Source organism: uncultured Ferrimonas sp., from assembly GCF_947489035.1.
In the GTDB taxonomy this organism is placed as follows: domain Bacteria; phylum Pseudomonadota; class Gammaproteobacteria; order Enterobacterales; family Shewanellaceae; genus Ferrimonas.
Genome location: NZ_CANLCI010000012.1, coordinates 1 through 57,671, shown reverse-complemented (window position 1 = coordinate 57,671; position 57,671 = coordinate 1). Strand labels below are relative to the sequence as shown.

At 54.6% G+C, this 57,671-nt stretch carries 52 protein-coding genes and 1 riboswitch (1 of these 53 running past the window's edge); of the genes, 31 read left to right on the top strand and 21 right to left on the bottom strand.

From position 1 onward, the window contains the following. On the top strand, positions 1-352 hold the 3' end of the coding sequence (locus tag Q0796_RS09215; protein WP_298442193.1) for a fumarate hydratase. The gene continues 1,166 nt to the left of window position 1, outside the view; the window shows 352 of its 1,518 coding nt (coding positions 1,167-1,518); the start codon falls outside the window, past its left edge; its stop codon occupies positions 350-352. Positions 353-412: 60 nt separating this feature from the next. On the opposite strand, the gene Q0796_RS09210 is transcribed toward Q0796_RS09215, so the two are convergent. Beyond that, entirely contained in the window at positions 413-595 is a 183-nt protein-coding gene (locus tag Q0796_RS09210) for a hypothetical protein (protein WP_298442192.1), read from the bottom strand. A gap of 379 nt (positions 596-974) precedes the next feature. Between Q0796_RS09210 and Q0796_RS09205 the strand changes: the two genes are divergently transcribed. Beyond that, positions 975-3,005 (top strand): S9 family peptidase, encoded by a 2,031-nt coding sequence (locus tag Q0796_RS09205; RefSeq protein WP_298442191.1) that lies wholly within the window; start codon positions 975-977, stop codon positions 3,003-3,005. 185 nt (positions 3,006-3,190) lie between these two features. Here Q0796_RS09205 and minE read toward each other — a convergent pair whose 3' ends face one another. The 3 genes from minE to minC are packed head-to-tail and all read right to left on the bottom strand — an operon-like array spanning position 3,191 to position 4,935. Next, positions 3,191-3,448 carry a cell division topological specificity factor MinE gene (gene minE, locus Q0796_RS09200; protein WP_298442189.1) on the bottom strand — a complete coding sequence of 86 codons (258 nt, stop codon included), beginning with the start codon at positions 3,446-3,448 and terminating at the stop codon, positions 3,191-3,193. Positions 3,449-3,451: 3 nt separating this feature from the next. Further along, positions 3,452-4,264 (bottom strand): septum site-determining protein MinD, encoded by an 813-nt coding sequence (minD, locus tag Q0796_RS09195; RefSeq protein ID WP_298442187.1) that lies wholly within the window; start codon positions 4,262-4,264, stop codon positions 3,452-3,454. Positions 4,265-4,272: 8 nt separating this feature from the next. Further along, positions 4,273-4,935: a septum site-determining protein MinC gene (gene minC, locus Q0796_RS09190; protein WP_298442185.1), complete on the bottom strand. Its 663-nt coding sequence runs from the start codon at positions 4,933-4,935 to the stop codon at positions 4,273-4,275. 127 nt (positions 4,936-5,062) lie between these two features. On the opposite strand from minC, the gene Q0796_RS09185 reads away from it, so the two are divergent. The 3 genes from Q0796_RS09185 (at position 5,063) to Q0796_RS09175 (ending at position 6,951) form a co-directional block, all read left to right on the top strand. Further along, a complete protein-coding gene (locus Q0796_RS09185; RefSeq protein ID WP_298442183.1) occupies positions 5,063-5,353 on the top strand; it encodes a YcgL domain-containing protein in 291 nt (96 codons plus the stop codon). 17 nt (positions 5,354-5,370) lie between these two features. Beyond that, the gene (locus Q0796_RS09180; RefSeq protein ID WP_298442182.1) at positions 5,371-6,336 is read left to right on the top strand and encodes a lytic murein transglycosylase; all 966 of its coding nucleotides are present in this window, start codon (positions 5,371-5,373) and stop codon (positions 6,334-6,336) included. 153 nt (positions 6,337-6,489) lie between these two features. Then, positions 6,490-6,951, top strand: coding sequence for a YcgN family cysteine cluster protein (locus tag Q0796_RS09175; protein ID WP_298442180.1), 462 nt, complete (start codon positions 6,490-6,492; stop codon positions 6,949-6,951). A gap of 50 nt (positions 6,952-7,001) precedes the next feature. Here Q0796_RS09175 and dsbB read toward each other — a convergent pair whose 3' ends face one another. Together dsbB and nhaB are read right to left on the bottom strand one after the other, a co-directional pair. Continuing rightward, entirely contained in the window at positions 7,002-7,526 is a 525-nt protein-coding gene (dsbB, locus tag Q0796_RS09170; protein WP_298442178.1) for a disulfide bond formation protein DsbB, read from the bottom strand. A 124-nt stretch (positions 7,527-7,650) separates the two neighbouring features. Further along, positions 7,651-9,237 carry a sodium/proton antiporter NhaB gene (gene nhaB / locus Q0796_RS09165; RefSeq protein ID WP_298442176.1) on the bottom strand — a complete coding sequence of 529 codons (1,587 nt, stop codon included), beginning with the start codon at positions 9,235-9,237 and terminating at the stop codon, positions 7,651-7,653. A gap of 308 nt (positions 9,238-9,545) precedes the next feature. Between nhaB and fadR the strand changes: the two genes are divergently transcribed. Continuing rightward, a complete protein-coding gene (fadR, locus tag Q0796_RS09160; protein ID WP_298442174.1) occupies positions 9,546-10,265 on the top strand; it encodes a fatty acid metabolism transcriptional regulator FadR in 720 nt (239 codons plus the stop codon). A gap of 16 nt (positions 10,266-10,281) precedes the next feature. On the opposite strand, the gene Q0796_RS09155 is transcribed toward fadR, so the two are convergent. The 4 genes from Q0796_RS09155 to sodB form a co-directional block, all read right to left on the bottom strand. Next, a complete protein-coding gene (locus Q0796_RS09155) occupies positions 10,282-11,784 on the bottom strand; it encodes a SpoVR family protein (RefSeq protein WP_298442172.1) in 1,503 nt (500 codons plus the stop codon). A gap of 17 nt (positions 11,785-11,801) precedes the next feature. Beyond that, the gene (locus tag Q0796_RS09150) at positions 11,802-13,073 is read right to left on the bottom strand and encodes a YeaH/YhbH family protein (RefSeq protein ID WP_298442170.1); all 1,272 of its coding nucleotides are present in this window, start codon (positions 13,071-13,073) and stop codon (positions 11,802-11,804) included. A gap of 17 nt (positions 13,074-13,090) precedes the next feature. Continuing rightward, the gene (locus tag Q0796_RS09145; RefSeq protein ID WP_298442169.1) at positions 13,091-15,025 is read right to left on the bottom strand and encodes a PrkA family serine protein kinase; all 1,935 of its coding nucleotides are present in this window, start codon (positions 15,023-15,025) and stop codon (positions 13,091-13,093) included. 276 nt (positions 15,026-15,301) lie between these two features. Then, the gene (gene sodB / locus Q0796_RS09140) at positions 15,302-15,883 is read right to left on the bottom strand and encodes a superoxide dismutase [Fe] (protein WP_298442167.1); all 582 of its coding nucleotides are present in this window, start codon (positions 15,881-15,883) and stop codon (positions 15,302-15,304) included. A gap of 199 nt (positions 15,884-16,082) precedes the next feature. Here sodB and grxD point away from each other — a divergent pair, with 199 nt between their 5' ends. Next, positions 16,083-16,418, top strand: coding sequence for a Grx4 family monothiol glutaredoxin (gene grxD / locus Q0796_RS09135; protein WP_298442165.1), 336 nt, complete (start codon positions 16,083-16,085; stop codon positions 16,416-16,418). Between the two features lie 363 nt (positions 16,419-16,781). Beyond that, on the top strand, positions 16,782-17,672 hold the full coding sequence (locus Q0796_RS09130; RefSeq protein ID WP_298442163.1) for a hypothetical protein: 891 nt from the start codon (positions 16,782-16,784) through the stop codon (positions 17,670-17,672). Here the strand turns inward: Q0796_RS09130 and Q0796_RS09125 are convergent. From Q0796_RS09125 to asnS, 4 genes are all read right to left on the bottom strand, one after another. Beyond that, on the bottom strand, positions 17,669-18,067 hold the full coding sequence (locus Q0796_RS09125; protein WP_298442161.1) for a nitrous oxide-stimulated promoter family protein: 399 nt from the start codon (positions 18,065-18,067) through the stop codon (positions 17,669-17,671). The genes Q0796_RS09130 and Q0796_RS09125 overlap by 4 nt on opposite strands. Before the next feature lie 62 nt (positions 18,068-18,129). Beyond that, positions 18,130-20,397: a nitric-oxide reductase large subunit gene (locus Q0796_RS09120; RefSeq protein WP_298442160.1), complete on the bottom strand. Its 2,268-nt coding sequence runs from the start codon at positions 20,395-20,397 to the stop codon at positions 18,130-18,132. Between the two features lie 539 nt (positions 20,398-20,936). Continuing rightward, the gene (locus Q0796_RS09115; protein ID WP_298442158.1) at positions 20,937-21,227 is read right to left on the bottom strand and encodes a hypothetical protein; all 291 of its coding nucleotides are present in this window, start codon (positions 21,225-21,227) and stop codon (positions 20,937-20,939) included. A gap of 141 nt (positions 21,228-21,368) precedes the next feature. Further along, positions 21,369-22,769, bottom strand: coding sequence for an asparagine--tRNA ligase (gene asnS / locus Q0796_RS09110; protein WP_298442157.1), 1,401 nt, complete (start codon positions 22,767-22,769; stop codon positions 21,369-21,371). Positions 22,770-23,187: 418 nt separating this feature from the next. On the opposite strand from asnS, the gene Q0796_RS09105 reads away from it, so the two are divergent. Genes Q0796_RS09105 through Q0796_RS09090 form a run of 4 tightly spaced genes read left to right on the top strand, consistent with a single transcriptional unit; the run spans position 23,188 to position 29,455 of the window. Then, positions 23,188-26,892 (top strand): ATP-binding protein, encoded by a 3,705-nt coding sequence (locus Q0796_RS09105; protein WP_298442155.1) that lies wholly within the window; start codon positions 23,188-23,190, stop codon positions 26,890-26,892. Then, positions 26,885-27,511: a hypothetical protein gene (locus tag Q0796_RS09100; RefSeq protein ID WP_298442154.1), complete on the top strand. Its 627-nt coding sequence runs from the start codon at positions 26,885-26,887 to the stop codon at positions 27,509-27,511. The genes Q0796_RS09105 and Q0796_RS09100 overlap by 8 nt, the downstream gene beginning before the upstream one ends. Beyond that, positions 27,511-28,761: a hypothetical protein gene (locus Q0796_RS09095; RefSeq protein ID WP_298442153.1), complete on the top strand. Its 1,251-nt coding sequence runs from the start codon at positions 27,511-27,513 to the stop codon at positions 28,759-28,761. Before Q0796_RS09100 ends, Q0796_RS09095 begins: the two co-directional genes overlap by 1 nt. A gap of 19 nt (positions 28,762-28,780) precedes the next feature. After that, positions 28,781-29,455, top strand: a complete 675-nt coding sequence (locus tag Q0796_RS09090) for a hypothetical protein (RefSeq protein WP_298442151.1) — start codon at positions 28,781-28,783, stop codon at positions 29,453-29,455. On the opposite strand, the gene Q0796_RS09085 is transcribed toward Q0796_RS09090, so the two are convergent. From Q0796_RS09085 to Q0796_RS09075, 3 genes are all read right to left on the bottom strand, one after another. Next, positions 29,452-30,297, bottom strand: coding sequence for an FAD:protein FMN transferase (locus tag Q0796_RS09085; RefSeq protein ID WP_298442149.1), 846 nt, complete (start codon positions 30,295-30,297; stop codon positions 29,452-29,454). The genes Q0796_RS09090 and Q0796_RS09085 overlap by 4 nt on opposite strands. A 119-nt stretch (positions 30,298-30,416) precedes the next feature. Then, positions 30,417-30,920, bottom strand: coding sequence for a GNAT family N-acetyltransferase (locus Q0796_RS09080; protein WP_298442147.1), 504 nt, complete (start codon positions 30,918-30,920; stop codon positions 30,417-30,419). Continuing rightward, positions 30,917-31,759 carry a TetR/AcrR family transcriptional regulator gene (locus Q0796_RS09075; RefSeq protein WP_298442145.1) on the bottom strand — a complete coding sequence of 281 codons (843 nt, stop codon included), beginning with the start codon at positions 31,757-31,759 and terminating at the stop codon, positions 30,917-30,919. The genes Q0796_RS09080 and Q0796_RS09075 overlap by 4 nt, the downstream gene beginning before the upstream one ends. A 168-nt stretch (positions 31,760-31,927) precedes the next feature. On the opposite strand from Q0796_RS09075, the gene Q0796_RS09070 reads away from it, so the two are divergent. The 7 genes from Q0796_RS09070 to Q0796_RS09040 all read left to right on the top strand — a co-directional run bounded on the left by Q0796_RS09070 (position 31,928) and on the right by Q0796_RS09040 (position 41,652). Then, positions 31,928-33,826, top strand: coding sequence for an acyclic terpene utilization AtuA family protein (locus Q0796_RS09070; protein WP_298442143.1), 1,899 nt, complete (start codon positions 31,928-31,930; stop codon positions 33,824-33,826). After that, entirely contained in the window at positions 33,823-35,460 is a 1,638-nt protein-coding gene (locus Q0796_RS09065; RefSeq protein WP_298442141.1) for a carboxyl transferase domain-containing protein, read from the top strand. The genes Q0796_RS09070 and Q0796_RS09065 overlap by 4 nt, the downstream gene beginning before the upstream one ends. Positions 35,461-35,484: 24 nt before the next feature. Continuing rightward, a complete protein-coding gene (locus tag Q0796_RS09060; RefSeq protein ID WP_298442139.1) occupies positions 35,485-36,360 on the top strand; it encodes an enoyl-CoA hydratase-related protein in 876 nt (291 codons plus the stop codon). Between the two features lie 2 nt (positions 36,361-36,362). After that, entirely contained in the window at positions 36,363-38,372 is a 2,010-nt protein-coding gene (locus tag Q0796_RS09055; protein WP_298442138.1) for an acetyl-CoA carboxylase biotin carboxylase subunit, read from the top strand. Continuing rightward, entirely contained in the window at positions 38,365-39,288 is a 924-nt protein-coding gene (locus tag Q0796_RS09050; protein ID WP_298442137.1) for an SDR family oxidoreductase, read from the top strand. Before Q0796_RS09055 ends, Q0796_RS09050 begins: the two co-directional genes overlap by 8 nt. Before the next feature lie 66 nt (positions 39,289-39,354). Beyond that, positions 39,355-40,500: an acyl-CoA dehydrogenase family protein gene (locus Q0796_RS09045; RefSeq protein WP_298442136.1), complete on the top strand. Its 1,146-nt coding sequence runs from the start codon at positions 39,355-39,357 to the stop codon at positions 40,498-40,500. A gap of 9 nt (positions 40,501-40,509) precedes the next feature. Further along, positions 40,510-41,652: an acyl-CoA dehydrogenase family protein gene (locus Q0796_RS09040; RefSeq protein WP_298442134.1), complete on the top strand. Its 1,143-nt coding sequence runs from the start codon at positions 40,510-40,512 to the stop codon at positions 41,650-41,652. A 98-nt stretch (positions 41,653-41,750) separates the two neighbouring features. Here the strand turns inward: Q0796_RS09040 and Q0796_RS09035 are convergent, their stop codons facing one another. Beyond that, a complete protein-coding gene (locus tag Q0796_RS09035; protein WP_298442132.1) occupies positions 41,751-42,380 on the bottom strand; it encodes a deoxynucleoside kinase in 630 nt (209 codons plus the stop codon). 275 nt (positions 42,381-42,655) lie between these two features. Between Q0796_RS09035 and Q0796_RS09030 the strand changes: the two genes are divergently transcribed. Further along, positions 42,656-42,958, top strand: coding sequence for a hypothetical protein (locus tag Q0796_RS09030; RefSeq protein ID WP_298442131.1), 303 nt, complete (start codon positions 42,656-42,658; stop codon positions 42,956-42,958). A gap of 155 nt (positions 42,959-43,113) precedes the next feature. On the opposite strand, the gene Q0796_RS09025 is transcribed toward Q0796_RS09030, so the two are convergent. Next, positions 43,114-45,033, bottom strand: a complete 1,920-nt coding sequence (locus Q0796_RS09025) for a sodium:solute symporter family protein (RefSeq protein ID WP_298442129.1) — start codon at positions 45,031-45,033, stop codon at positions 43,114-43,116. Between the two features lie 172 nt (positions 45,034-45,205). Here Q0796_RS09025 and Q0796_RS09020 point away from each other — a divergent pair, with 172 nt between their 5' ends. The 3 genes from Q0796_RS09020 to Q0796_RS09010 all read left to right on the top strand — a co-directional run bounded on the left by Q0796_RS09020 (position 45,206) and on the right by Q0796_RS09010 (position 48,063). After that, positions 45,206-46,261, top strand: coding sequence for a hypothetical protein (locus Q0796_RS09020; protein ID WP_298442128.1), 1,056 nt, complete (start codon positions 45,206-45,208; stop codon positions 46,259-46,261). Between the two features lie 312 nt (positions 46,262-46,573). After that, positions 46,574-47,272 carry a cytochrome c gene (locus Q0796_RS09015; RefSeq protein ID WP_298442126.1) on the top strand — a complete coding sequence of 233 codons (699 nt, stop codon included), beginning with the start codon at positions 46,574-46,576 and terminating at the stop codon, positions 47,270-47,272. 206 nt (positions 47,273-47,478) lie between these two features. Then, positions 47,479-48,063, top strand: a complete 585-nt coding sequence (locus Q0796_RS09010; protein ID WP_298442124.1) for a hypothetical protein — start codon at positions 47,479-47,481, stop codon at positions 48,061-48,063. Positions 48,064-48,109: 46 nt separating this feature from the next. Here the strand turns inward: Q0796_RS09010 and Q0796_RS09005 are convergent, their stop codons facing one another. Both Q0796_RS09005 and Q0796_RS09000 read right to left on the bottom strand, forming a co-directional pair. After that, positions 48,110-48,646, bottom strand: a complete 537-nt coding sequence (locus Q0796_RS09005; RefSeq protein WP_298442123.1) for a hypothetical protein — start codon at positions 48,644-48,646, stop codon at positions 48,110-48,112. A 71-nt stretch (positions 48,647-48,717) separates the two neighbouring features. After that, complete coding sequence (locus Q0796_RS09000) at positions 48,718-49,371, bottom strand: pyrimidine 5'-nucleotidase (protein WP_298442121.1); 654 nt, start codon at positions 49,369-49,371, stop codon at positions 48,718-48,720. A gap of 172 nt (positions 49,372-49,543) precedes the next feature. On the opposite strand from Q0796_RS09000, the gene Q0796_RS08995 reads away from it, so the two are divergent. The 8 genes from Q0796_RS08995 to thiH all read left to right on the top strand — a co-directional run bounded on the left by Q0796_RS08995 (position 49,544) and on the right by thiH (position 57,303). Beyond that, positions 49,544-50,146, top strand: a complete 603-nt coding sequence (locus tag Q0796_RS08995) for a GNAT family protein (RefSeq protein WP_298442119.1) — start codon at positions 49,544-49,546, stop codon at positions 50,144-50,146. Positions 50,147-50,157: 11 nt separating this feature from the next. Then, a complete protein-coding gene (locus Q0796_RS08990; RefSeq protein WP_298442118.1) occupies positions 50,158-50,310 on the top strand; it encodes a YoaH family protein in 153 nt (50 codons plus the stop codon). A gap of 309 nt (positions 50,311-50,619) precedes the next feature. Then, a riboswitch (TPP riboswitch) is annotated at positions 50,620-50,733 on the top strand. 120 nt (positions 50,734-50,853) lie between these two features. After that, positions 50,854-52,791, top strand: a complete 1,938-nt coding sequence (thiC, locus tag Q0796_RS08985) for a phosphomethylpyrimidine synthase ThiC (protein WP_298442117.1) — start codon at positions 50,854-50,856, stop codon at positions 52,789-52,791. Then, complete coding sequence (gene thiE, locus Q0796_RS08980; RefSeq protein WP_298442116.1) at positions 52,788-54,452, top strand: thiamine phosphate synthase; 1,665 nt, start codon at positions 52,788-52,790, stop codon at positions 54,450-54,452. Before thiC ends, thiE begins: the two co-directional genes overlap by 4 nt. After that, entirely contained in the window at positions 54,436-55,200 is a 765-nt protein-coding gene (locus Q0796_RS08975; protein ID WP_298442115.1) for a HesA/MoeB/ThiF family protein, read from the top strand. Before thiE ends, Q0796_RS08975 begins: the two co-directional genes overlap by 17 nt. 5 nt (positions 55,201-55,205) lie before the next feature. Then, complete coding sequence (gene thiS / locus Q0796_RS08970) at positions 55,206-55,418, top strand: sulfur carrier protein ThiS (RefSeq protein ID WP_298442112.1); 213 nt, start codon at positions 55,206-55,208, stop codon at positions 55,416-55,418. A gap of 2 nt (positions 55,419-55,420) precedes the next feature. Beyond that, complete coding sequence (locus tag Q0796_RS08965; protein WP_298442109.1) at positions 55,421-56,191, top strand: thiazole synthase; 771 nt, start codon at positions 55,421-55,423, stop codon at positions 56,189-56,191. Then, complete coding sequence (gene thiH, locus Q0796_RS08960; RefSeq protein WP_298442107.1) at positions 56,188-57,303, top strand: 2-iminoacetate synthase ThiH; 1,116 nt, start codon at positions 56,188-56,190, stop codon at positions 57,301-57,303. Before Q0796_RS08965 ends, thiH begins: the two co-directional genes overlap by 4 nt. Positions 57,304-57,671: the final 368 nt, after the last annotated feature.

The window sequence follows — 57,671 nt, the reverse complement described above, 5'->3', positions numbered from 1 at the left end:
TGCTGGCCCAACAACCGCAACCCGCATGGATAAGTTTACCGAGCAGATGCTGGCTGAAACCGGCTTAATGGGCATGATTGGTAAGGCAGAGCGAGGGCCGGCAACGGTAGACAGCATTGCCAAGCATAAATCGGCTTATCTTATGGCTGTTGGCGGTGCGGCTTATCTGGTTGCGAAAGCGATCAAAGGGGCACGAGTGGTGGCATTTGCCGATCTCGGCATGGAAGCCATCTATGAATTTGACGTGAAAGATATGCCGGTCACCGTTGCCGTTGATTCCAATGGCAACAACGTGCATGAAAGTGGCCCCGCGTTTTGGCGTGGTGAAATTGCGAAGCAAAAAAATGGCTAAGATTGGGCGGCGATAGCGCTTACGTTAGTCATCCAAACGGCAGCCTTAGGGTTGCCGTTGTTAGTTTTGGATCAGTTGTAACCACAATACCCAGTTGGTGAGGGCGCCGGTCGACATCGCCACCAACAGTGAGCTGCTGAGTACGGCTAAAGTGCGCCAGCGACGAACGGAAGCCAGCAAAAAGAAGCTAATTCCCGCCAGTACAGCGATCACCACACTCAGTAAAAAAATCGCATTTTCCAATTCAACTAGCCTTCGGATTGCCGTGACCGCGACAATTTAACAAAACCGTTTTGGTTCGACAGTACAGAGCAACGGAACTGTGTTGCTGTATTCAAAATCGCTGTATTAGCAATATAAAATTTACTGTTTTGGTTGAGTCTGCGCTCTGGTTGTTAGCAATCTGCTGACGCCCGCTAATGCCGTTATCAAAGCTGTAACTTGCACTGCCAACATCGGCTTTATTAGCAAGATCTTGTTGGGGAAGTCCACATCGACAGAGCAGTCCGCTTTGCTGGCACAGCGGTGGTCGCAAACGGTTGCTAATCGGTTGCCGCTATGAAAACCTTTGACGCGTTTTTAACCACAACAGCCACCGAAGAGTGGCTCAAGGGAAGCTCAAATGCACACATGGAAAGCCGCTCTGGCGCTGCTCTTGCCGTTGGCAAGTGCACAGGCCGCCGAACCGTTTAACATTCGCGATCTGAATCAACTGAATAAAGTCCACTCTGCGGCGCTGGCGCCCGATGGCAGCGAAGTGATCTATGGGATCACCTTGGTTGACGGTGACAGTAAGCAATCGGATCTTTATCGCCGTGCTGCTAAGGCCGATGCTGCGCCTCAGCGTTTAACGTTTAATGCCAGCACTGAACACAGCGTGAGCTACAGTGCCGACGGCAACGGAGTTTACTTCTTGTCTGATCGCAGTGGCAGCAGTCAGTTGTGGTATTTGCCATTAACCGGTGGCGAGGCTCGTCAAATCAGCGATCTGCCAATGCCAATTGACGGCTACAAGTTTGACGCCAGTGGCCAGCAAGTGGTGCTGCAGTTTCGGGTTGATCCCAGTTGCGAAACCTTGGCCTGTGCTAAGCAAAAAGCCGATGAGGCCGCGGCTGTCACTACTACGGGCAAGCACTACGAGCAATTGATGGTGCGCCATTGGGATACGTGGGTTGATGGCCTACGCAATCAATTGTTTGTCGCGACCTTAACTGACTTCACCCTGTCTGAGCCAAGCAATCTGACCCTAGGCATGAACACCGAAGTGCCCGCGTTGCCGTTTTCGGGGTTAGAGGAAGTCAGCTTCAGTGCGGATGGGAAATCTTTGGTGTTCTCTGCAAAGGCGCCCAGTCGCGATCAAGCGTGGCAAACCAATTACGATCTCTGGCAGTTACCGCTATCTGGCGGCACAGCGAAAAACCTGACCGCGAATAACCCCGCTTGGGATTCGCACCCAGTGTTTTCAGCGGATGGCCGTTACATGGCTTGGTTGGCGATGAGCATTCCTGGCTACGAAGCGGATCGTTTTCGGGTGATGCTGAAAGATCTCTATAACGGCAAAGTGAAAGAGGTGGCCCCAAGCTGGGATCGCAGCCCGTACAGCCTGATGTTTGGTGCAGACAACCACACCCTATACGCCAGTGCCCAAGATGTGGGGCAGGTATCGATATTTGCCATCGACACCCGCTTTGGCGATGTGCGTAAACTGATGGGCACAGGCAGCAACAGCTTGTTGGCAGTGCAGGGCGGTAAGGTGTTGTACAGCCACAACGATCTGGCCAATCCTGCGGATCTGTATCTGATGGACAGCAACGGCCGGGATCCCATCGCATTGACGGCGGTAAACCAAGAAAAATTGGCGAACGTGCAGTTGGCGGAGTTTGATCAGTTCAGCTTTAAAGGTTGGAACGACGAAACCGTTTATGGCTACTGGCTGAAGCCGGTGGGCTACCAAAAGGGGAAGCAATACCCTGTGGCCTTTTTGGTGCACGGCGGGCCCCAAGGCAGCTTCAGTAACCGCTGGCATGGTCGCTGGAATGCCCAACTGTGGGCTGCTGCAGGCTATGGCGTGGTGATGATCGATTTCCATGGTTCAACCGGTTATGGCCAAGAGTTTACCCACTCGATCTCTAAAGACTGGGGCGGCAAGCCGCTTGAAGATCTGCAAAAAGGGTTGGTCGCAGCAGGCAAACAGCAACCGTGGTTAGACATCAATAACGCCTGTGCCGCGGGTGGGTCGTACGGTGGCTACATGATGAACTGGATTGCTGGTAACTGGCCCGATGGTTTTAAGTGCTTGGTGAATCACGCCGGTCTGTTTGATATGCGGTCGTTCTACATGGTGACCGAAGAGTTGTGGTTCCCTGAGTATGAATTTGGTGGCAGCTACTGGGATCAGCCTAAGCGTTACGAGCAGTTCAATCCGGTTAACTTTATTGAAAACTGGAAAACCCCAACCTTAGTGATCCACGGTGCTAAGGATTATCGAGTGCCGTTAGAACAAGGGCTGGCGGCGTACACGGTGCTGCAACGAAAAGGCATTGAGTCAGAGTTACTGATGTTCCCAGATGAAAACCACTGGATCTTACAGAAGCCCAACTTGGTGCAATGGTACGACAGCGTGATTGATTGGATGGATCGCCACACCAAATAGCGAACAGATGAACGAACAAGGCGCCGCTGGGCGCCTTTTTTGATCTCGCACGGTTTGCGCGGACAACCTGACTTGATTCGAGATCATTGGGGGTTAAGCGTTTGCAGCAGCTGATGGATCATTATTTATATAGAAAAAAGGCCCAATAAACCGTGGTTTATTGGGCCTTTTTGCCAGTAAGGGCGTTACTCTTTCGGCAGGGTTACGTTGAGTTCCAACACCGACAGGTTTTGGTCGGAATGCTCGATGCTGCATTGCAGATCGGCAGGATCGATCTCAACGTATTTGCTGATCACCGCTAAAATTTCGCGTTTCATCGCGGGTAAGTAATCAGGGGTGCCGCGCTGAGCCCGTTCGTGGGCAACAATCACCTGCAGCCGCTCTTTGGCTGTTTGGGCGCTGGCCTTGGGTTTGCTGCGCTTAAAGTAATCAAGTAGAGCCATCGGTTATTTGCCTCCAAACAGTTTTTTGAAAAATCCTTTTTTCTCGATATCAAGAAAACGCATTGGCTTTTGCTCACCCAGCAGCCGCGCGATCGCATCGGCGTAGGCTTGGCCTGCTGGGCTGTCTTGGTTCATCACAACCGGTTGGCCTTGGTTGGATGCATTGAGCACGCTGCCACACTCTGGGATCACCCCCAGTACGGGGATCGCTAAGATGTCTTCAACATCTTCAAGGCTGAGCATCTCATCATTGGCAACGCGTTCTGGTGAATAGCGAGTTAGCAGCAAGTGCTCCTTCACGGGCTCGAGCCCTTGCTCTGCCCGTAACGAACGGCTTTGCAACATGCCTAAGATGCGGTCGCTGTCGCGCACGGAAGACACTTCTGGGTTGGTGGTCACGATCGCTTCATCGGCAAAGTACAAGGCCATCATGGCGCCATGTTCAATTCCCGCTGGGCTGTCGCAAATGATAAAGTCAAACTGTTGTTTTAGTTCGTCTAATACCTGCTGCACCCCATCTTGGGTGAGGGCATCTTTATCACGGGTTTGCGACGCTGGCAGAACAAACAGTTTGTCGTTGCGCTTGTCTTTGATCAGCGTTTGATTGAGATTGGCTTCACCGCGGATCACGTTAACAAAGTCGTACACCACGCGGCGTTCACAGCCCATAATCAGATCTAGGTTACGCAAGCCGATATCGAAATCGATGACAACGGTGCGATGACCGCGCTCGGCTAACCCCATGGAGATGGAGGCAGAGGTGGTGGTTTTACCCACGCCGCCTTTGCCAGAGGTAACAACAATAATTTTCGACATAGTTCTTCTTAATATTGGTTCAGTGTCAACGGCTGATGGATCAGCTGCTGCTGTTGTAAGGTCACCATGATGGCTTTGCCCCAATGGGCGGCATCAATGTGGTCGGTTAGCTGATAGTGGCCGGCAATAGAAAGCAGCTCTGCCTGTTGGTTGTGACAGAATATACGGGCTTCTGCCATGCCGCTGGCGCCAGCAAAGGCACGGCCGCGCATGGCACCGTAGACATGAATATTGCCATCGGCGACTAACTCGGCACCGGCACTTACCGGTGCCAGTACAATTAAATCACTGCCTTCGGCATACAGTTGCTGGCCAGAGCGCACCGGGCGTTCAACCACCATCGCGGCAGCCAGCTTATTGGCTTGGCTGCGGCCGTGTTTAAACAGAGGTAACCCCAACTCAGCCGCTTGTTGCTGATGGCACTGTTGCTGTGCTTGCAGCGCCATTGGGGCAAGCCCCACTTGGCGAACTAAACTGATCACGGATTCTACGGGGATAGAAGCACACAAACGATTGAGTTCCAGTACCACTGGCATTTGGGCAAATAACTTGGGCGCGCGCTGAATATGGTCGGTCAGCTGTTGTTGTAATGAAGGCAGATCCGCGCCACACAGTGACAATACTGACAGCGTAAAACCGCCGCCTTTAAATTCGATAGCAGTGGCGTGCATGATGCCCTAAAAACCTCTGATGGCGCAGGCTTTGAGCGCCGTTGCCGGATTCAATTTGAAGGATTGCATGTTATAGTGGCGGCAACCATTTTCGCAAGGCTCTAGTAGCGATAACAGATTAAAAACCATGATTTGTGCAGTATACAAAAGCAGTAAAAAAGCCGAGACCTACCTTTACGTAAATAATCGTGATGATTTCTCGCAGGTACCACAGCCATTGATGGATCTATTTGGTGTACCGCAGTTTGTCACGCTGCTGCCAATTGTTAAGTTAACCAAGTTGGCAGGGGCTGAACTCGATAAGGTGAAAGCGGATCTGGCCGAACAGGGCTTTTATTTGCAATTGCCACCACCGAATGAAAACTTGTTAAAGCAGCATCGCCGTGAGATGGGCTTGGACGAAAACCCAATTAAATAATTCATTGAGAGAATGCGATGAAAACAAGGATTTTGTTGGCAGCAGGCTTACTCAGTGCCACCACTGCTGTGGCACAAGAACAATCGTTCCCTGATTACGTCAGTGGGCTCAAGCAAGAAGCGCAACAGCAGGGGATCTCCCAAGCCACGATTGATAGCGCCTTTAGCGGCATCAAGTTGTTTAAGCGCGCCATTGCTGCCGATCGCAGTCAACCCGAAGCAAAGAAAACCTTAGACACCTATCTGCCACAGGCGGTGCCACAGTGGAAGGTTGATAAGGCCGTACGGCTGTATCAGGAGCACAAAGAGCTGCTTGAGGAGGTTGGCGAAAAGTACGGGGTACAACCACGATTTATTGTGGCGCTGTGGGGGATTGAAACCAATTTTGGTAGCTACACTGGTAACTATTCCGTGATCGGTGCTACCGCCTCTTTAGCGTACGAAGGCCGTCGTGAAGCCTTCTTTAAAAAGCAGCTGTTCTCGGCTTTAGAGATCATCGATGCGGGCCACATTGATGCCGATAAGATGAAAGGCTCCTGGGCTGGGGCGATGGGGCAAACTCAGTTTATGCCAACCTCGTTTCTAAGCTACGCCCAAGACTACGATGGTGATGGCCGCAAAGATATCTGGGGCACATTGCCGGATGTTTTTGCTTCTGCAGCGAATTATCTGGCTTCCGTGGGCTGGGATGACGATAAAACCTGGGCTCGACAGGTGCGAGTAACCGAAGCGGTGGAAGACGCTGATCACGGCTTGAAAGTGAAGAAAACCCTGCCTCAGTGGCAAGCACTGGGGGTTCGCCGTTGGGATGGCGGGGATCTGCCGAACCGAGAGATCGAAGCGTCACTGGTCTATCCCGATGATGCATCAGGCCGGATCTATTTAGCTTACTCTAACTACGATGCTCTGATGCGCTGGAACCGCAGCCATTATTTTGTGGTCGCGGTTGGGTATCTCTCTGATCGGATTAAGTTTGGGATCTAAGTTTCTGAGCTCCCGTTCAGTGAAAACGCCAGATGATCATCTGGCGTTTTTTGTTTCTGACGGACAGAACCGGTCTTGCTGGCGGATTAAAGCTGGAGCCGCGTAGAAATTTGGCTATAATCTTCGCCTTTCTAGCTACAGCAAGAGTACCGAATGACCGAGCCTAAGCCGTTTTGGCACAAGCCACTGAGTGAGATGACAGAGCAAGAGTGGGAATCTCTGTGTGATGGCTGTGGTAAGTGTTGTTTGAACAAGTTGATTGACGACGACACTGAAGAGGTATTCTTCACCAACGTTGCCTGTAAGCTACTGAACCACAAAAGTTGCCAGTGCAACAAATACCCAACTCGGTTTAAGTACGTACCCGACTGCCATAAAGTGTCGGTAGAAAACCTTGAAGAACTGTACTGGTTCCCACCCAGCTGTGCTTACCGTCGTTTGCATGAAGGTCGCGGTTTGCCAAGCTGGCACCCGCTGCTGACCGGCAGTCAATCGGCAATGCACGCTGCGGGCATGTCTATCCGTAATAAAGTGTTGGATGAAACCGACGTTGGCACCGATAGCCATATTTTGGTTGGTTGCATTGCGACTTGGCCAGCTGCAGACCTAGACTAAGTCACTGCAAGGCGACCCAATAAAAAACCGACCTAATGGTCGGTTTTTTGTTATTTGGTGCGGCTAAATTGACTCAGACTGATGACCGCCGCCACAACAAGGTAACTGGCAAAGGCAATCACCATCCACTGCGCCATGCTTAAGCCCATCCAGATCCATGCTTCATCACCGCATTGGCCACGAGGCTGGAATACCTCTGGGATCCACTGATGCAGTGGCATCCAACTGGGGAAATTCGGGATGTAATCGCAGGTGTTGCTAAATAAGCTAACCGGAGCACTTTTGGCTTGCTTGGCAACTAAAGCCAACGATTCTGATAACCCCCATGCAGCACTGCCAATCCAGCCGATTAAGCCAATGATCCGAGCCACAATGTATCGCGGCATCATCAACCCGACGGTGGCGGCAACCGCGACCCCTAATACGGCCACACGGATGTAGATGCACAGAAGGCAGGGTTCTAACTGTTTATAGTGTTGGAACCACAACGCGGTGGTGAAGAGCCCAATGGCGGACAGTAAGAGCAGTCCCCAACTGAGGCGATGTTGACTGAACTGATTTAGTTGCGAAAGCATAGCGACCTTGAACGGTGTCTGGTGAATCAAATGTATCTAATGTGAGTGTTAGTTTATCAAAATGTTCCCGAGTGCCGATCAAAAAAAGGCGCCAAAAGGCGCCTTTTCAATCAGTTACTAACAATTAATGACCGCTGCCGGCACCAATGGCTGCTGGCAGCTCAGTGGGCATAGTCAAAATGTGCACATCGTACATCCACTGAGTGGCGAACTCTAAGAAGCCACTTTGGATGGTGAGCAAACCAACGATGGTAAGCACGATGGTGTAAGGCAGCGCCAGGACAACCATGCGACCGTAAGACAAACGAATCAACGGAGCCAATGCCGAGGTCAGCAAGAACAGGAACGCTGCTTGACCATTTGGTGTGGCAACCGATGGCAGGTTCGTACCAGTATTGATGGCAACCGCGAGGTTCTGGAACTGCTCAAGGGTAATTCTACCTTCCAGCAGGGCAGCCTTAACTTCGTTGATGTAGACGGTACCAACAAAGACATTATCAGAGACCATCGATAACAAGCCGTTGGCTAAGTAGAACATCACCGCTTGGCTGTTACCTTCAAAGGTGAGTACCCAGTTGATCACAGGTGTAAACAGCCCTTGGTCGATGATCACCGCGACAATGGCAAAGAATACTGCCAGCAGTGCGGTAAACGGCAGCGCCTCTTCAAAGGCCTTGCCTAAGGAGTGCTCATCGATGATGCCGTTAAATGCGGTACACAAAATGATAACCGACAAACCAATCAGGCCAACCGCAGCCAAATGCAGAGCCAAACCAACGATCAGCCAAAGGCCAACTAAGCCTTGGATAATCAGCTGCATGTTCTCTTTATTGGTGCGCTTGCTGTCTTCAAAGTCGGCGTATTCCACCAAGATCTGACGAACGGAGTTTGGTAATTGTGCGCCGTAACCGACAATGTTAAAGCGCTCAACCAAAGCACAGGTGAATAACCCAGCAAAAAATACGGGAATGGTTACCGGCGACATGCGCAAGAAAAACTCGGCAAAGCCCCAGTTGGCTTGAGCCGCGATAATCAGATTTTGTGGTTCGCCGACCATGGTACAAACCCCACCAAGGGCGGTACCCACACCGGCGTGCATCATTAAATTACGCAAAAAGGCACGGAAATTTTCCAGATCGTCTTTGCTTAGTTCAATGTTGTCGTCGTCGTTATGATCGTGATGCTGACCAAAGTCTTTGCCCGAGGCCACTTTGTGGTAAATCGCGTAAAACCCAACAGCCACGCTGATGACAACGGCGATAACCGTAAGCGCATCAAGGAAGGCTGAGAGAAATGCCGATGCGGCACAAAAAGCCAAGGACAAAACAGTCTTAGATTGGATCTTAGTAACGAGCTTGGTAAATACAAACAGCAGCAGCTGTTTCATAAAGTAGATACCAGCGACCATAAAGATCAGCAGTAAGATAACTTCTAAGTTGGCCTGGATTTCATGCAACACCATGTTGGGCGAGGTCATGCCTATAGCAACAGCCTCAATGGCCAGCAGTCCCCCCGGTTGTAGTGGGTAGCACTTCAATGCCATCGCAAGAGTGAAGATAAATTCGACAACAAGTGCCCAACCGGCAACGAACGGATCTAAATAGAACAGTACGGGATTTATCAATAGAAAGCATAAAATAGCAGCTTTATACCACTTTGGGGCATTGCCCAAAAAGTTGTGTATAAATGCCTGCCGTAAAGTCAATGCCATAACTTCCTCGGTCTTTTCTAATTCTAACGTTCAAATATAAGCTGATCAGGTTACCCCAACCGCAAAGAGAATATAACTGTTTAGGCTATGCGGAGGTCAATAACTTACACGGTGTTGGCTCACAGTTTTTTACAAAACACGTCAAAGCTTACTGTGATCGCGTCAAATATCGCCAGTCGCTCACATTTTGTTACTCTATGCTGGTGTATTAAATCCGCTCGTTCATTGTGTTCCTATTGGCTCTTGGTCTGGTATGATCAGCAGACAACTAAAATGTAACGATAACAATTACACAGGCTGCTTATAACATGATCATTAAAGCTCAGAGCCCAGCAGGATTTGCCGAGGAGTACATCGTCAAATCCATTTGGAACAATAAGTTCCCTCCTGGCACTATCTTGCCTGCAGAGCGAGAACTGTCGGAGCTGATTGGGGTTACGCGCACCACTTTGCGCGAAGTACTACAGCGCTTAGCGCGGGATGGCTGGTTAACTATCCAACACGGTAAGCCAACTCGAGTGAACAACTTTTGGGAAACCTCAGGTTTGAACATTCTCGAAACGATTGCCCGCTTAGATCAGGATGGGGTGCCTGATCTAATGGACCAATTGCTTTCGGCACGCACCAACATCAGTTCAATCTACATCCGTTCTGCGGTACGAAATAATCCAGAGAAAGTGATTGAGCTGTTGCAAGAGTTGGATCAGTTGGCGCCAACCGGTGAAGCCTATGCTGATTTTGATTACCGTTTGAATCATTCATTGGCGTTCATTTCTGGTAACCCAATCTATACCTTGATCCTAAACGGTTTCCGTAAACTTTACAGCCGAGCTGGTGGTTATTACTTCAGTAATGAAGCCGCCCGCGAACTGGCGATTACCTACTACCAGAAATTGGCGGAAGTGGCGAAAAACGGCACCCATGATGATGTGCTGCCTTTGGTGCGCCAGTACGGCATGGAGTCCGGAAAGATCTGGATGAGCATGCGCGATGACATGCCCACCGATATTATTGAAGTGAATGTGTAGCCGCTAACCCGAGCAACTATTCCGAGACAGGACAACGAGCCAAAACGTCGATTTTGCCGTTGTCCTGCATCTGCTCTAACACCACATCAAAGCCCCACAACCGATGCAAATGACGCACCACCTCTGGAAAGCTGCCTGCCAAAGGCGTTCTGCTTTGCGGGCTATAGCGCAGAGTCATGCTGCGATCGCCACGCACCTTCACATCGAAGATCTGGATATCAGGCTCTAAATTACTCAAGTTGTACTGCTTCGCTAATGACGCGCGTACATCGCGATAGCCTCGCTCATCATGAATAGCGCCAACCTCTAGGTAGTTTTTATGATCGTCATCGTGGATCTGGAACAACCGAAATTGGCGGATCATTTTCGGTGACAAGTACTGAGCAATAAAGCTCTCATCTTTAAAGTTGGCCATGGCAAAATGCAGTGAATCAAGCCAATTACTGCCAGCAAGTTCCGGAAACCATTCACGATCCTCATCATCCGGCTGTTCGCAAATTCGGCGGATGTCTTGGAACATCGCAAACCCCAGTGCGTAAGGATTGATGCCGCTGTAATACTGATTGTTGTAAGGCGGTTGAGCCACAACATTGGTGTGATTATGCAAAAACTCCAGCATGAATCGATCCGTGACAACGCCGTCATCGTAGAGGTGATTCAAAATGGTGTAGTGCCAAAATGTAGCCCAACCTTCATTCATCACTTGGGTCTGTTTTTGGGGATAGAAGTACTGAGAAATCTTACGCACAATCCGCACCAGCTCTCGTTGCCATGGTTCCAATAACGGTGCGTTCTTCTCGATAAAGTAGAGGATGTTCTCTTGCGGATCCGCAGGAAAACGCTCGCTTTCTACCTGTTCATCTTTGTTCTCGGTTTGTGGCAGGGTACGCCACAGATCATTCACCTGACTTTGCAGATATTCTTCGCGCTCTTTCAGCCGCTGTTTCTCTTCTCGTAAAGAGATCTCGTTCGGCCGCTTATACCTATCTACCCCTAGGTTCATTAAGGCGTGACATGAATCGAGAATGTCCTCAACGGCATCAATGCCGTGTTGCTGCTCACACTCGGCAATGTAGTTTTTGGCGAACACCAGATAATCAATAATCGAGTCGGCATCGGTCCAAGTTTGGAACAGGTAGTTGCCTTTAAAGAAGCTGTTATGGCCGTAACAGGCGTGTGCCATCACCAACGCTTGCATGGTGATGGTGTTCTCTTCCATCAAGTAGGCGATGCAGGGATTTGAGTTAATGACAATTTCGTACGCCAAGCCCATCTGGCCGCGCTTGTAGTTTTGTTCGGTTTCAATGAACTTCTTACCAAACGACCAATGGGAATAGCCAATGGGCATACCAACGCTGGCGTAAGCGTCCATCATCTGCTCTGCGGTGATCACCTCAATCTGATTGGGGTAGGAGTCCAAGCGATAGTGCTCGGCCACTCGCGCGATCTCCGCTTGGTATTGATCCAGTAACGGAAACGTCCAATCTGGGCCGTCCGATAACGGTTCTCGTTTACTCATACCGGCTCCTACGTTTGTTATGCGGCTTGTTGTTTACGAAACAGCTCGCGGAACACCGGATAGATGTCTTCAATGCTCCGTATATGCTGCAACGCAAAGTGCGGGGCGGTTGCGGCTAAGGCTTCATATTCGCGCCATAGGGTTTGATGGGCACGATTGGTGATCTCGATGTAGGTGTAGTAGCGACACACTGGCAGGATGTGTTTTTCCATCAGCTGTTTACATTGCGGTGAATCGTCAGCCCAGTTATCGCCATCGGACGCTTGGGCGGCGTAGATGTTCCACTCGTTGGCGGGGTAGCGTTCTTGCTGGATCTCATGCATCAGCTTTAAGGCGCTAGAAACAATGGTGCCGCCAGTCTCTTGGCTGTAGAAGAACTCGTGTTCGTCCACCTCTTTGGCCTGAGTGTGGTGGCGAATGAACACCACATCTAAGGATTTGTACGTACGAGTAAGAAACAGGTACAGCAAGATATAAAAGCGTTTTGCCATATCTTTGGTGGCTTGATCCATTGAGCCGGACACATCCATTAAGCAAAACATGACTGCTCTGGACGTTGGGATCGGCCGCTTTACAAAGGCGTTGTAGCGCAGATCAAAGGTATCAATGAACGGCACCACTGCGATTTTGCGTTTTAGCTCGGTGATTTCAGCTTTAATGGCACTGATCTTATCGGCGCAAGAACCCGGAGTGTCTTGTAACTGTGCCAACTCTTGCTCCAGTGCTTTAACCCGACGACGCTTGCTGCCACTCATGGCGGTGCGTCGTGCCAGCGATTGGCGTAACGACCGCACAATGTGGATGTTGGCGGGCACACCATCGGTGGTTACCCCAGCTCGGAAGGTTTTATATTCCACGAGCTTATCCAGTGTATTGCGCTGAAGGTTTGGCAAAGCCAAATCGTCAAACAACACATCAAGATATTCATCTTTGGAGATATCAAATTCGAAACTGTCTTGGCCTTCACCGGAATTGGATGCTTGGCCTTGCCCAGCGCCACCGCCGCCACTGCCCGGTGGTCGTTCAATGCGATCACCAGAGCTAAACTGATCGTTGCCCGGATGCACCCGCTCACGTTTACCACCGCTGCCATGGTGGAACATGGGCTCGGTGATGTTACGTGCCGGAATGCTGATCTTCTCGCCACTGTTAATGTCCGTTACGCTGCGCTTGGTGACGGAATCCGACACCGCCTTTTTTATCTGCTGCTTATAGCGGCGTAAAAAGCGTTGTCGGTTTACCGTGCTCTTGCCTTTGGAGTTTAAGCGTCGATCGATGAAATGTGCCATAAAGCGACTCCCTACAATCAGCTGGATTTACGCACACGCAGATACCATTCTGACAACAAGCGTACTTGCTTGCGGGTGTATCCCTTTTCCATCATGCGGTCGACAAAGTCGTCGTGCTTTTGTTGATCGTCTGCAGAGGTTTTGGTGTTAAACGAAATCACCGGCAGCAGATCTTCGGTATTCGAGAACATCTTCTTCTCAATCACAGCACGCAGCTTTTCATAGCTGGTCCAGTTGGGGTTCTTGCCACTGTGATTGGCACGAGCCCGCAGCACGAAGTTGACAATCTCGTTACGGAAATCTTTGGGGTTACTGATCCCCGCAGGTTTTTCAATTTTCTCCAGTTCAGCATTTAACGCTGAACGGTCAAACAGCTGGCCAGTTTCTGGATCGCGGTACTCTTGATCTTGGATCCAGAAGTCCGCGTAGGTAACGTAACGGTCAAAAATGTTCTGGCCGTATTCAGAGTAAGACTCCAGATAAGCGGTTTGGATCTCTTTACCAATAAATTCAACGTACTTAGGGATTAAGTAGCCCTTTAAGTGTTCCAGATACTTTTCAGCCTGTTCTGCTGGGAACTGTTCCCGTTCGATCTGTTTTTCCAGTACGTAAAACAGATGCACGGGGTTGGCCGCGACTTCGGTGTGATCAAAGTTGAACACACGGGAGAGGATCTTAAAGGCGAAGCGGGTAGAGAGCCCAGCCATGCCTTCGTCCACGCCCGCAAAGTCGCGATACTCTTGATGTGATTTCGCTTTGGGATCGGTGTCTTTCAAGGTTTCACCGTCATACACCCGCATCTTAGAGTAGATTGACGAGTTTTCTGGATCCTTCAAGCGCGATAGCACACTGAACTGCGACAGCAACTGCAAGGTGCCTGGGGCGCATTGCGCTTGTACCAGCTCTGAATTTTGCAGCAGCTTTTCGTAAATGTGTTGCTCTTCCGAGAGACGCAGACAGTAAGGCACTTTAACGATGTAAACCCGGTCGAGGAATGCTTCGTTATTTTTGTTGTTGCGGAAGGTCTGCCACTCGGATTCATTGGAGTGAGCGAGGATCATACCGGTGAAGGGCAGGGCAGAGAGCCCTTCGGTTCCGTTGTAGTTACCCTCTTGGGTGGCCGTTAGCAGCGGGTGCAGTACCTTGATTGGCGCTTTGAACATCTCTACAAATTCCATGATCCCTTGGTTGGCTTTACATAGCGCCCCAGAGTAGGAATAGGCGTCGGCATCGTCTTGGGCAAAGTGCTCCAGCTGGCGTATGTCTACTTTACCCACCAGAGATGAAATATCTTGGTTATTCTCGTCGCCAGGCTCGGTTTTGGCCACGGCAATTTGATCCAGTACCGACGGATACACTTTGGCTACGCGGAAGCGACTGATGTCGCCACCATATTCATGCAGACGTTTTGCTGCCCATGGTGACATGACCGAGCGCAGGTAACGGTTGGGGATCCCGTATTCATCACGCAAGATGTCGCCATCTTCTTCGATATCGAACAAACACAGCGGAGAATCGTTCACTGGGCTGCGAACGCCATCGGCGGTAAGCACGTAAATGGGTACCTTGGTGATCAGCTTTTTCAGCTTCTCAGCTAACGATGATTTACCGCCACCTACTGGTCCCAGCAAATAAAGAATTTGTTTCGATTCTTCAAGCCCTTGGGCGGCATGCTTAAGGTAAGCAACGATCTGTTCTATCGCTTCCTCCATGCCGTAAAACTCTTTGAAGGCGGGATAGCGAGAGATCACGCGGTTGCTGAAAATACGCGATAAACGCGGATCCGTTGCGGTGTCGATCATCTCTGGCTCGCCAATGGCCATTAACAATCGTTCGGCACTGCTGGCGTAAGCGCTGCGCTCATCTTTACATAAGGCGAGAAAATCTTGCAGACTGTAATCTTCGTCACGAGTTTGTTCGTAACGGTGCTGATAATGGTCGAAAATACTCATGTGCCACCCCCGAAATTAGGACTTCCAACAGTATTTGGCATCGGCCAAAACTGCCTATACGGTTAAGCGTAGACCCAAAAGCACTAACAGATTCAAGCGATAGCAAAATTTATGTTGGTGAATGAGGCGTGTGCCGTGGGTATTTTCGCTTGCGAGTGTTGCCTTATTTACTAGACCCTCATTTATAGGGAAAGATTGCAAAAAGTTTATTACTGAACATTATCTGAGCATAAAAAAAGGGGCCCGAAGGCCCCTTTTTTTGTGCGGGTTAAAATATTAACCAGCGAAGTTTTGGTTAACAAATTCCCAGTTAACCAGATTCCAGAACGCTTCCATGTAGTTAGGGCGAGCGTTACGGAAATCGATGTAGTAAGCGTGCTCCCACAGATCCACAGTCAGCAGCGGAACGTCGTCGCCAGAGATAGGCGTAGCGGCGTTGCTGGTGTTCACAATGGCCAAAGAACCGTCTGCTTTTTTAACCAACCAAGTCCAGCTAGAGCCGAAGTTGTTGATGGCAGAGTTGGTGAACTGCGCTTTGAACTCGTCGAACGAGCCAAAAGAGGCGTCAATCGCAGCCGCGATAGCACCGGTTGCAGCGCCGCCAGCTTGTGGCGCTAGGCAATGCCAGTAGAAAGTGTGGTTCCAGATCTGTGCTGCGTTGTTGAATACGCCACCTTCAGAGGTCTTGATGATCTCTTCTAAGGTTTTGCTTTCCAGATCGGTGCCTTCAATTAAACCATTCAGTTTAACCACGTAGGTGTTGTGGTGCTTGCCGTGGTGGAAGTCTAAAGTTTCAGCGGAAATGTGTGGTTCCAGTGCATCTTTAGCGTAAGGCAGAGCCGGTAATTGAAAAGCCATTGCTAATCTCCTGATCAGATTGTGGTTTATATCCGTTAACTGGCGCTTATACTACCGAACAAGCTGCAGCGGCGCACCAAGAATAATTTTCGGAAAACTCGATTGAATGAATCGCCAATATTCGATTAACAAAACTAGGTTAACCAGCCTATTTCGCTTAGAATGAAGCGTAATTTATCCTTTAGGAATGACTGCTGTCGTGGAAACCTTAGAAAAAATCAAAAGCCAAATTGAGCAAAACACCATCATTTTGTACATGAAGGGCTCACCAAAGCTGCCAAGCTGCGGTTTCTCCTCTCAGGCGGCACAAGCATTGATGCAGTGCGGCCAGCAGTTTGCTTACGTCGATATTCTGCAAAACCCTGACATTCGCGCTGAACTGCCAGCTTTCGCTAACTGGCCAACCTTCCCACAGCTGTGGGTAGAAGGTGAATTGGTTGGTGGCTGTGACATCATTATGGAGATGTTCCAAAAAGGTGAACTGCAACAGCTGATCAAAGAAGCGGGCGAGCGAAACCCTGCCGAAGACGCATAAGCGTTTACGCTACTTTGAAAAAACGGAGCTTAGGCTCCGTTTTTTTGTGGCTGGGATCTGTTGATTTGGCGGCAATAGCGATTGGACAGGTCGCCATATCCGACATAACTTCAAAGCAGAATGTATCGGTTTGGGGTTCTCGCGATGTGGCGTTTGGTTCCACTTCTTGTTCTGGTCGGCTGCACATCGACATCCCCGCTCAAGCAAAGCAGCGAGCTAGTCGAGCCCTCTGCAGGCCCCACCTCTTGGGTAACCTCGGCGTTAAATCAGCAAGACTTACCGTTATTGCAGGCTGCGTTTCAGCCTCAGCATCCTTTACATCAGCTTGATCCCAGCTTTGATGATGATCCCGCTTGGCGGAGCATGGCCAGCGAATGGGTTGATGAAATCGTTGCCCACGGTCGCGATGGCGATTGGCAGTTGCGACGCATAGATAACTTCAACGGTAAACTGCGCTTACAGTACCGCTTGGTGCATCCGGATTTCAGCGTTGAGTATTTTTACTTCGATGGTGAAATGGATGAACGCGGGGTACGGCTAGAGGACATGGGCAATCGGCTTTATCATTACAGCCAAGTGACTTTAATGAGCCAGCTCTATCACCGAATCGCGGTGGAACACAGCCCAAACCATCAAGCGTTTGGCGACTTTTTTGAATACCTCGCCCCGTTTAATCACGGCCTGATTGATGCGGATGCCATCTTTAGCGCTTACCTTCAGGCACCCATCGCCATTCAACAAGATCGGTTAATCCGTGAATTGCTATTGCGGGCGTTAATGAGCCAAGGTGACGATTGGATGTCCACCATTAGCCTAGCGGTAAGGCAACGGTTGCTGGCGGATGATTACCCACTGCTTAGTGCTGTGATCTGCATGCAGCAAGCGTTGCAGGATTGCCGTGAAGCCTATCAACAGTTGCCAGAGGATCTGCACGGTGACGTGGCGATGGTCACTGAAATTGGTATTCGTTTATTGCAAGGGGATAGCCCAGCACTGGCAGCGTCTTATGCGCAGCAGCTGGCCAGCAGCCAAGTGGATTACTTTCCGGCGTACTGGCTGCAACTGCAACTGGGGATCGTGAATCAAGATCACCGCGCCGCGGTGGTGAGCTTGGAAAACTTAGTGCAGCGGTTTGATGTACAGATAGACAAAGAGATGGTTACGCAGCTGTATCCAGAACTTGGGCAGCAATTTCTCCAGTCGAGGCCGTTTAAACGGTGGGCGCAGCGGTACGCCGAAGCCGAACTTAATTAATCGGCCTTTTGCGCAGCCTTGCGCCGAGCTTGTTGGCTAACCCCTTTGGGTGGCCGTTCTGGGATCGGGCGCTTCTTATCCAGCAGATGAGTGATGGCTTCAATCGGGTGGTGCCATAACATTCTTGGGCCAGCGTAGCGCATCGCTTGGCGGGCTTGCTCACGTTCCGTCGGCTTGTAGCAATGGATGGGGCAGCGGGCGCAGTCGGGTTTGGTCTCACCGTAGGGACAGCGGTCCAATTTTTGTTCTGCATAGTTCACCAAAGAGAGACACTCCGAGCACAGTTTATTGGCTTTAAGTGCGTCTTTGTGGTGATCGCGGCAGTAGATCTGCAGCATATGGGTAATGGTTTTGTGCTCTTTGGCCAGTCGACCGGTTAATAACTCTGAGCTCATTTCAACCTCTGAACTAACGAATAACAACAATGGGGGCCAAAGCCCCCATAAACGTTTACGGCTTATTGTACCGCAATGGCAGCGCGTTTGGCCTGCCAAGCACCAACGCTCAGCTTGGCCAAGAACAGCGCGATGCACAGACCGCCGATAGAGAACAGAATGTCCCCTGGCATACGCAGCCACACCAAGGTGCGCACTAACTCGCTTTGCAGTACATCGGGTGAACGGGCAAACCAGTAGCCAGTATCGATGGCGGCAAAGAACTGCACAATACCCACCGGTAACAACGACATCAGCAGCATCGCCATCAAGCCTGCGTTCATGGTCCAGAAGCCCCATTTCAGCAAGGTGTTGTCCCAATTTCGGCCTTTGCTTAAGCCCATCATGCAGAACAACATCAAACCGATACCCAACATGCCATACACACCCATAAAGGCGCCGTGGCCATGAGCGGCTGTGGTGTTCAAACCCTGTACGTAGTACAGCGCGATAGGCGGGTTGATCAAGAAGCCCAGCACCCCAGCACCAAACATGTTCCAGAATGCGGTAGCCACAAAGAACATGATCGCCCATTTATAGTTGCTTACCCAGCTTGCGCGCTTACGCAGGCTGTATTGCTCGAAAGCTTCGAAGCCAATCAGCGCCAGCGGCACCACTTCCAGTGCAGAGAAGATCGAACCCCACGCCAACACCGACGTTGGCGTACCAGTAAAGTACCAGTGGTGCGCGGTACCGATGATCCCGCCAGAGAGGAAGATGATGGTGGCAAACAACACCGCCGAGTTAGCACTGCGAGCACGGATCAAGCCCAAGCGAACAAACATCAGTGCGATCACGGCGGTCGCGAAGGTTTCAAAGAAGCCCTCTACCCACAGATGTACAACCCACCAGCGCCAGTATTCTGCCATCGCCAAGTTGGTGTGCTTGCCCATCATCAGGCCAGCGCCGTAGAACAAGCCAATGGCGACAACAGAGACATACAGCAGCCAGATCACCGGCTTATGTTCCGACTTTTCTTTCAGCGCCGGTAAAATCGCCGCAGTAACCAATGCCAGCCAAATCAACAAGCCAACCATTAACAGCATCTGCCAGAAACGGCCTAAGTCGACGTACTCGTGGCCTTGATGACCAAACCAGTAGCTGATGTCCAGCGACCATACCTGTTGAACGGCATACCATTCACCACCCATGGAGCCCAGCACCACAATCAGCAGTGCTAACCACAACAGGTTTACCCCATGTTTTTGCAGTGGATGTTCACGGCCACCAGACAGGGCAGGGGCGATATACAGGCCAGTTGCTAACCATAAAGTCGCAATCCAGAACACCGCCAATTGGGTGTGCCAAGTACGAGTGACGGAGTACGGCAGGATCTCTGCCAGCTGATAACCAAAGAACGCTTGGCCTTCCACTGCATAGTGCGCGGTTAGGCCACCTAAGCCCATCTGCAGAACAAACAAACCGATGGCAGTCAGGAAGTACTTGCCGGTCGCTTTTTGCGATGGGGTTGGCTTGTGGCTAAACAGCGGATCGGTGCTTGGTGCGGCAGGCAGTGGATCGTGCTTGAGCGAACTGTGGTGCCAAGCTAATGCTGCCACGCCTAAGATCAGCGCCAGTACCGACAGAATTGACCACACCACGATAGAAGAGGTGGGCTTGTTGTCGATCAGTGGCTCGTGGGGCCAGTTGTTGGTGTAGCTTACGCCTTCGGTGCCAACACGATCGGTGCCGGTGGCCCAAGCGCTCCAGAACACAAATGCCGTTAGCTGCTGGCGACGCTCTAACGAGGGCAAAGTGCCTTCTTTCATCGCGTATTGCTCACGCAGCGATTGCAGCTCTGGATCGTCATTAAACAGACGTACGTAGTGATCTTGCACCTTGGCAATCGCCGCCGCACGCAGATCAGACACAATGATCACGCCATTGTCTGGGTTGTAGGTGTTGGTACGAACGTCTCGCTTCAGCTCTGCTTGCAACCCTGCTTGCTGAGCTTCAGACAGATCAGCGTAGTTGGCTTGCAGCGACTCTTGCGCACGGAAGTCCAACCATGCCACTAGCTCGCGGTGTAGCCAGTCAGCACTCCAGTCTGGGGCAACGTAAGCGCCGTGGCCCCAGATAGAGCCCAATTGGTGGCCGCCCATCGAGCGCCAAGCCAATTGGCCATTTTGGATATCATCTTCAGTAAAGATGGTTTCGCCGGATTCAGAGATCACTGAAGTCGGGATCGGTGGCATTTCTCGGTAAGTGCTGCTGCCCATCGACAGCAGCACAGTGAAAGAGGCAATGCAGGTGAGCACTAAGGCCCAGAACAGCAATTTTTGACGGTTCATAGCAAATCCAATCGCTTTGATAATGATGTGTTTTTTACACCTGAATTAAACATGCATTTAAAATGCAGCTTATGGGTGTGGATACTAGTCGCCATAAGGTGCATGCTCAATGCCTCTTTTGGGGCGGCGGTATAGTTGTGTGATGGCTGTCACGCTTGTGGAGGCGATGGTAAAGTTAATCGTAAATAAAATGAGCAATATCAAAAGCGGTAACAGCGTAGAGATGGACAGTCGTCAGCAAAACAGAAGCAGCAAACGCTCAAACCATCTGGCCTTCGGCGCAGCGCTGCTGTTCTTTGGCTTGCTTACACTGTTAGTGAATTTGGGCGCTGGGTTTTCGTAGCATCAACGTAATAGGGCAGTGCTGTTTGCTCGGCACCGTGATTGTCGCGGTATTTGTGATTGGGGAAGAGATAAGCAAAGTCTGGAAAATAAACCGAATCATGGATTGGCAAGATCTGCTGGCGGATGCGGTGGGGATACTAATAGCTAGTGCGATTTCACTAGCTATTAAAAACGAGGAGTTAATTGTTGGAGCTCTAATTTTGAATATCTATGACTGTGTCAGCCATGCGTGTTTCGCAGCGATAAGTATTCACTAAAATACCTAGATTTCCCCTGCTGGTGCTGTCGAGGACAGCATCTTTGTTGAATTTTGTGCAAAGGGTCTGAACGTCGCGGAGCATTGCTGGCAGGTTGATGACAGCGGGATCGTATTCAACAACAACTGAACGACTATTGTGCATCGCAACGTTATACGAGCTACCCCAAACGGCGATGCACCCTTGTAGAGCCAAAGGACAAAGAAAAATGAGTAAAAGCAGTCTCATCATAGTTCCGTTGATTAAATAAATGGAAATATACCAATAAGAACGCGACTATGATGTCGGTCAAAGCACATCTCAAAGAGCTAATTTACAAAATTAAAAAACCCGCCATTTGGCGGGTTTTATTTTATTCACGCAATTAACTTAGAAGTTACAGGTGCGTGGTGCGCGCGGGAATGGGATCACGTCGCGGATGTTGGACACACCGGTAACGTAAGACACCAAACGCTCAAAGCCTAAGCCGAAGCCGGCGTGTGGCACGGTGCCGTAGCGGCGCAGATCGCGGTACCAGTACATCTCGTCTTTTGGCAGACCCATGGCATCCATACGCTGATCAAGGACGTCCAGACGCTCTTCACGCTGGGAACCACCAATCAACTCACCGATGCCCGGTGCCAATACGTCCATGGCGGCAACGGTCTTGCCGTCGTCGTTCAGGCGCATGTAGAAGGCTTTGATGTCTTTCGGGTAGTTTTTCACAACCACTGGGGCGTTGAAGTGCTCTTCCGCCAAGTAGCGCTCGTGCTCAGAGGACATGTCGATGCCCCACTCAACAGGGAACTCAAACTCGCGGCCACACTCTTCCAAAATCTTAATGGCGTCGGTGTAATCTACCTGAGCGAAGTCAGCATCTACGAACGCCTGCAAACGAGAGATAACCTCTTTGTTTACCCGTTGCTCGAAGAACTTCAGATCGTCCATGCGTTCAGCCAGTACCGCTTTGAAACAGTATTTCAGCATGCCTTCAGCCAGTGCGGCGGCGTCGTCCAGATCGGCAAACGCCACTTCCGGTTCAACCATCCAAAACTCAGCCAAGTGGCGAGAAGTGTTGGAGTTTTCAGCACGGAAGGTTGGGCCAAAGGTGTACACCTTGCTCATTGAACAAGCGTAAGTTTCGGCGTTCAACTGGCCAGATACGGTCAGGAAGGTTTCCTTACCGAAGAAATCTTGGTCGTAATCGACGTCACCGGCGTCGGTGCGGGGGATGTTGTTCATGTCTAAGGTAGACACGCGGAACATCTCGCCAGCGCCTTCACAATCAGATGCGGTCAGCAGCGGAGTAGAGACCCAGATGAAGCCCTGCTCGTGATAGAAGCGGTGGATTGCTTGTGACAGCGAGTTACGCACGCGCATTACCGCGCCGGTAATGTTGGTGCGTGGGCGCAGGTGGGCGACTTCGCGCAGGTACTCAATCGAGTGGCGCTTGGCTGCCATTGGGTAGGTATCAGGATCTTCTACCATACCGACTACTTGTACACCGGTGGCTTTTAGTTCGAACTGTTGGCCTTTGCCCGGGGACTCAACAACCTCACCGGTCATCTCTACGGAACAGCCAGCGGTTAAACGCAGGATCTCATTCTCGTAATTTGGCAGCTCATTCGGTACCACGCCCTGAATCGGATCAAAACAGGAGCCGTCGTACACGGCCAGGAAGGAAATGCCGGCTTTGGAATCACGGCGTGTGCGGACCCAACCGCGTACCGTAACTTCGGTGCCGACCGCGTGGTCGCCTTTTAGGACTTCAGCAATGGTTGCCACTGTCATACTCGGAATGCTCTCCAACGAGTCGAAATCTACTATATCTCTACGATATTTCATTGGTTACCGGCAGTTACCGGTTTATCTCGGGAAAATCCGAGAATCGCCCATCTTACCTGTGTGGCGCAGTTTCTCAAGTGTGGAACGGCGCAAATCGGGCTTAAGCGTTACAAGGATAGCGTTGTTGGCGACAACGGTCGGTTTTGTAGTCAATTCGCGTGATTAAATCGGCAGCAAAGGCAAAATACGCCGCGGCGGATCAGGCTGAAAGTTGATGGTGAAATAACCGCTTTGCAGAAAAAGAGGGCAGTTGATAAAGCGCTATCGCGTCGATACAGCGCTACGGTTGTCGCTCGCGCCGCCGCTGGGGTAATCTAGCCGATTCACACTCTGTGCGTGGCTTTTGTTTAGGTAAGGTAACTTCATGGATCAACAGGCGTTCCGTTTACGTCGCATCATTATTATCGATAGCTTTTGGAAAGGAAAAGTTAACGAGATCGATTTTGACGGCCACACCCAATTAGAGGGAACCAACGGTGCGGGTAAAACGTCGTTGATGCGTCTGTTGCCGCTGTTTTATGGCATGCGTCCTGGTGACATCGTTTCTAAGGTGGATCAGTCCAAAAACTTTGTGGATTACTACCTGCCGCGGGAATCCAGCTTGCTGGTGTATGAATACCAGCGCGCCGACAGCTACAGCACCCAACAGTGCTGCATGGTGGCCAGCTGCGCCGGTGGCCGCAATATGCAGTACAAGCTGATCGATGCGCCCTATCAGCAACAACATTTTATCAGCGCCGATCACCGCCCATTCAAGGTGGCCGAGATTGAGCGCAACTACGGCCGTAACGTCTTTAAGTCGAACTACCTCAATGTGACGCAGTACCGCCAGGTGATTCAAAACCTGCGGGAAGGCCGCACCAGTGCCAACATTCGCGAGTTGCAGCGCCGCTTTGCCTTCAGCCATGTTCCGATGCCCCATGTGGAGCGAGTGGTTAATGGCACCATCGAGAAAAACCTCGATTTCGACGCAGTGAAAAAGATGCTGGTGGCCATTACCGCGGATTTTCTCGCCCGTGGCCAAGGGGATGATCACCGCGAGCCGATGCAGCTTAATAAAGATGAGATCGGCGCTTGGCTCAGCGACATTCAGGCCAGCCGCGAAGTGCACGCGGTGGCCGGTAAAATTGAACGCTGGCAGGGTGAGTTCACTCAGTTAGAGCAGCACCTGCTGGAACTGCGCCACCTAACGGCGCTGCTGGCGGATGAAAACAGCCAATTAAGCGAACAACAACAACAGCTGGACGACAGCATCAAAGCGGTTCGGGCAAGCCTGAAAGCGCTAGAGAGCAACTACGACAGCCAGCGCGATCAACTTAAAGGCGAACTGACGCTGGTGAAGGATCAGCTGCACGCCAAGCAAACCGAGTGTGATCGCTTGGATGAGCAAAAAGCCAACTTCGATGACGATGACGCCGCCTCTTATCAACTCAAAGCCGATGAGAAGGGCCGTTTTAGCTCGCAGCTGCAAGACGTTGAGCAGATCATCGTTAGCCTTGAAGGCGACGTGGCCAAGATTGCCGATAAATACCGCGACTTGCTGCACAAGCTGGAGCTGCAGTTAGCGCAGGAAGATGGCGATCTGAACCGGCAGATGGCGGTGATCCGCGATAACGCCAGCCGCCAGCTAGACACCATCCAGCAGGGTTATCAAACCCAGCGGCGCGAGTTAGAGCAACAGCAAGATGGCCGCAGCCTCGAACTGAAACAAAAGCTGATGCAGCTGCAACACCAGCAGCAGGTGAACGCCGACTCGCGGCAGCGGCCAGCGGTGGATCCAACCATCGAACAGGGGCTGCAACAAAGCCAGCAGCAGTTGGCCAGCGCCCAGCAGCAGCGCAGTGAACTGCTGTTGGCGCAAAGCGAGATCAACAAACGGCTTGGCACCGCCGAGCGCGATCGCGACCGCGCCTTAAACAAGCTGGGCACCGAACAGAACCGTCTGCGGGATCTCAGCGCCGAGCGCGACGCCGTCTCGCAACAGCTCAATCCGGCGGATGGCTCGTTACACGCCTTCTTAGATCAACAACCAGAAGCCGATGGTTGGAAGCAAACCATCGGCGCCTTGCTGGCACCGCAGCTGTTGGCTCGCACCGATCTGGCACCAAACTGGAGCGGTGACGGGCTGCAATCCCTCTATGGGGTAAAGCTGGATCTTAGTGCGCTGCAACACACCAACCCGCTGGCGCAAAACGAAGCCCAACTGCAGGCGCGTTTGGCAGAGCTGGAACAGCAGCACAGCAGCCAAGAACAGCTGCTCAGTGACATCAACGCCTTGCTGGAAAAACAGGGCAAAGAGGTTGCTCAGTGGCAGGGGCAATTCGCTAACAACCAGCAGCAAGAGCGCAAGCTGGCGGGGCAGATTGAACAGCTGCAGCAACAGCTTGAACGACAGCACCATCTGCGCGATGAATCCATTAAACAGCGCTTGCTTGAACTGGACGCCGATGCAGAGCAGCTGCGAAAACAGCTGCAACAGCTGAAGCAGCAACAGCAGCAGCACGATGATTTAGCGCAAGATCAGTTGCATGAACTGCACAATGGCTTTCTGGAACAACGCTCTACCATCGAAACCGATCGCGATCTGCAGCTGGACACCTTGGCGCAGCGTTTAAGTGAATTAACCGCAAGCACCAACGAACGCCGCAAAGATTACAAGCGCCAGCAGAAGCAAGCGCTGGATCAGATCGATCCCGATGGCGAGATTGATCGTCGCCACCAAGAGCGACGAGAGCTGAACGCCAAGCTGCAGCAATGCGCCGAATTTGAAAACAAAGCGCGGATCTACGCCGACTTTATCAGCAAGCAGTACAGCCAGCGCGACGCCCTAGGCCAAGCGTTGATGAGCCTGCAGCAGCAAGCCAATCAGGGCGACAGCGCCTTGCAGCAGCTGGAACAAGACTATCAAGGCAGCCGCCGCAGCCAGCGCAATGAACTGGATAAGCTCAAACAGAAAGCGGAACGCAGCGCCGAGCTGTTGGCCCATCTGGAACGCGCCAGCGCCAGCGTGCAACCACTGGCGTTAGAGCCGCAGCTCGATGGCAACATGCCGCGCTACCAAGCGCAGATGCTGCCGGATTTTGTAAAGCAGAATCTGGATCAGTTCAGCCTGTTAGAGAAAACCCTCACCAAAGAGATCAGCAGCTTTGCCAGCACCTTACGCATCAAGCACGGCAAATCGAGCCTGTATGAATCGTGGGTCAAGTTGGTGGCAGATAATGACCGTTTTGAAGGCTGTGAAACCGTACTCAAGTACCGCGCCCCACTGACGGATCTGTTGCAAAGCGCCGGTCAGCTTAAAGCCTCTACCGGCTTGCTGATCCAAACCAACGCCAACATGATCAACGAGTTCTATCAGCATCTGGCCAACTTCGATCGCCGCATCAAACTGGTGGGGCGCAAACTGTCAGAGCGAGTAACCGAGCTGGCCAAGTTTGAAGCCTTTGCCGAGATCAGCGTCGGCACCGTCACCAAGCTGGATCAGCTGGAATACTGGCGACCACTGAAGAGCTTCTCCGAGTGCTATGAACTGGCCAAAGATCAGCTTAATGACGCCAACAGCGACATCCCGGAAGAGCTGATCACCGCCATGCGCGATCTGGCACGAGTGCTGCCAGCGGAAGGGGTGCAGCTTGAGCACAACGATCTGTTCGATTTGGAGTTTGTGATCACCGAGAAAGGGCAGGTAAAACGCGCCCGCAACGCGCGCCAGCTGAAGAAAGTCAGCTCTACGGGCTTGTCCTATTTGGCGATGCTGTCGCTGTTTGCTGGGTTGTTGGCGATGCTGCGGGGAGACAGCAAGATCCCAAGCAGCATTATTTTGCCGGTGGATGAGCTGGGTGAGCTGGCGGCCGAAAACATTAAGCTGCTGCTGGATATGTTTGATGGCAACGCCATTCAGATTTTGTCGGCATCCCCAGCCACCGATCGGCAAGTGCTGGCGCTCTACCAGAATCACTACAAGCTGAAAGACAGCAAGATCTATCAGGCCCATGTGCCGATGTCGAAGTTAGAGCAGTTAATGGCAGCTCGCGCGGCCAAGCAGAGTGAGGCACCAACCCATGTTTAAACACACCATTGAAACCCTGTTGGCTGGCGAAGTGATCTGCCAAACCGCCTACCCAGATGAACATGAGTACCTGCAATCGGCCAGCAACAGCCAAGAAGTAGACGAGTTTCTGCAGAAGCTGGAGCGCAGCCTAACGCACTTTGAATCCGCCGGTGCCTACTACTGCACCTACAACAGCGTGGACGACAGCAACCGCAAGAAGATCAGCGAACTGTTTAGCTCGATGCGCAGTCATTTTCGACCGCTGGTGGAGTGGCTGGATATGCTGCTGCAAGCCACCGGTTCGGATGTGCCACTGCGCGCCAAAGACAGCATCAAATTTACTGCATTGCTGGAAGCGTTTGAGCACGATCAAACCCTAACCGAGCAACTGCGGCGGCTAACCAATATGGCGCCGTTTAAAACCAACCGGTTAGAGCTGCGGGATCAACTGGGCACCGTGTTCGCCAAGCTGGAAGAGCTGGGTTACTTAGTGCGCCACGCCCAAGGCAGCAACAGCTACTACGCCACCGCACGCTTTGATCTGATCTACCTGCTGATTGAGTTTCTGAACGACAGCGAAAAGCTGGAACTGCCGGAAGTGCAAGAGCCCAGCGCCCAATCGGAGCTGCTGCTGTAATGGCCGGTTACGATCGCAATCAAGTTGCGGCGCTGCTGCGGCAAATTGGCCAAGCGGATCAGCCGCTGAGCGCCGCCTACGTGGATGGCACCATCAGCGCCACCAGCGACAGCGACAGCCAGTTGCGGGCGCTGCACAAAGCCAAGTTGCTGCGGCCAGAGGAAGATCTGGGTGATTACCGCATCGCCACCGATCTAAAGCGGCTGCTGAACAAATTACTGCGTCATCAAAGCTCCTACCGTCAGTTGACCGACATGGGCAAGGTGATTGAAGCGATGGAAGAAGCGGTGGACGACTACCGCGATTCCTACCTGAACAACCAACTGGATGACGCCGAGCACTACCTCGATCAGTTTGACGACTTGGCTTACGAAGCGCGAGACAGCTTAACCACCAGCTTGGACAACATGCACTACGCCATCTCCAGCCAGTTTGGTTTTGTGGCCACCTTGGGGGCCAAGGTGCGGGAAAACCAAAAAGCGTTGGATTACGCCCAAAAGCTGCTTAACGAACTGCAGCAGATCGATCCGGCCATCTGTTACGACTGGATCTTTGAAGCCGCGCCTACCGAACTCGCCCGTAAGATCACCGGCTTTATTCGTTGGTATCGGGATGCACTGCAACGCTTGGCGCACACCATCGACAAGATGCGCCAAAGCCTGTTCCGCCTGCGCCGTCAGGTAAAACAAGCCAACCAGCTTAAGGGCATGGCGCGTTACCTGCGCCAGCACCCAGAGTACCAACTGCCAGAGGATCTGCATCTGGATGCGGCCTTGCCGCAACCGCTGAAACTGTCGCCGAAACTGGCGATGGGCGGCTTGCCGGACGTGCGCTCTAGCACCCAAGAGGATGACTTAGTTGGCATTGTCCAGCACCTGCGTAAGCTCAGTCAGGCCCAGCCGGATCAACGTGGCCGTGAAGGGGTAGCCGTTGAAGATCAGCCGCTGGAGATCCTCGGTTACATCAGCGATTGGGCGCTGGATGAAGTAGAGCGTTACTTCGAGTTGGCGCTGGCGCAAACCGAACTGAGCGCCTTGGCCTATTGGCAACAACAGCAGCCAAGCTGGGCCGAAAAAGATCAGCAACTGGAACCACAGATGTGGATTGAATTGGTGTTTGGTTACTACTGCAATCTCAGCATCACCATGCAGCAGGCCATCGATCTGCAACTGCAAGAAGCGCTGAAAGATGGCACCAACAACAACTTCACCTACAGCGACGTTACCGTGCGCTTTCGCGCCGCCAGCTAAGGGCTAACAACAATCACCGATGGCTAAAAGCAAGGATCTGCTGCCAACTCGCATCGAATTGGCCAAAACCCATAACAACGAAAAGGGCGGCAGTCGCCCCGTTGGTGCCGATTTAGTGCTGGCTAGCGCTCTAAGCACCGTATGCGTAAATGGTCTGCGCTTGCCCATCCACAAGGTTAACCGCAGTGGCGTGATGCTCAATTGGCGTGAGATAGAGCGTATCGAGCATGACTGCGTGGTGCTGGTGGAAAACCTCGCGGTAATGACGGCACTGGCGCAACTGCAGTTGCCGGATGAGCTGCAAGGTGCGCTGTTTCTCTATCGCGGCGACGCCAACGACAATCACACCAGCGCCGCTTATCAATGGTTTCGCCAGCTCACTCACGTTAACAAGGTGGTGTTTGCCGATTTTGATCCGGCAGGCATCGAGATCGCGATTTCCAGTGGTGCCGAGTGGGCGCTGCTACCGCAGCAAGCCCAGTGGGAGTATTTGTTGCATCCACAGTGGCAACAACTGATCGGTGCTGAATCGCGCTTTTACGCCCAAAGAGAGAGCCTTAATGGACTGGCAGAGCGCACTAATAAACCAGAATGGGGCGAACAACTCCTGCGCACCATGGGCAAGCATCGGCAAACCCGCACCCAAGAACATCTAATTGCCCATCAAGTGCCGTTGGCGCTGTTTCCGCTTTAATCCTGCGGCCAGTGACTGAGCCAATAATCCACCCCTTGGGCGGCAATAAAGGCTTCGGCATCGGCGCCGTGCAGTAGCGCCAAGGTGCTGAGTAAACCCGCGTGCAAGCAGCTTGCCCCCGCCACGGTAAGCTGCGCTGGTGCTTGGCTGATGGCCCAGCCGCTTTTCGGGTTTAAAATGTGGCTGTAGCGTATCCCATCTTTTAAAAGATAACGCTGGCTGTCACCACTGGTGGCCAGCGCCCCAGCACGGATGCTCAGCACCTCACTGGCGTGATCGAGCATGCCCAGCTGGCTGATCCCAATCTGCCACCCACTGCCGTCGGTTTTGGGTTGAGACACGGCGATGTCGCCACCAAAGTTCACTAACACCGATAATTGCGGTGCCTGCTGCGCCAGCATCGCTGCCACACAATCCACCGCATACTCTTTGCCAATGCCGCCAAAGTCCAGCTCCATCCCCGTTGGCAGGGTGATCTGGCTTTGGTCAAACTGCACTTTTTCCCAGCCAATCAGCGGCAGCAACGCATCAATTTGGGCTTGAGTTGGCAGTTGATCACCGCCATCAAAGCGCCACGCTCGTCGCAGTACCCCAGCACTGAGATCAAACAAGCCATCACTTAACGCAAAGCATTGCTGACCAAAACACAGCAGCCGGTGGGTTTCGTTGTCGATGGCGACTGGCTTACCCGCGCTGTGGTTAATGGCGTGGCATAGGTTATCGCAGCGGTAGCGGCTGTACTTGGCTTCAATTCGCCAAGTGATTTGCGCTGCCCGTTGCAGCAGTTGCTGCGCTAAGGCTTGGGGGCAATCCTCAATCAACAACTGGCAATCGCTGGCCATCGCTGCAAATTGCCCCCGCCACAGCTGCCCTTGGCGGCGCAGGGTTATCTTGGCGTGGTTCGGGGCAAGGGGATGAGTGCGAGCGGCAGTGGCGATGTGGGCATTCCTGCTGTGGCGGCTTAGCGCGATAAGATTAACTGATAGAAATCAGTGTCGCCTTGTTGCTGGCCTAGTTCAAATCCCAGTTTACGTAATACCGCGGCGGAGGCGGGATTATCACGACCAACGCCGCCGATAAGCCGCTGCCAATAACTGTGGTGTTGTGCCCAGTCGATCCAGTGGCGTAACAGCTCCGTCGCCAAGCCTTGGCCCCAATACGCTTGCCCGAGCAGGTAACCGATGTGCACCTGCTCTGGCTCAGCGAAGGCGAAGCAGAAGCCGATGGCCTGTTGCTGGCTAGACACCAGCAGCAAGGTGCTGTCGGCCAGCATTCTATCTAGCCAGATCGCAGCGCTGGCTTGGTCGGTAACTGCGGCAAAGTAGGGCGGCAGCGGCGCCACCACTGCAGGCGTCAGTAGGGTGATGGCAGCGTCGATCAGTTGCTGATGCTCAGTGGTGGTTAATGGCAAGGTGACTTGGCTTACTTCAAGCCGTGGGCTGGTAAATAACGTTGAGAGGCTCACTGGCCGTTACCCTCCTGAGCACCGCTGTTTGCCGCCAGTGCTTCTAAGCGGGCGCACACCGCTTCCAGTCGACTGGCGGTTTCGGCTTGTTGTTGGCTGAGCTTGGCTGCACTTGCACCATGCCCATCATGCGCGGCAATGGCAACACCCGCAGTGGTGGTTTCAGCACTGGTAGAGGCAATTGGGCGAGGGTGCAGGCTGATGGCGCGCCATACCGGCTCCACCAAGCGCTGGGCGTGTTGGGCCAAGGCGTCGTCGCTGGTGATCGCTTTGCTCAGTAGGGTGCGGGCACTGTATTCAAAGCCGCCAAAGTAGAGATCGCGGATCACCCCCAGCTCCAGCTGCGGATCCAGCTCGCCACGGGCGATCCCTTCGCGGATCACCCCATCAAACACCTTGGTGTAATCGCGATTAACGCGATACAAACTCGACTGGCGATAATCCAGATACACCTCGGCATTCACGCTTAAATAGACCTGCAACGAACGGATCAACAGAAAATTATCAGCGCAGCAGCGGCTGATGTGATGGTGTGCCAAGCGCACCAGGCGGGATTTGGTGTCCAGTTCTTGTTCAATGGCGCGTCCAGCCGAGGCGGTAAGATCGCGGTAAAAGCGCTGCAAAATGCCCTCAAGCAGGGCGTTTTTATTGCTGAAATAGTGATACACGGTGCCTTCAGACACCTTAGCGGCGGCGGCAACCACGCGGGTGCTGGTGCCATGAAAGCCTTTTTCAGCAAACAGGGTGGCGGCGGCGTTAAGAATATCGTCTTCACGATCCTCTACCCGTTGCCGAGGTTTGGGCTTGCTGTTGCTATTTACGCTGGTGTTCGCGGCCACGGAGGTTCTCTGCTTGTCGGGCTTGATTGAGCCGAGCATATAAAAAATTGAGCCGAACTTCAAAAAGGGGTTGCCAGTCACTAGTGCTTTGCTCAATATAACTGAGCAGAACATAAGTTGACCGGTTTCCGCAGTATCGAAACCCAACACGCACCCAAGGACAGGCACGTGAACGATACAAGCAACCCGATCCGCATCGGCGGCGCCAGTGGTTACTGGGGCGATGCCGCCATCGCCACCCCGCAGCTGCTCGCCAGCGGCGACATCGATTATTTGGTGTACGACTATCTGGCTGAGATCACCATGTCGATCTTAGCGCGGGCGCGGCAGGCCGATCCCAGCCTGGGCTACGCCACCGATTTTGTTAGCGCCGCCATGAAGCCCAATTTAGCCACCATTGCCGCCAAGGGGGTGAAGGTGATCAGCAACGCCGGCGGGATCAACCCCCACGCCTGTGCCGCTGCGCTGCGGCAGTTGATCGCCGAAGCCAAGCTGTCGTTAACCGTTGCGGTGATCAGCGGCGACGATCTCGCTGAGCAGATGGCGTTGCTGCAACAACAGCAGCCCACCGAGATGTTCACTGGCGCGGCGCTGCCTCCGCCAGAGCGCATCGCCAGCGCCAACGCTTACCTTGGGGCCGCCCCGATTGCGGCGGCACTGGCGGGCGGCGCTGATATTGTGATCACCGGTCGCTGCGTGGATAGCGCCGTTACCCTTGGCGCTTGCTTACACCACTTTGGCTGGCAGCGGGATCAGTTTGATCTGTTGGCGCAGGCCAGTCTGGCGGGTCACATTATCGAATGCGGCGCTCAGGCCTGTGGCGGTAACTTTACCGATTACCTCGAACTGTCTGAGCAGATGGCACAGGTGGGTTACCCCATTGCCGAGATCAGCGCCGATGGCCAAGTGGTGATCAGCAAAGCGGCCGACAGTGGCGGCTTGGTGTCGGTCGCCACCGTGGCTGAGCAGATGCTGTATGAGATTGGCGATCCACAGTGTTACCTGTTGCCGGATGTGATCTGTGATTTCAGCGAAGTGGTGCTGAGCCAGCAAGATAACGATCAGGTGCGGCTAACCGGTGCCCGCGGTCATGGCGCGCCTAGCGATTATAAAGTCAGCCTTACCTACGCCGATGGCTATCGCGGCGGTCACGTCTTTACCATTTATGGCCAAGATGCGGCGGCCAAAGCCGATAAATTTGCCCACAGTGTGCTGGCCCGTGCCAGCGACATGCTTAAGCGTTATCGGTTGCCGCCATTTACCGAAACCAGCGTTGAGGTGATCGGCGCCGACAGCCAATTTGGTGCCGCAGCCCCCAGCGTTAACGCCCGTGAAGTGGATCTGAAAATTGCGGCGCGCCACCCCAGCGGCAAAGGCATCGGGGTGCTGTTAAAAGAGTTGGTCGGCATGGCACTGTCTGGGCCGCCGGGGTTAACCGGCTTTGCTGGGGCGCGGCCAAAACCTTCGCCGGTCATCAAGTTGTTTTCTTGCTTATTGCCCAAATCGGCGCTGGCGGTGCAGCTGGATTTAGGCGATGGCAGCCAGCCCCGTTTATTGACCGACGCGGAACTGGGCTGCCCACCAAGTGTGGCCGCAACGCACAGGGTTGCTCGCCATGTTATTCCCACGGCAAACCTGGATGGCGACACCGTGCAAGTGCCGTTACAGCAACTGGCGTGGGGACGCAGTGGCGACAAAGGCGATAACGCCAATGTGGGCATTATCGCCCGTCAGCCGCAGTTTCTGCCCTACATTGCCGCCAGCCTTAGTTGCGCCAACGTGGCCGAACGCTTCCGTCATTTCTTCGGCTTTGCGTCGGCCCAAGAGTTAAGCCCCGACACGGCTCACGCAGTGAACACGGGGGTTGAGCGTTTCTATCTGCCGGGCAGTCACAGTCTTAATTTCCTACTGCATCAGGTGCTGGGCGGTGGCGGTGTCGCCAGTTTGCGGGTGGATCCCCAAGGCAAAGGTTACGCCCAGCTGCTGTTGGCCGAGCCCATCGTTGTGCCCGCCGCAGTGGCTCAGCGTTTTGGCTTGCAACCGATAACGCAGGAGCAAAAGGCATGATCCCATTTCAAACTCAGCTGGATCCGCACAGTGACGAATACCACAGCAACCGCGACGCAATGCTGAGCAAGGTGGCGCAGCTGCAACAGTTACGGCAGCGCACGCTGGCAAGCTCGAACCGCAGTGCTGAACGCTTTGCCAAGAAAAATAAGCTGCTGCCACAAGAGCGATTAAGCCGTTTGCTCGATCCCGGCCAGCCGTTCTTAGAGTTGCACAATATGGCCGGCTATCTGCTGGATAGCAGCCAAGCAGAGAGATCCGTTCCCGGCGCCAGCGCCATCTCTGGCATTGGCTACGTTGGCGGCGTGCGCTGTTTGGTGTTTGTTGACGACGCTGGCATTAACGCCGGTGCCGCCAGCACCATTACCGCCAAAAAGATGTCCCGCGCCCAAGATATCGCCCTGCAGCAAAAGCTGCCGTTTATCCATCTGGTGGAAAGCGCCGGTGCCAACTTGATGGAGTATCAAGTGGAGATGTGGCTCGAAGGCGGCGCCATCTTTGGCAAGCTGGCGCAGCTGTCGGCGGCAGGCATTCCCACCATTGCCATTTTGCATGGGCCCTCCGCGGCTGGCGGTGCTTACATGCCGGGCATGAGCGATTACGTGATCGGAGTAAAAGACAACGGCAAAGCCTATTTAGCGGGGCCCGCCTTGCTGAAAGCGGCCACCGGCGAGGAAGCGGATGATCAACAACTGGGCGGCGCGCAGATGCACGCCACGGTGTCGGGGTTGGTGGAATATTTGGCCGACAACGACAGCCACGCCATCGGTTTGTGTCAGGAGTTGATGGGGCGCTTGAATTGGCCCACCCCGCCAGTCAATGCCCAGCCCAAAGCAGCCGCAGGCCACCCCCCCTTGGCGCCGCACTACCCAGCCGAGGAGATCTTAGGTTTGGTTAGCGACGATTATCGCAAGCCCTATAACTGCCTTGAGCTGATCGCCCGTTTGGTGGATGGCTCGCAATTTCTGCAATTTAAGGCCGGTTACGGCGCAGCCACCGTGTGTGTGCAAGCGCGTATTCATGGCATGGATTGCGGCATCATCGCCAATAATGGGCCAATTGACGCCGACGGCGCCTGTAAAGCGGCGCAGTTCATTCAGTTGTGCGATCAGGCGCAAACGCCGCTGCTGTTTTTGCAAAACATCACCGGCTACATGGTGGGTACGGCGATGGAGCAGGGCGGCATCATTAAACATGGCGCCAAGATGATCCAAGCGGTGCGTAATGCGCGGGTACCCCGGATCACCCTGATGGTGGGCGCCAGTTTTGGTGCAGGCAACTACGGCATGTGTGGCTTGGGCTATCAGCCGGATTTTCTGTTCAGTTGGCCCAACGCCAAAATCGGGGTGATGGGGGGCGAATCTGCCGCGAAAACCATGTCGCAATTGGCGCGGGATGGCGCGGCGCGTAAAGGCGTGGCCATTGATGAGGCGCGCTTAGCCGCCCAAGAGGCGCAGATCTGCGCGCATTTCGACAAGCAATCTGACGCGTTTTACACCTCGGGGCGATTGCTGGACGACGGCATCATCGATCCGCGCCACAGCCGCGATGTGATCGGCTTAGTGCTGGATGTGTGCCAAAGCGCCAAGCAAACGCAACTGCAACCCAACACTTTTGGCATTGGCCGAATGTAACCGAGCGGGCATAAGGATCAGAACATGGACAGCAACAAGTACAGTGACGTTGAAATGGCGACCCCCAAGAGCGATAACGCGCCCCAATGGGCAAGCCTAGCGCTGCAAACCTTAGAGTTACACACCGACGGACAGTGGCTCACTATTTGGTTGAACCGACCGAAGGTGCGTAATGCGCTGTCGGCACAGATGGCAACAGAACTGCAGCAGGTGTTTCGCCAGCTGGCGACAGATAAGTGCATTCGCGGCGTTACTTTACGCGGGCGTGGCGGGGTGTTTTGCGCTGGCGGCGATCTAAAAGGGTTTGCCCAGTTAAGTGAAGCGGGCGCCCAGGCACCGGCGTTAGCGCGGCAGATGAGCGTGGACGCCGGTGGCTTGTTTGCGGCGTTTCGGCAGCTGCCGCAACTGACGGTGGCGCTGGTTGAAGGGGCGGCGATGGCCGGTGGTTTTGGCTTGGCCTGTGCCGCCGATCTGCTGCTCTCGACCAACAGCGCCAAGTACAGCCTGAGCGAAGTGCGGATCGGCCAAACCCCCGCGCAGATCGCCCCCTACGTGATTGAGCGCGTTGGCCGAGCGCAGGCCCGCAAATTGATGCTGTTAGCGACCTCGTTCGATGGTGAGCAGGCGCAGCAATTGGGCTTAGCCGATTACGTGGTGAGCGCCGATGCGGCGGCCATTGAGCAGTGCGAGTTGCAGATCCGCAGCCAACTGCTGCATTGCAGCCCCAATGCAGTGGCCGCCACCAAGCGGGTTATCGCCCAAGTCGGCCAGCTCGATCCCAGCGCCATGATCCAATACGCCGCCGATGAATTTTCGGCCTGTTTGCTGAGCGCACAAGGGCAAGAGGGCTTTCGCGCCTTTTTCGAAAAGCGCGCCCCGCATTGGCGCAGCGAGGTATAACCATGGCGCAGTTTTCAAGTGTATTGGTGGCCAACCGTGGCGAAATCGCGGTACGGGTGCTAACCACCGCCAAGGCGCAGGGCTACCGCACCATTGCGGTGTATTCCGAGGCCGACGTGGATGCCCCCCATGTGCAGCTGGCGGACGAAGCGATATTGATTGGTGCCGCCGCCGCACACAGCAGCTATCTGTCGATCGAAGCGATCCTCACCGCCGCGCAGCGCAGTGGCGCCGAAGCGATCCACCCAGGCTACGGCTTTTTATCGGAAAACGCCGAGTTTGCTCGCCAGTGTGCGGCGCATAACATCGTCTTCATCGGCCCCAGCCCCACCGCGATTGAACTGATGGGCAACAAGGCCGCGGCCAAACGGCGGATGCTGGCGGCGCAGGTGCCGTGTATCCGTGGCTATCAAGGCGAAGCGCAGGACGACGCCAGTTTGCACGATGCGGCCAGCTCCATCGGCACCCCACTGATGGTCAAAGCCGCTGCAGGCGGTGGTGGCCGTGGCATGCGCTTGATTAACACGCTGTCGGAGCTCAGCCAAGGGCTGCAATCGGCGCGCTCGGAAGCGTTAAGTGCCTTTGGCAGTGATGAGCTTATCCTCGAACAAGCGGTGGTGAACGCTCGCCACGTCGAGGTGCAGGTGTTTGGCGACAGCCACGGCAATATCATTCACTTAGGTGAGCGCGATTGTTCGGTGCAGCGTCGTCATCAAAAGGTGGTCGAGGAAGCACCTTGTCCGGTGGTGGATAGCGACTTGCGTGCCGCTTTGGGCGCAGCGGCGGTTGCTGCAGCGAAAAGCATTGATTACCAAGGCGCGGGCACGGTGGAGTTTTTGCTGGATGAGCAGCAGCGGTTTTACTTTTTAGAGATGAACACCCGCTTGCAAGTGGAGCATCCGGTGACCGAGATGATCACCGGCCTCGATCTGGTGGCGTTGCAGTTGCAGGTGGCGCAAGGGCAACCGCTGGGGCTGACCCAAGCGGATATCCGGCTTAATGGGCACGCGGTGGAAGTGCGCTTGTATGCCGAAGATTGCCGCAACGGCTACCTGCCCGCCAGTGGTCAGGTAAGCCAGTGGCGCCCTTATCAAGCGCAAGGGGTGCGCTTTGACAGCGGCATTGCTGCAGGGCAGCAGGTATCGCCTTATTACGATCCGATGTTGGCAAAAATCATTGCCCATGGTGCTGATAGAGCCCAAGCGCTGCGGCGCTTACAGCGGGCGCTGCATTGTACTCAGCTGTTTGGGATCAGCAGCAACCAAACCCTATTAAGCCAGATTGTGGTGCAGCCGCAGTTTGTGCAGGGGCTGGCCACCACCGCCTTTATTGGCGAGCATTTTGCCGCAGGGCAACAGCCGCTGGCCGCGGATCACGATCCCCGCCCTGGCTTGGCGCAACTGGCGGCGGTGTTGCTGTATCGAGCCAGCGCAGTGGCCTGTACTTCCGCCACCACGGCACCCACTACAGCTGCGGCGTTGGCGGGCTTAGCGGCACCGGCACGACACTATCAACTGGCTTGCGAAGCGCAGCAATATTCGCTGCAGATCACCGCGCTTGCGGCGAACGAATACCAACTGCAGTACGGCGATGACGCCCATCGACTGACCCTGCTGCACGACGATGGCTGTCAGCTGCGGGTGCTGCTGGACGGCCACCAATTTGATTGCGGTTATCACAGCCCCAACCCGGCACAGCTAGTGCTGCAACAGGCGGGGCATTACTGGTCATTTGTTGATGCACTGGCGGAGAGCGGCAGTGGCGCCGATCAAGGCAGCCAAACAACGTTGTTGGCACCGATGCACGGCACCTTGTTGGCACTGATGGTGGCCGAGGGCGATAGCATTCGCGCCGGTCAAACCCTAGCGGTGATGGAAGCGATGAAGATGGAACACAGCATTAAAGCGGCCATTGATGGCACCGTGGCGCAGGTGCACGCCAAACCCAATCAACAACTGGCTGCAGGCAGCGTATTGATTGAACTGGACGCCGCAGGAGAGTGCAATGAATAAACCCAATCAAGGCGCGGGTTTTGGCTCGGTACTGCGGGCGGATCTGTTTGTTGGCCACACCATGCTGATCACCGGTGGTGGCAGCGGCATTGGCCGCTGCATCGCCCATGAGCTGGCCTCGCTCGGTGCCACGGTGTTGTTGCTGGGGCGCACGTTGGCGAAGTTAGAAACGGTAGCTGCCGAGATCGCTGCCGATGGCGGCCAAGCCCACTGTTATGTCGCCGACATTCGCGATGAAGAGCGAGTGCAACAGGTGGTGGCCGAGATGCTGGCCAAGCACGGCGCCATCAGTGGCTTGGTGAATAACGCCGGTGGCCAATATCCGGCGCAGCTGGCGCAGATCTCCGCCAAAGGCTTTAGCGCGGTGGTGAATAACAATTTGATTGGCGGCTTTTTAATGAGCCGCGAGCTGTTTACCCAATCGATGCAACGCTGTGGCGGTGCCATCGTCAACATTACCGCCGATGCGGTGAACGGGTTTCCCGGCATGGCCCACACCGGTGCCGCTCGGGCGGGGATGGAAAACCTCACCAAAACCGCCGCGTGGGAATGGAGCCGCTATGGCGTGCGGGTGAATGCGGTCGCGCCGGGGCTGATCGCGTCATCGGGGTTAGATACTTACCCCGCGCCATTTCAAGCCAAGTTGCAGGATCTGGCTCAGCGTTTGCCATTGGCGCGGTTTGCGGTCGAAGCCGAAGTCAGCGGCGCGGTGTGCTTCTTATTAAGCCCCGCCGCCAGTTACATCAATGGCGAAACTCTGCGAGTGGATGGCGCGGCGCAATTCGGCTCGGCCAATTTTTATGGCGCCTTGCCCAAGCAAGCTCAAGCCAGCATCGCCCCCTTTGGCGGCTTTCATCGGGCGCAAACGCCACAGATTTTTGCGGCAAACGAGGAATCAAGCGCGAACCAATCGTAACCCCAAGCGATCAACATCAGCAGCCATGCCCCTGCAGGATCGGGGTTAACACAAGGAAAGTTTTCGATGATTTTAACCGCCACCCACGACGAGTTTCGTCGTACCGTGCAGCGCTTTGTTGCCGAACACATCAACCCCCATATTGATGAATGGGAACAGCAGGGGATTTTTCCCGCCAAAACCCTGTTTCGCCAAGCGGGCGAACTGGGGTTGCTGGGCATTGATAAACCCGAAGCCTACGGCGGCTTGGGGCTGGATTACAGCTACCAAGCGGTGTTTGCCGAAGAGATTGGTTCGGCATTGCACGGCAGCACCCCAATGGCGTTGGGGGTGCAAACCACCATGGCGACCCCAGCGTTGGCCAAACACGGCAGCGACGAACTGCGCCGCCAGTTTCTAGCCCCTGCGATCAGCGGCGAGCTGGTCACCTCGATTGCGGTGAGTGAAGCGGGGGCGGGCTCGGATGTGGCGGCCCTGAAAACCAGCGCCCGCAAGCAGGGCGGCGATTACGTCATTAACGGCTCGAAGATGTGGATCACCAACTCGACCCAAGCGGATTACCTGTGCTTGCTGGCTAATACCGGCGATGGCCCCGCCCATAAAAATAAGTCGCTGATCATCGTGCCGACCTCCTGCGCGGGGATCCGCTTTTCCGATCGGATTGATAAGTTAGGGATGCGTGCCTCCGATACCGCCGAGATCTATTTTGATAACGTGCGCGTGCCCCAGAGCCACCTGATCGGGGTGGAAAACCTGGGCTTTATTCATCAGATGGAACAGTTCCAAGAGGAGCGGATGTGGGTGGGCTTAAGCTCACTGAAGATGATGGAAGCCTGCATCAACCACACCATCGACTACACCCGCGAGCGCAAGATATTTGGCCGCTCGGTGCTGGATAACCAAGTGATCCACTACCGCTTAGCCGAACTGCAAACCGAAGTGGAAGCCTTGCGGGCGCTGTGTTACCGCGGGGTCGAGCAGATGGTGGCGGGGCAAGACATCTCGCTGATCGCGTCGATGGTGAAGCTGAAAACAGGCCGCTTAACCGGTGAAGTGACCAGCGGCTGCTTGCAGTATTGGGGCGGCATGGGGTTCACCTGGGACAACGTGGTCTCGCGGGCATTTCGCGATAGCCGCCTGAGCGCCATTGGTGGGGGATCGGATGAAACCATGCTGGCGATCATTTCGAAGATGATGGGTACTCACCCTTAGGAGGCGCCGATGGCGAAGCCATTTGATAACGAACAGCGCCGCGCCTTTCGTCATTCGTTGCGCCGTTATGTGGCGCAACAGCTGACCCCCAACGCCAACGAATGGGATGAAGCGGGCACGGTGCCGTGGCACGTACACACCGATTTAGGTCAGCTGGGGTTGTTTGGTTTTGGGGTGGATGAATGCTACGGCGGTTTGGGTTTTGATGATGCCTTTATGCGCGCCGATGCCAACATCGAATTAGCCCAATGCGGCGCCACCGGCATTGCGGCGGCGGTGGGCGGACGCGGGATCTCCGTTGGGTTGTTGCACCGGCTGGCCAGCGAAACGCAAAAACAGCAGCTGTTGCCTGCGATTGTCTCCGGCCAGCGCGGTTCGGCGTTGGCCATTACCGAGCCCAGCGGCGGCTCGGACGTGGCGAACTTACAGACCCGCGCCCGTTGGGATGGCAACCACTTTTGCCTTAATGGCAGCAAAACCTTCATCACCGGCGGCATGAGCAGCGATCATTTTGTGGTGGCGGCCCGCACCGGCGAGGCCGGGATCGCGGGGATCTCGTTGTTTTTGGTGGAGGCGGATCGAGCCGGTTTTAGCCGCAGCGAACTGGGCAACAAAATGGGCTGGTGGGCCAGCGATCAAGCCACACTGTTTTTTGATGATTGCTTGCTGCCCGCGGCGAATTTGTTGGGGGAGCAACACCATGGTTTTCGCGCGATCATGGATAACTTCAACAATGAACGCTTGGCGATAGCGGCGCAGTGCGTTGGCATGATGATGCTGTGTTTAGAGCATTGCATTGGCTACAGCCAAGAGCGGCACACCTTTGGTAAGCCGCTGATTAAGCACCAAGTGATCCGCCACAAGATTGCAGACATGTCGGCTCGCACCGAGATGGTTTCGGCCTATTTGGATCGTGTCTGTTGGCAGATGAATCAGGGCCAGCAAGCGGTAGAGCAGCTGTGTAAGTTGAAGTTCTCGGCCAGTAAGGCGTTGGAGTTTGTCGCATCAGAAGCGATGCAGATCTTAGGCGGCGCTGGCTACATGCGCGGTAATCCGGTGGAGCGCATTTACCGTGAGGTGAAGATCATGGCCATTGGCGGCGGCAGCGAGGAGATCATGCGCGATTTGGCCGTGCGGCAGATGGGTTTGTAGCCGGGCGTCAAGCTGGCCGCCCGGCTAGCCGCTACTGGTGCTTTTTTCAGCGACAAAAAAACCGGCCTAAGCCGGTTTTTTGCTGCTGCCAAACTGATTTACAGCTTGTGCAGGATACGACGGGCCAAACGCATGGCGTCGCCGAAGTGATCCCACTGCTCGGTAAGCAGCATGGTACCTTTGCGTTCACAGATGTGTGGCAAAAAGGCATCGTGGCAATCGGAGATCAGCTGGATGTAACCCAGTGGGGTGCCATCTTCGGCATCGCGGCCACGGTTCAGCATACGCTGGAAGGCGATCTGTGGGTTTGAGCGCAGGTACACCACGGAAGTTACTCGTGGGTAGTCGTCCAACTTGTCCCAGATGTCGTAGTAGTAAGTCAGATCTTCGCCGTCTGGGCGACACGCTTCTTGCAAGTTGGCCTGACAGAACACCAGATCAGAGTACAACGAGCGCTCCAGCACGTAGTTGTAGGCTGGATCCAGATCCGCACACAGCTCGGCGCGGTGATTGGTGATGAAACGCTGGAAGTTAATGCGCTTGGTTGGATCCTGAGTGAACTCGGCCAACAGGCGCTTGAATTCTGGGTTGGTATCAACGTCTTCCAGAATCATTTTCCAAGGACGTTCGTCCATGGCGTTGAGGTGCTCGACCAGCTTGGGCACCAGGGTAGATTTACCTACGCCAATGTTGCCTTCAACTGCGACTAATTCAAATTTTGGTTTCATTCTACTGCCTCAACAAGCACGGTGGATACGCGGACTGGGTCTTTCAAAGGCCGGAGATTCTAATGAAAACCTGAGGCGGTTTCCATCAGAAATCGCATCGTTTTTTCAGTTTTTTTTAAGAGTGGTTGGGAAACAGTCAGCTGCATTCGATTTCCCTTTTTGCAAGGAAAAAAGCAACTTTTATTTCGTTGCTTTGGGGTTACCACAATCGCGGTTGATAGCTTGTATAGATAGAGTAAACTGCGGTTAACGCAACATATAGTGGTTAGACGCCAATGCAAGCGAAGTTTAAAGGGAAGCAACCTGCATCATTTTCATTGATGCGGATCGACGTCAGTTTCGAGCTGGAGCCGGAGCTGGTGAGCAAGGTAGAAAAGGCGCTGTCGGTGTATGTCGATCACCCCGAGGTGCAATCAGAGATTGTGACCTGTGGCTATACCGACGGCGAGTTTGAGGTTGAGCTGTGCTACTTCTCTGCCGATGGCAGCTACAAGTCGGAGTTGGTGTGGCTACACAAGGCGGTGCAATCGGTTGTGCTGCCCGTGCCGGTGTTTACCGTGCAGATCCGCGCAGACTGAGCAACGCGCGTGCAATCGAAATGACGGGCAGCAACCCGCGTCAGGGCTGCTGCCAGAGCAATGCAATTCATCCATGCTCCTAAGCTAAGTTCAAGCCAAGTTAAGTCACGCCACGCCTCAGTTAAACACCAGCTGCGCCACGGCGAGTGGCGGCACTAATTGACCGTCGTTGGCGAAATTGGGCTAACCGTGGCTTCGGTGGGTTCGTGGCTATCTAAGCGATCGTACCAATTGCGTTTTAATAGCACCGCGCTCACCAACAGCAACACCAACGCGATCCCCGCCCGTTGGAAATCCTGCAATACGGTAAATATCGGCAAGGCCACCAAGCAGGTTTGCGCTAATACCCCCAACGCCACATTGCTCATGTCGCTGCCAAAGTTTCGGTTGTGGGGAAAATTAGGGCTGCTGCTTTCCACTTGCTGGGCGATGGGTTGCCAAAAACCCCATGGCCGCACGGTACGGTAGAACTGCTGTAATGTCTGATTGTCTACCGCTGCGGTGTTCAGGCTCACCACGATGGCGGTCAATAGGGAAATCACTAACACCAGTGGGAACAGGTACAGTGGCAACAGATCCGAGCCCAGCCATGGCATGATGCTATCCAGCCCTAAGGCCAGCACCAGCGGCGGCAACAGCAAACTGGCACCAATGCCGCTGGCCATGCTCCAGAAATAGCCGTGGCCGTTTAAGCGCCACCAATACCACTTCAGTACATTCGCCACGGTGTAGCCGCCCCATAAGCCCGACACCAACCACTGCAACACGCTGTTGATGCTGCTAACAAATAAGCCAATGCCGGTGCTGATCAACACCACCAATACCGACACCAAGTAACTGGCGCGAATGAGGGTGCGATCCGAGGCGTCTGGGCGAAAGTAGCGGCGGTAGATGTCGTTAACCAGATAGGCGGGGGCGGCATTGACCGTTGACGCAAAGGTCGACATAAACGCCGCCAATAGCCCCGCCAGTAACAGCCCCAACAGACCGGTGGGCACAAATTCCAACATCGCCGTAGGCAGAATGTTTTCAAAATCGATGCGGTCGCCACGCACCAGATCCAAGCGATCGAAATACACCACCGCCAGCACCGCAAAGCCAGCAATCAAGAAATAGCGAATTGGCATTAACGCCACCGACACAAAGCCACTCATCAGAGCGCCTTCGCGGGGGCTTTTGGTGGCGAGGATTTTTTGCATGTCGTAGTTCGGGGCAGGCCCTGCGGCGCTGACTAATACCCCCTTAAACAGCATCATCATCACCAGCAGCCCAAACAGCGAATAGCCGTCTTGGCCGACCTTATCGACCGCTGCGGGGATCAGGTTTTGCCAATCAATATCCAGATCCCAACCAAACAGTGGATCGGCCCAGCCTGCGGGAACCGCAGCCTGCAATTGCGCTGGCGATACGCTCATCATCGCGATCACGCCGATGGTCAGTGCCGCCACGGTCATGATGCTGAACTGCAATACGTCGGTCCAAACGATGCTGTACATGCCGCCCATCACCACATAAAAGGTGGCGATAGAGGTAAAGATGACGCCGTAGAAATGGGGCACATACTGGGCGGGTAACGCAAAAGGCAGCAGCGGGCCAACGGCGCTCCAAGGGATAAAAATCTCAATGAACTTACCCACACCAACAAAGCCGTAGGCCAGAAAGCCCAGCACGCTGATCAAGGCAAAGGCCACCACCACAAGATGGGATAGGGTTGCGCCGCGATCCAGCCCAAAGCGGGTGTTGATCCATTCCGCCCCAGTCAGCACATTGGAACGGCGCAGCCAGATAGACAGGTAGACCATTAAGAACACCTGATTGAACACCGGCCATAACCACGGGATCCAGATGCTTTTCATGCCATACAAAAAGCACAGCGACACCAGCCACATGGTGCCGGAGATATCGAACATGCCCGAGGCATTGGACAAGCCCAGCAGATACCACGGCATCTGCTTGCCGCCTTGAAAATAACTTTTCAAATTCTTGCTGGCGCGGCGTTTCATCATTAAGCCGATGATCACCGTGGCACATAAGTACGCCAATACGATGGCGGCGTCGATCCAACTAAGCTGCATCACAGTTCCTTTGTATTGCAGTGTGTTTCTACCGTTAAGGGTAATCGGTTCTGCCAGCTTTGCTTTTTTCACCTAGGTTGCGGCTTCTTTGTACGAACCGTGCTGTTAGCCATTATCAGCGCGGTCGAATTACGATAACCTCCGCTCATTACTTAATTTATGAGGAACGGCAGTGTCTTTAGCTCGCACACTGATATGTACTCACGGCCACGATAGCGGCGTGAGAGTTGTGGCGATCCAAGCCGCCATCGTGGTGGCGTTGTTGCTGCTCAGCGGTTTGTTCTACAACACGCCGATGCAATTTAGTGCGCCTGCGTTACTGGCTGTCGTCGCCGCGCCGCTCAGTTGGCTTAGTGGCCAACGCCGTTTGCGCCAAGCCGGTCGACCATTGGGGTTAGCCTGGTTGTTGGCCTTGGCGTGGTTGCTGTTTGCCTTGGCTCAAGTTGCCGTGGGCGGCGGTGCCTTGCTGGCGCTGATCCTGCCGGTCGCGATGACCACGGTGTTGGCGTTGTTGCCCAGCAAAGGGGCGGCTCAAGCCAGTCAGTGGGGCTACAGCGGCCCCGCCTTACAAGGTCAAGCCCAGCTTGCTGGGATGCGGGTAGAGCCTTCTTTGAATGGCGAAAGCCGTGCCGTGCCAGAGCAGCACCACTGGGATGAACACAGCACCAGCCCCGCCACCGACTGGGCTGCGGTGGCCACCACGCTGCAAACTCGATTGCGGCAGCAGTGGAAACCGCTACTGGCCGCTGCCGCCGTGGGCATTGTGGGGGTTACGGCTATCGCGTTTTGGCCGTCTGCCGAGCCAACCCCAGCGGTCGCAGAACACCCCAGCGATGCCGCCGCAACAACCGCCACCGCGCCGGCATTTAAAGCGCAGGTGACCTTGCCAGACAGCTTTCAATTAGCCTTGGCCGACGACACGCTGCTGATCAGCTGGCCGGGGGATCCGGCACAACAAGGTGAGCTCTGGTCACTGTTGAGCGCCCGTGGCGATCGCAGCTGTGCGGCGGCGGATTTCAACAATGGCGACAGCTTCCGCCCAGTGAAAGTCGAGGTGTGGCCAAACGACATCTACTACGCCTATTTCTCGCCACTGGATGCCGCAGACATTGTGTTTGATGTGGCGATGCGCGGCAGCTTTACCCTGTGTGGTTACAATTTCTCGTTGCGCGGCAGCATGAAGCCACTGCAAGCCCACCCAGCCTTTGCGCTCTACACCCGCAAGTAAGCCCGTCTTTAATCGCCCCCTAGCTGCACCTTGGGATTAGCCCCCGCTTAGCACTGGCTAAACGGGGCGCTTGGTTATTCTGTCATTGAACAATCTTCAGTTGTGCTGGTTACTGTCACCACATTTGGCTAACTTGAGTGCATGACTCAAGTTTTATCGGCAGTGATGAGTCTAATCGCATCGGTTTTCCGTATTACAGTAGCGTCATCGCTTGGGTTACAGGCTGATGATTCATGTGTTTTGTCGTACGCAACGATCGATGCGAAGTCCCGGCCTCACGCCGGAAAAGGTTGCATTCAAGAGGGATAATTGATGAGAACAAAATCGGTATTACCAGCATTAACCATGTCGTTACTGGCGGCAGCCTTGGTTAGTGGCTGTTCGGAACAACCTAAGCAGGAAGCAGCAAAAGAGGAATCCAGCGTAACGGCTGCGGTTGATAAGGCGATGGAGCAAACCGCAGACGCGGTGGAAAGCGCCAAGCAAGAAACCGCCGCCGCGGCTGACGAAGCGCAACAGGCGGCCAGCAGCGCGCTGGACGAGGCCAAAGCGAAAGCGGCCGATGCGGTTGACGCCGCCAAAGCCGGTGCCGATGATGCGATGGAAGGCGCGAAAGCCGCCGCCAATGATGCCGTTGATGGGGCGAAAGCGATGGCGGGGGATGCCATGGACAGCGCCAAAGCTGGCGCCGCCGATATGATGGCAAAAGCCGATGGGGCGATGGCTGAGCAGAAGTTGGATGGTAAATCACTGGCCACCACCAAAGGCTGCGTTGCCTGTCACAGCACCACGGATGCCAAGATGATTGGCCCCGGGTGGGGTGGGTTAGCAGGCACCGAGCGCAGCTTTACCGATGGCACCAGCGCCGTGGCCGATGACGCCTATCTTCGTGCCGCCATCACCAACCCGAATGCACAAATTGTGGAAGGTTTTGCCCCAGCGATGCCAGCGATGCCTTTATCTGAAGCAGAACTGGACGCCTTGGTGGCGTACATCAATACCCTAAAATGATCTGTAATTGATGCAGACAAAACGGCTGGCCGGTGCCAGCCGTTTTTTTGTCTAAAAAGCGGCTGGGTCAATCCACCAAGGCGAACCATAACCCGCGCACAACCAGCCTCGCGACAGTGCCAAATCCTAAACTACCGCCTTGTTTTTGCTGCCGAATGATTAATCTCAACCATACTCAAAGAGCGTCAATCATTAAGGACAGCTCTATGACCACACCCGTATCGCTGTGGCAGCAACTGCAGCAGCAAGCCAACAACGAACCGCAACTGAAACTGCAGCGTAACCGCCTATCGGCGGCGCTGTTGGCGCTGCTACTGATTGCCGCGCTGAGCATCTTATGGCAGCTACGCCGAGGCTTTATGGGGGCTGAACCCAGTTGGGTGATCCTGCCAATGCAAGCGCACCAAGGGAGCAGCTTCGTGTTGCTGTTGAGCTGCTTACTGATGATGGCCGCGCAGTGGTTTACCTTTCGGGCACCGGCCTTAAGCAAAGGGATGTTGGTTACGGCGGGGATCTGCACCGTGGTGTTTATGCAGTTGCAGGCTAAGGTGCTGAGTGAATTGGTGTTACCAAGCTTTGTGCTGTGGCACTACGGCGCCATGATTGTGCTGATGCTGGGGGGCTTGCTGGCTTGGAGCCGAGTGCTGCAAAACTACTGGCACCGACAGATCAATAGCGGCTATCGGCAACTCACGCTGCTGCAACATTACTGGCAAGGGATGCTGTTGTTGTGGCTGCTGCTGAGCGTGTTGATCAGCTTGCCACTGCGCCACTATCAGTGGTTGCTGTAGAGAAAGCACTAAGTTTGCATCGACTTAAGTGTTAATGCAGCGTGTGTTAGTGCCACAAGTCTTGCAGCTGCATGAAGTAGCGATCCGAAGCGATGCGGCAGCCGTCGTGCAGCACCAGCGGGTGGTTGCTCATTACCTGCTGTAGTCGTGGCCGCTCGGTGAAGCTGACATCCACCAACAGCAAATGCATGCCAGATCGCACCGCTTGCTGGTAACGCCCCAGTTGATGATGGGGGCACTGCAAGCCGATAAAACCGCCTTGCCACGCGCAGAACAACCCCAGCAGCAACGCTAACATGCCAATCGGCACCCAGCTGCCTATCTGTATCGCCAGCCCACCGATATCCGCAGCAGCTAACACCAGCCCAGCAACAGCCGCGCCAATAACGGTGCCGGCAGCCAAGGAACGAGGCAAGTTGTAGTACCAAAACTCATTAAGGGGATTAAGGTGAAATCGATCGGCCAATTGTGGCTGGGCGCTCAGCACATGAATTTGGCTTGGCCGCAGCCCAACTTGCTGCAGCTCGCGCTCGATAAGATCGAGTTCCCACAAGCTGGTGCACAGGTAAAAGTGTCGAAACATGGCGGTCCATCATCGGTCGCAGCTAACCGCCACAGTATAATTGATGCCGCCACATCTGCTGCGCGAATGCCTTAACGAGCTTGGTTCAGCTTGCTGAGAAACTTAGGCAGTTGTTCGGTGCGGTAACAGGCGCTGTGCTCATCCAGATCAAAGCGGTTAACCAAAACGGTACGCATCCCCATCGCTTTGGCCGTAGCCAGGTTGGAGGGTTGATCGTCAAACATCACCGCATCGGTGGCGCTAAAATTGAACTGCTGGCAGATCCGCTCAAACGCATGGGGATCGGGCTTCATCTGGTAGTTGCGGGTTTGTTCAACACTGAAAATGCCGCTGAAGTGATCCGCCAAGCCCAAATGTTGCAGCATCCGCTCGGCGTATGGCCGCGGCGAATTGGTAAACACGTAACGGGTTTTGCTGTTGTCGCTTAACGCTTGCTGTAAGGCACTGTCGGCCTGCACGTTTTGCAGATCCACATGGTGTGCTTTGAACGAGATCTCGTCGATATCCAGCTCTGGATGGTGCAGCTGCAAGCCGCGCAAGGTGCCACCGTATTTCAGGTAGTAGTCTTCACACAGTTCGTAGGCTTGCTCTGTTGGCAGTTGCATCTGTTTGGCCACCACATCGCGCATGCGCACAACAATCTGTTCAATGATCTGCTCTTTCGGGTGGTAGAGGGTGTTATCGAGGTCAAACAGGTAGATATCGCGTTCTAACAGGGGGGTCACAAGCAAACTCCTAAATTGCAGGGCAGCAAGATTACCAATCGAATTGGCATTGGGCAATGGGTCTGACCAACTGCAATTGCCGTTAGGGTGCCCGTGTTGCAAGGGGTTAAGCTTGGGATCCCGCCAATGCTCTTAGGCTTAGTAACCGTTTTTCAATAACTAAAGGTGTGATGTGAAATTACCCAATCAACCAATCATCACGGCGCGCTGTCGACTGCGCCCGGTGCAACGTTGTGATGCCAGTGCGCTTATGCCGCTGTACAGCGACGTGGAAGCGATGCGTTACTGGAGTTGCCCGCCGTTTACCAAGCTCACCCAAGCGCAGCACCTGGTGGATCGCGGCGTTAGCGCGTGGCAATCTGACGACAGCATGATGTGGCTTATCAAGCAGGGCAGCACCGGCCAGATCGTCGGCACCCTAAGTGTGTTTGCCCTCTCTGCGCAAAATCGCCGCGCAGAAGTAGGCTATATGTTGTCGCGTTCGATGTGGGGGCAGGGGCTGATGAGCGAGGCACTCGGTGCCATTGTTCACTTATGTTTTGCTGACATGGGGCTCAATCGGCTCGAGGCGGATATTGATCCCAACAACGGTGGCTCTGCCCGTTTGCTGCAACGGTTGGGATTCCAACATGAAGGGCGGTTGCGCCAGCGCTGGGTGGTGGATGGGGTTAAGTCCGACAGCGATCTGTACGGTTTGCTTAAGTCTGACTGGTTAGCAACTGCCGCTGCAGTTGCAATGGCAGCCAAAACCAACAAAAATGCGCCGCTTGATTAAAGGAGAGCACAATGTCTGATCTACTGGGGCTAACCCACGAGCAACAACAACAAGCGGTTGAGCGCATTCAAGCGTTGATGGCCACGGGGGTGAAAGCCGACGATGCGATTAAGCAAGTTGCCCAAGCCCTACGGGACGAAGCCGCCCAAGCCGCCAAAAACTAACCAACGCCCGCCATTGCGGGCGTTGTTGTTTATCGGGTAATGGCCTCGGATCGCAGCCAGTGCCGTAGGTGTTTTCAGCCGTGGTGTTTACGGATGCTGGAAAACTCAGCAGTCGGCGGTATTTTTTATTTCACTCTTGCTCATGCTCGTCGTATTAATTTAGATCCTTGCTTGCCGCCAAACCCAACAAACTCGCTGCTAACTTCGTCAAAATAACAGCTAACTTGCCCCGTTTTGCTTTGAGGGATCTGCCCGTGTGAACAACGGTGGCCGCCCTTGATGCGCCAGTAAAACTGTGGCTATACTCCCCCTGTCTTGTCGGAGTGCCAAGGGTAAAATTACCCAAGGCTGAGATCGCAGTAGCGGGATCCGTGGAACCTGAACCGGTTAGTACCGGCGTAGGAAAACAAGCAACGCCCAGTCAGTATTTGCGCCATTAACGCGCTTGCACCAGTTCGACTGGGCGCACAAATTGTTCACTACAGGATGCACGTCCGGCAGACAATTTCCCTCAAACTAGCCAGTGAAGGCTTGGAGATTGTTATGTCGAACAGACGCGAAGTACGGGCACAAGCCCAGCAATATTTGGATAGCTTAAAGGGCCATCCTTTCCCCAATTCCACCAAGCTGTACCTGCAAGGCAGCCGCGACGACATTCAAGTCGGCATGCGCGAAATCGCCTTGTCGCCGTCGCTGATTGGTGGCGACCAAGCCAACCCCATCACCCGTGAAAACGAACCGGTGCCGGTGTACGACACCGCCGGTCCTTACACCGATCCTGCGTCAACGCTGGATGTGCGTGCCGGGCTCAAGCCACTGCGGCGCAACTGGATCATTGAGCGCGGTGATAGCGCTGAATTGGACGGGGTGAGTTCGCACTTTACCCAGCAGCGTTTGGCCGATGGCGGTTTTGATCACCTGCGGTTTGAACAGCTGCCGAAACCGCGCAAAGCGCAGGCGGGCAAGGTGGTGACTCAAATTCATTACGCTCGCCAAGGGATCATCACCCCAGAGATGGAATACATCGCCATCCGTGAAAACTTGGGGCGCGAGCGAGTACGCAACGAAATTTTGCTCAAGGCCCATCCGGGGCAGAGCTTCGGCGCTAATCTGCCGGAGTCGATCACCCCAGAGTTCGTGCGGGCAGAAGTGGCTGCTGGCCGCGCCATCATTCCCGCCAACATCAACCACCCAGAAGCAGAGCCGATGATCATCGGTCGCAACTTCTTGGTGAAGGTGAACGCCAACATCGGAAACTCGTCGGTGTCGTCGTCGATTGAGGAGGAAGTGGAAAAGTTGGTGTGGTCGTGCCGCTGGGGCGCCGATACGGTGATGGATCTCTCCACCGGTCGCCATATCCACGAAACCCGCGAATGGATCATCCGCAACAGCCCGGTGCCCATCGGCACGGTGCCGATCTACCAAGCGCTGGAGAAGGTCAACGGTGTGGCCGAAGATCTCAGCTGGGAAGTGTTCCGCGATACCTTGATTGAGCAAGCGGAGCAGGGGGTGGATTACTTCACCATCCACGCGGGTGTGCTGCTGCGTTATGTGCCGATGACCGCCGAGCGAGTGACCGGCATGGTGTCTCGTGGTGGCTCGATCATGGCTAAGTGGTGTTTGGCGCACCACAAAGAGAGCTTCCTTTATGAGCATTTTGCCGAGATCTGTCAGATCTGCGCGCAGTACGATGTGTCGTTAAGCTTGGGGGATGGCATGCGCCCTGGTGCCATTGTCGATGCCAATGACCGTGCCCAGTTTGCCGAGCTGCAAACCTTGGGCGAGCTGACCAAAATCGCGTGGCGATACGACGTGCAGGTGATCATCGAAGGCCCCGGCCATGTGCCGATGCACCTGATCAAAATCAACATGGAGAAACAGCTGGAAGACTGTTTCGAGGCGCCGTTTTACACCTTGGGGCCGCAGATCACCGACGTGGCGCCGGGTTACGATCACTTCACCAGCGGCATTGGCGCCGCAATGATTGGTTGGTACGGCTGCGCCATGCTCTGTTACGTCACCCCCAAAGAGCACCTGGGCTTACCGGACAAAGAAGACGTGAAGCAGGGCCTTATCGCCTACAAAATTGCCGCCCACGCGGCGGATGTGGCCAAGGGCCATCCGGGATCGCAAATCCGCGATAACGCCCTCAGTTTGGCGCGGTTTGAGTTTCGCTGGGACGATCAATTTAACCTGTCGCTGGATCCCGACACCGCCAAGGCGTATCACGATGCCACCTTGCCGCAAGAAAGCGCCAAGGTCGCCCATTTTTGCTCGATGTGTGGCCCTAAATTCTGCTCGATGAAGATCACCCAAGAGGTGCGCGACTTTGCCGCCGCCAACCCGAACTTTGCCGAGCAAGCTCATTCGATAGAGGTGGGGCAATTGGATGATGCGATGCAAGCCAAAGCGGAGCAGTTTCGCCAAGGCGGTGCCGAGCTGTACCACTCCATCAGTACCAACGACAAGGTGCTGCCATGAGCGGCGCCACCCGACCGATAGTGTGGACCATCGCTGGCAGTGATAGCGGCGGTGGCGCGGGCATTCAGGCCGATCTGCTTACTATCCATGATTTAGGCGGCCACGGTTGCAGCGCCATCACCGCCGTTACTGCCCAAAACAGCGTGGCGGTTACCCATATCGCGCCGTTATCTGCCAGCTCGTTGGTGGCGCAACTGGATGCGTTGTGGGCAGACTTGCCGCCACAGGCAATAAAGATTGGTTTGCTGGCGGACGCCGCCCAGATCGAGCTGCTGGCGGTTTGGCTGCAAGCACGGCAATCGCAGCTGCCGCCGATCATTCTTGATCCAGTGCTGGTGGCCAGCTCCGGCGCACGCCTAAGTGCCCCAAGCGACTCGGCGGTGGTAACACGGTTTGATCCGCTGCTGCCGTTGGTCACTCTTATCACGCCGAATGGCGATGAGTTGGCGGCGCTCACCGGGGTGGCAATCGACAGCCCGCAAGCGGTGGTGCACGCCTGTGAACAGCTGTGTGGTCGCGGTGCCAAAGCGGTGTTAGCCAAGGGCGGCCACTTTGACCATTTTGCCGATGCGTGCCATCAACGGCAGTGCGTGGATCTGCTCTACCAAGGCCAGCAGCGCCAGCTGTTTGTTGGTGAACGGATCAACACCCATAACACCCACGGCAGCGGCTGCACCTTAGCGGCGGCGTTGGCCACCACCTTGGCACTGGGCTACGACCTGCTTGATGGCGTTACCGTAACCCGCGCTTATCTGCACAACGGCTTGCAGGCCTCTTGCCAGTTAGGGCAAGGGCCGGGTCCATTGGCGCGCACCGGTTGGCCGACGCAGTTAGCCAGCTTTCCCCGTATCGCGTTAGCAAGCTCTGAGCTTGGCCGCGCTTATGGCATGGTGGCTCACCTGCGACATACCGCGCCCAAATCCGCTGCGGCTATGCAGTCCACAGATAAGTTGCCTACATACCAATTTGTGGGTTGCGGCACTAAGCAGCTGGGGGTCTATCCGGTGGTGGACTCCTTAGCTTGGGTAGAGCGGCTGCTCGCCTTGGGCGTAAAAACGCTGCAACTGCGGATCAAAAGCCGTTCGCCACAGCAGGTGGAAGCCGATATCGCCGCGGCCATCGCCTGCGGCAAACGCCATCACGCACGGCTGTTTATTAACGACTATTGGCAACTGGCGATCAAACACGGTGCCTATGGGGTGCATCTGGGGCAAGAGGACTTGGCCGACGCGGATCTGGCGGCCATTCAAGCGGCGGGGTTGCGATTGGGGTTATCAACCCACGGCTACTACGAAATCGCCCGCGCCCACAGCCTTGGCCCCAGTTACATCGCCTTAGGGCACGTGTTTGCTACGCCGACCAAACAGATGGCGTCGGCCCCTCAAGGGCTAACGCGGCTGAAACGCTACGCGCAGCTGTTGCAGCCACATTACCCAACGGTGGCAATCGGCGGCATCGACATCCGCTGCGCTGCGGCGGTGGCCCAGTGCGGCGTTGGCAGCATCGCGGTAGTGCGGGCGGTAACCGAATCGGCCGATCCACAACAGGCGTTGGCACAGTTAGCTGCTGCACTGAAACAACCGTTAACGCAACAGAGTGCGGTCGATCATCAAGCGATCACGCTTGATGCGGAGGGCAGCGCAAATGCAAACCCTCAGTGACGAACAATACCTGCGTTACGGTCGGCAATTGCTGCTGCCAGAGTGGGGCGAGGCCGGGCAACTTAGGTTGGCCAACAAAACCGTGTTGGTGGTTGGCTTAGGCGGCCTTGGCTGCCCAGCGGTGCAATATTTGGCGGGGGCAGGGATCGGCTGTCTGTTACTGGCTGATGGCGACAAGGTGTCGCTGTCGAATCTGCCACGGCAAACCTTGTATCAGCCGCAACAGGTAACCGAGCCAAAGGCGTTGATGGCCCAGCAATGGGTGGCGCAGCACAACCCCAATGTACGCACCGTGGCGTTAGAACGCTTTATCAACGGCGCCATTTTGCGGCAGCTGCTGGCGGGGCAACATGGTCACATCGATCTGGTGCTGGATTGCACCGACAACTTTACTGCCCGCCATCAACTTAGCCACGGTTGCCGTGCCGCCAAGGTGCCGCTGATCAGCGCCGCTGCCGTTGGTTGGCAGGGGCAGCTGTTGCCGATTTTGGCAGACGGGCCCTGTTTTCATTGCCTCAGTGGTGGTGATGAAGTGCAAGCGCAAAGCTGCCGTGAAGTGGGCGTGGCGGGGCCGGTGTTGGGCACGGTTGCCAGTATGCAGGTATTGCTGGCACTGCGGTTACTGCTGCAGTTGGAGGTGCCACCGCTGTTGCACCGTTTTGATGGTCGCACCCTACGGTGGCAGGGGTTACGTCTAAGCGCCGATCCACGCTGTCCGAGCTGTGGCAGCGCCGAGCAACAAGAGTGAACAACATGAACATTATTTTGAATCAACAAGCGGCAGATCTGAATACGCTGCTGGTGGGCACGCCCACCGTCGCCGCCTTGCTGCACGCTCTGCAGCAAGACAAAGCCGGGGTGGCGGTGGCGCAGAACGACACCATCGTCAGTCGCAGCCAATGGGCCAGCACCCTGATTGATGCGGGCGATCGCATCGACATCTTCTCTGTTATTGCCGGGGGCTAACCATGTTAACCATTGCAGACACCCAGTTTGAATCGCGCCTGTTTACCGGCACCGGCAAGTTTGCCAATAACCAAGTGATGGCTGACGCCATTGCCGCCTCTGGCTCACAAATGGCCACCTTGGCGATGAAGCGGGTTGATCTCTGTGGCCAGCAGGGGGATCTGTATCGCCCATTGTTGCAGGCAGGGGTGAAGCTGTTGCCGAATACCTCTGGTGCCAAAAATGCTAAAGAGGCGATATATGCAGCGCAACTGGCACGAGAAGCGATCGGCACCCATTGGCTAAAACTGGAAATTCACCCGGATCCCCGCTACCTGTTGCCGGATCCCATCGAAACCTTAAACGCCGCTGAAGCTCTGGTAAAACAGGGCTTTGTGGTGCTGCCTTACTGCCACGCCGATCCGGTGTTGTGTAAGCGTCTAGAGGAGGTTGGCTGCGCGGCGGTGATGCCACTGGGCGCGCCCATTGGTTCGAACCAAGGGCTGCAAACCGAAGCGTTTTTGCAGATCATCATCGAGCAAGCGTCGGTGCCGGTGATCGTTGATGCGGGCATTGGCGCGCCATCCCATGCGGTAAAGGCGATGGAGCTGGGGGCCGATGCGGTGTTGGTGAATACCGCCATTGCGGTAGCGCAAGATCCGCTGGCGATGGCCGCCGCCTTTGGCGACGCGGTGCGAATTGGCCGCGCCGCCTATGAGGCGGGCTTAGGTACGGTGCGGCAGCAAGCGCAAGCGTCGAGCCCACTGACAGGATTCCTAGGTGATCAATCGTGAGCTTTCAAGCGCAACTGCAGCAACACAACTGGGACGACTTAGCGCTGCAGATCAACGCCAGCAGCGCCAGCCAAGTTGAGCAGGTGTTGGTCAAACCTAAGCTGACGTGGGCTGATTTTCTGGTGCTGTTGTCGCCAGCGGCACAGCCCTATCTCGAGCCATTAGCCCAGCGCAGCCAAGCGCTAACAAGACAACGCTTTGGCAACACCATCGGTTTGTATCTGCCGCTGTATCTGTCCAACCTGTGCGCCAACGAGTGCGACTACTGCGGCTTTTCCATGAGCAATAAACTTAAGCGCCATACCCTGTCTGATGACGAACTGGCGGCGGAGATCGCCGCCATCAAAGCGATGGGGTTTGATAACTTGCTGCTGGTCACCGGCGAACACGAAACCAAGGTTGGCATGGATTACTTCCGCAAGGTGTTGCCGCAGATCAAACCCCACTTCAGTTATTTGATGATGGAGGTGCAGCCATTAAGCCAAGCCGATTACGCCGAGCTGAAACGCCTTGGGCTGGATGCGGTGATGGTCTACCAAGAAAGCTACCATCGCCGTACCTACGCCCAGCATCATCTGCGCGGCAACAAAACCGACTTTGACTACCGCTTGGCCACACCGGAACGATTGGGGCAGGCGGGCATGGATAAAATCGGCATTGGGGTGTTGTTGGGCATGGCCAATTGGCGGGTAGAAGCGGCGCTACTGGCGCTGCATCTGGACTATCTGCAACGTCACTATTGGCGCAGCCGCTATTCGGTTTCCTTCCCACGGCTGCGCCCCTGCACTGGCGGGGTTGAGCCCGTATCGGTGGTGGGCGAACGTGAGTTACTGCAACTGATCACCGCGCTGCGGTTATTTGCGCCCGAGGTGGATCTGTCGTTATCCACCCGCGAATCCGCACCCTTTCGCGATAACGCCTTTGGCCTTGGGATCACCACCGCATCCGCGGGCTCCAGCACCCGCCCCGGTGGCTACGCCCAGCCATCAACGGATCTGGCTCAGTTCGACATCGACGATAACCGCAGCCCAGCGCAAGTGGCGGCGGCGATCAGCCAAGCGGGACTGCAGCCGGTATGGAAGGACTGGGAGCAGAGCTATTCGGGCGGTTAGCCGATCAGTACTGTTCCCGTTGATCGTTGAAGCCCAACTTCGCACCAGTTGGGCTTTTTCATCGGCGTTGGCTTAGATGACTCGTTGACTGTGTTTTTATACAGCGTGGAGGGGTGGCACTTTGTTTACAGCGCGATTCTGTGTATGCCCGCAGACAATACTCGACAAGGTCAAATTTTTAACTTAAGTTATTGAAAATAAAAGGGATGACTTTGTGACAAAAATGCAACAATGGAATAAAGATGCCAACCGGCGTTGTAAACAAAGTGCCATTTGGCATCTTAATAAGCTGTTATATGCCAATGATGAAATCGCTAACTATTGCGCTATTTCTACTAGCTTTAATTACTAGCAGGAGTAGCTTTGCA

Bases quoted from the DNA above. Each gene is read 5' to 3' on its own strand.
- Q0796_RS09105 (WP_298442155.1), top strand. From the start codon at position 23,188: ATGGATCAACAGGCGTTCCGTTTACGTCGCATCATTATTATCGATAGC.
- Q0796_RS09115 (WP_298442158.1), bottom strand. From the start codon at position 21,227: ATGAGACTGCTTTTACTCATTTTTCTTTGTCCTTTGGCTCTACAAGGG.
- thiE (WP_298442116.1), top strand. From the start codon at position 52,788: ATGAGCGGCGCCACCCGACCGATAGTGTGGACCATCGCTGGCAGTGAT.
- thiS (WP_298442112.1), top strand. From the start codon at position 55,206: ATGAACATTATTTTGAATCAACAAGCGGCAGATCTGAATACGCTGCTG.
- fadR (WP_298442174.1), top strand. From the start codon at position 9,546: ATGATCATTAAAGCTCAGAGCCCAGCAGGATTTGCCGAGGAGTACATC.
- Q0796_RS09010 (WP_298442124.1), top strand. From the start codon at position 47,479: ATGACCACACCCGTATCGCTGTGGCAGCAACTGCAGCAGCAAGCCAAC.
- Q0796_RS09005 (WP_298442123.1), bottom strand. From the start codon at position 48,646: ATGTTTCGACACTTTTACCTGTGCACCAGCTTGTGGGAACTCGATCTT.
- Q0796_RS09065 (WP_298442141.1), top strand. From the start codon at position 33,823: ATGATCCCATTTCAAACTCAGCTGGATCCGCACAGTGACGAATACCAC.
- Q0796_RS09175 (WP_298442180.1), top strand. From the start codon at position 6,490: ATGACCGAGCCTAAGCCGTTTTGGCACAAGCCACTGAGTGAGATGACA.
- sodB (WP_298442167.1), bottom strand. From the start codon at position 15,883: ATGGCTTTTCAATTACCGGCTCTGCCTTACGCTAAAGATGCACTGGAA.
- Q0796_RS09145 (WP_298442169.1), bottom strand. From the start codon at position 15,025: ATGAGTATTTTCGACCATTATCAGCACCGTTACGAACAAACTCGTGAC.
- Q0796_RS09185 (WP_298442183.1), top strand. From the start codon at position 5,063: ATGATTTGTGCAGTATACAAAAGCAGTAAAAAAGCCGAGACCTACCTT.
- Q0796_RS08990 (WP_298442118.1), top strand. From the start codon at position 50,158: ATGTCTGATCTACTGGGGCTAACCCACGAGCAACAACAACAAGCGGTT.
- Q0796_RS09205 (WP_298442191.1), top strand. From the start codon at position 975: ATGCACACATGGAAAGCCGCTCTGGCGCTGCTCTTGCCGTTGGCAAGT.
- asnS (WP_298442157.1), bottom strand. From the start codon at position 22,769: ATGACAGTGGCAACCATTGCTGAAGTCCTAAAAGGCGACCACGCGGTC.
- Q0796_RS08965 (WP_298442109.1), top strand. From the start codon at position 55,421: ATGTTAACCATTGCAGACACCCAGTTTGAATCGCGCCTGTTTACCGGC.
- Q0796_RS09030 (WP_298442131.1), top strand. From the start codon at position 42,656: ATGCAAGCGAAGTTTAAAGGGAAGCAACCTGCATCATTTTCATTGATG.
- minE (WP_298442189.1), bottom strand. From the start codon at position 3,448: ATGGCTCTACTTGATTACTTTAAGCGCAGCAAACCCAAGGCCAGCGCC.
- Q0796_RS09090 (WP_298442151.1), top strand. From the start codon at position 28,781: ATGGCTAAAAGCAAGGATCTGCTGCCAACTCGCATCGAATTGGCCAAA.
- Q0796_RS09060 (WP_298442139.1), top strand. From the start codon at position 35,485: ATGGACAGCAACAAGTACAGTGACGTTGAAATGGCGACCCCCAAGAGC.
- Q0796_RS09120 (WP_298442160.1), bottom strand. From the start codon at position 20,397: ATGAACCGTCAAAAATTGCTGTTCTGGGCCTTAGTGCTCACCTGCATT.
- Q0796_RS09025 (WP_298442129.1), bottom strand. From the start codon at position 45,033: ATGCAGCTTAGTTGGATCGACGCCGCCATCGTATTGGCGTACTTATGT.
- Q0796_RS09100 (WP_298442154.1), top strand. From the start codon at position 26,885: ATGTTTAAACACACCATTGAAACCCTGTTGGCTGGCGAAGTGATCTGC.
- Q0796_RS08975 (WP_298442115.1), top strand. From the start codon at position 54,436: ATGCAAACCCTCAGTGACGAACAATACCTGCGTTACGGTCGGCAATTG.
- Q0796_RS09150 (WP_298442170.1), bottom strand. From the start codon at position 13,073: ATGGCACATTTCATCGATCGACGCTTAAACTCCAAAGGCAAGAGCACG.
- Q0796_RS09045 (WP_298442136.1), top strand. From the start codon at position 39,355: ATGATTTTAACCGCCACCCACGACGAGTTTCGTCGTACCGTGCAGCGC.
- Q0796_RS09035 (WP_298442132.1), bottom strand. From the start codon at position 42,380: ATGAAACCAAAATTTGAATTAGTCGCAGTTGAAGGCAACATTGGCGTA.
- dsbB (WP_298442178.1), bottom strand. From the start codon at position 7,526: ATGCTTTCGCAACTAAATCAGTTCAGTCAACATCGCCTCAGTTGGGGA.
- Q0796_RS09130 (WP_298442163.1), top strand. From the start codon at position 16,782: ATGGCCAGCGAATGGGTTGATGAAATCGTTGCCCACGGTCGCGATGGC.
- Q0796_RS09125 (WP_298442161.1), bottom strand. From the start codon at position 18,067: ATGAGCTCAGAGTTATTAACCGGTCGACTGGCCAAAGAGCACAAAACC.
- minD (WP_298442187.1), bottom strand. From the start codon at position 4,264: ATGTCGAAAATTATTGTTGTTACCTCTGGCAAAGGCGGCGTGGGTAAA.
- nhaB (WP_298442176.1), bottom strand. From the start codon at position 9,237: ATGGCATTGACTTTACGGCAGGCATTTATACACAACTTTTTGGGCAAT.
- Q0796_RS09050 (WP_298442137.1), top strand. From the start codon at position 38,365: ATGAATAAACCCAATCAAGGCGCGGGTTTTGGCTCGGTACTGCGGGCG.
- Q0796_RS09015 (WP_298442126.1), top strand. From the start codon at position 46,574: ATGAGAACAAAATCGGTATTACCAGCATTAACCATGTCGTTACTGGCG.
- Q0796_RS09055 (WP_298442138.1), top strand. From the start codon at position 36,363: ATGGCGCAGTTTTCAAGTGTATTGGTGGCCAACCGTGGCGAAATCGCG.
- Q0796_RS09180 (WP_298442182.1), top strand. From the start codon at position 5,371: ATGAAAACAAGGATTTTGTTGGCAGCAGGCTTACTCAGTGCCACCACT.
- Q0796_RS09095 (WP_298442153.1), top strand. From the start codon at position 27,511: ATGGCCGGTTACGATCGCAATCAAGTTGCGGCGCTGCTGCGGCAAATT.
- Q0796_RS09085 (WP_298442149.1), bottom strand. From the start codon at position 30,297: ATGGCCAGCGATTGCCAGTTGTTGATTGAGGATTGCCCCCAAGCCTTA.
- Q0796_RS09040 (WP_298442134.1), top strand. From the start codon at position 40,510: ATGGCGAAGCCATTTGATAACGAACAGCGCCGCGCCTTTCGTCATTCG.
- minC (WP_298442185.1), bottom strand. From the start codon at position 4,935: ATGCACGCCACTGCTATCGAATTTAAAGGCGGCGGTTTTACGCTGTCA.
- thiC (WP_298442117.1), top strand. From the start codon at position 50,854: ATGTCGAACAGACGCGAAGTACGGGCACAAGCCCAGCAATATTTGGAT.
- Q0796_RS09155 (WP_298442172.1), bottom strand. From the start codon at position 11,784: ATGAGTAAACGAGAACCGTTATCGGACGGCCCAGATTGGACGTTTCCG.